40 protein-coding genes are annotated in these 42,219 nt (G+C 40.6%); 16 read left to right on the plus strand and 24 right to left on the minus strand.

Translation table 11 applies throughout. The features are described from left to right. Nucleotides 1–247: 247 nt before the first annotated feature. Nucleotides 248–3,049: an isoleucine--tRNA ligase gene (gene ileS / locus IJS99_00220; GenBank protein ID MBQ7560244.1), complete on the plus strand. Its 2,802-nt coding sequence runs from the start codon at nt 248–250 to the stop codon at nt 3,047–3,049. Next, nucleotides 3,030–3,356 (plus strand): cupin domain-containing protein, encoded by a 327-nt coding sequence (locus tag IJS99_00225; GenBank protein MBQ7560245.1) that lies wholly within the window; start codon nt 3,030–3,032, stop codon nt 3,354–3,356. Before ileS ends, IJS99_00225 begins: the two co-directional genes overlap by 20 nt. A gap of 89 nt (nt 3,357–3,445) precedes the next feature. Here the strand turns inward: IJS99_00225 and IJS99_00230 are convergent, their stop codons facing one another. From IJS99_00230 to IJS99_00240, 3 genes are all read right to left on the minus strand, one after another. Further along, the gene (locus tag IJS99_00230; GenBank protein ID MBQ7560246.1) at nt 3,446–3,883 is read right to left on the minus strand and encodes a hypothetical protein; all 438 of its coding nucleotides are present in this window, start codon (nt 3,881–3,883) and stop codon (nt 3,446–3,448) included. Between the two features lie 91 nt (nt 3,884–3,974). Beyond that, nucleotides 3,975–4,217 (minus strand): hypothetical protein, encoded by a 243-nt coding sequence (locus IJS99_00235; GenBank protein MBQ7560247.1) that lies wholly within the window; start codon nt 4,215–4,217, stop codon nt 3,975–3,977. Then, a complete protein-coding gene (locus IJS99_00240; GenBank protein ID MBQ7560248.1) occupies nt 4,172–4,933 on the minus strand; it encodes a site-specific DNA-methyltransferase in 762 nt (253 codons plus the stop codon). Before IJS99_00240 ends, IJS99_00235 begins: the two co-directional genes overlap by 46 nt. Nucleotides 4,934–5,023: 90 nt before the next feature. Here IJS99_00240 and ilvC point away from each other — a divergent pair, with 90 nt between their 5' ends. Further along, the gene (gene ilvC, locus IJS99_00245; protein MBQ7560249.1) at nt 5,024–6,043 is read left to right on the plus strand and encodes a ketol-acid reductoisomerase; all 1,020 of its coding nucleotides are present in this window, start codon (nt 5,024–5,026) and stop codon (nt 6,041–6,043) included. Further along, nucleotides 6,024–7,697: a dihydroxy-acid dehydratase gene (gene ilvD, locus IJS99_00250; protein MBQ7560250.1), complete on the plus strand. Its 1,674-nt coding sequence runs from the start codon at nt 6,024–6,026 to the stop codon at nt 7,695–7,697. The genes ilvC and ilvD overlap by 20 nt, the downstream gene beginning before the upstream one ends. Nucleotides 7,698–7,746: 49 nt before the next feature. Here the strand turns inward: ilvD and IJS99_00255 are convergent, their stop codons facing one another. Next, nucleotides 7,747–8,526 (minus strand): FkbM family methyltransferase, encoded by a 780-nt coding sequence (locus IJS99_00255; protein ID MBQ7560251.1) that lies wholly within the window; start codon nt 8,524–8,526, stop codon nt 7,747–7,749. A 326-nt stretch (nt 8,527–8,852) separates the two neighbouring features. Here IJS99_00255 and IJS99_00260 point away from each other — a divergent pair, with 326 nt between their 5' ends. From IJS99_00260 to IJS99_00280, 5 genes are all read left to right on the plus strand, one after another. Beyond that, a complete protein-coding gene (locus IJS99_00260; protein MBQ7560252.1) occupies nt 8,853–9,056 on the plus strand; it encodes a 50S ribosomal protein L28 in 204 nt (67 codons plus the stop codon). Further along, complete coding sequence (locus tag IJS99_00265; GenBank protein MBQ7560253.1) at nt 9,028–10,482, plus strand: leucyl aminopeptidase; 1,455 nt, start codon at nt 9,028–9,030, stop codon at nt 10,480–10,482. Before IJS99_00260 ends, IJS99_00265 begins: the two co-directional genes overlap by 29 nt. Nucleotides 10,483–10,638: 156 nt before the next feature. Beyond that, the gene (locus IJS99_00270; GenBank protein MBQ7560254.1) at nt 10,639–11,601 is read left to right on the plus strand and encodes a LicD family protein; all 963 of its coding nucleotides are present in this window, start codon (nt 10,639–10,641) and stop codon (nt 11,599–11,601) included. Further along, nucleotides 11,585–12,508 (plus strand): hypothetical protein, encoded by a 924-nt coding sequence (locus IJS99_00275; protein MBQ7560255.1) that lies wholly within the window; start codon nt 11,585–11,587, stop codon nt 12,506–12,508. The genes IJS99_00270 and IJS99_00275 overlap by 17 nt, the downstream gene beginning before the upstream one ends. Next, complete coding sequence (locus IJS99_00280; GenBank protein MBQ7560256.1) at nt 12,505–12,927, plus strand: adenylyltransferase/cytidyltransferase family protein; 423 nt, start codon at nt 12,505–12,507, stop codon at nt 12,925–12,927. The genes IJS99_00275 and IJS99_00280 overlap by 4 nt, the downstream gene beginning before the upstream one ends. Nucleotides 12,928–12,948: 21 nt before the next feature. Here IJS99_00280 and IJS99_00285 read toward each other — a convergent pair whose 3' ends face one another. From IJS99_00285 to IJS99_00365, 17 genes are all read right to left on the minus strand, one after another. After that, complete coding sequence (locus tag IJS99_00285; protein ID MBQ7560257.1) at nt 12,949–14,460, minus strand: Rne/Rng family ribonuclease; 1,512 nt, start codon at nt 14,458–14,460, stop codon at nt 12,949–12,951. A gap of 153 nt (nt 14,461–14,613) precedes the next feature. Next, a complete protein-coding gene (locus IJS99_00290; protein ID MBQ7560258.1) occupies nt 14,614–15,204 on the minus strand; it encodes a DUF2344 domain-containing protein in 591 nt (196 codons plus the stop codon). Nucleotides 15,205–15,231: 27 nt separating this feature from the next. Continuing rightward, nucleotides 15,232–17,001: a radical SAM protein gene (locus tag IJS99_00295; protein MBQ7560259.1), complete on the minus strand. Its 1,770-nt coding sequence runs from the start codon at nt 16,999–17,001 to the stop codon at nt 15,232–15,234. A 236-nt stretch (nt 17,002–17,237) separates the two neighbouring features. Next, the gene (rodA, locus tag IJS99_00300) at nt 17,238–18,302 is read right to left on the minus strand and encodes a rod shape-determining protein RodA (GenBank protein MBQ7560260.1); all 1,065 of its coding nucleotides are present in this window, start codon (nt 18,300–18,302) and stop codon (nt 17,238–17,240) included. 51 nt (nt 18,303–18,353) lie between these two features. After that, nucleotides 18,354–18,635: a cell division topological specificity factor MinE gene (minE, locus tag IJS99_00305; protein MBQ7560261.1), complete on the minus strand. Its 282-nt coding sequence runs from the start codon at nt 18,633–18,635 to the stop codon at nt 18,354–18,356. Nucleotides 18,636–18,650: 15 nt separating this feature from the next. After that, entirely contained in the window at nt 18,651–19,466 is an 816-nt protein-coding gene (gene minD / locus IJS99_00310; GenBank protein MBQ7560262.1) for a septum site-determining protein MinD, read from the minus strand. 17 nt (nt 19,467–19,483) lie between these two features. After that, nucleotides 19,484–20,212 (minus strand): hypothetical protein, encoded by a 729-nt coding sequence (locus tag IJS99_00315; GenBank protein MBQ7560263.1) that lies wholly within the window; start codon nt 20,210–20,212, stop codon nt 19,484–19,486. A gap of 62 nt (nt 20,213–20,274) precedes the next feature. After that, nucleotides 20,275–21,987 (minus strand): penicillin-binding protein 2, encoded by a 1,713-nt coding sequence (gene mrdA, locus IJS99_00320; GenBank protein MBQ7560264.1) that lies wholly within the window; start codon nt 21,985–21,987, stop codon nt 20,275–20,277. A gap of 56 nt (nt 21,988–22,043) precedes the next feature. Continuing rightward, complete coding sequence (locus IJS99_00325) at nt 22,044–22,514, minus strand: hypothetical protein (protein ID MBQ7560265.1); 471 nt, start codon at nt 22,512–22,514, stop codon at nt 22,044–22,046. Nucleotide 22,515: 1 nt separating this feature from the next. Continuing rightward, a complete protein-coding gene (locus IJS99_00330; protein ID MBQ7560266.1) occupies nt 22,516–23,286 on the minus strand; it encodes a rod shape-determining protein MreC in 771 nt (256 codons plus the stop codon). 9 nt (nt 23,287–23,295) lie between these two features. Next, nucleotides 23,296–24,351: a rod shape-determining protein gene (locus IJS99_00335; GenBank protein ID MBQ7560267.1), complete on the minus strand. Its 1,056-nt coding sequence runs from the start codon at nt 24,349–24,351 to the stop codon at nt 23,296–23,298. 15 nt (nt 24,352–24,366) lie between these two features. After that, on the minus strand, nt 24,367–24,993 hold the full coding sequence (locus tag IJS99_00340) for an MBL fold metallo-hydrolase (GenBank protein MBQ7560268.1): 627 nt from the start codon (nt 24,991–24,993) through the stop codon (nt 24,367–24,369). Between the two features lie 66 nt (nt 24,994–25,059). Next, nucleotides 25,060–25,506, minus strand: a complete 447-nt coding sequence (dtd, locus tag IJS99_00345) for a D-tyrosyl-tRNA(Tyr) deacylase (protein ID MBQ7560269.1) — start codon at nt 25,504–25,506, stop codon at nt 25,060–25,062. A 4-nt stretch (nt 25,507–25,510) separates the two neighbouring features. Then, nucleotides 25,511–27,733: a bifunctional (p)ppGpp synthetase/guanosine-3',5'-bis(diphosphate) 3'-pyrophosphohydrolase gene (locus tag IJS99_00350; protein MBQ7560270.1), complete on the minus strand. Its 2,223-nt coding sequence runs from the start codon at nt 27,731–27,733 to the stop codon at nt 25,511–25,513. Between the two features lie 135 nt (nt 27,734–27,868). Next, nucleotides 27,869–29,563 carry a DHH family phosphoesterase gene (locus IJS99_00355; protein MBQ7560271.1) on the minus strand — a complete coding sequence of 565 codons (1,695 nt, stop codon included), beginning with the start codon at nt 29,561–29,563 and terminating at the stop codon, nt 27,869–27,871. After that, nucleotides 29,545–30,015 (minus strand): tRNA adenosine(34) deaminase TadA, encoded by a 471-nt coding sequence (gene tadA / locus IJS99_00360; protein ID MBQ7560272.1) that lies wholly within the window; start codon nt 30,013–30,015, stop codon nt 29,545–29,547. The genes IJS99_00355 and tadA overlap by 19 nt, the downstream gene beginning before the upstream one ends. Continuing rightward, entirely contained in the window at nt 30,016–30,471 is a 456-nt protein-coding gene (locus IJS99_00365) for a YhcH/YjgK/YiaL family protein (GenBank protein MBQ7560273.1), read from the minus strand. It abuts the gene before it with no gap. Nucleotides 30,472–30,734: 263 nt separating this feature from the next. On the opposite strand from IJS99_00365, the gene IJS99_00370 reads away from it, so the two are divergent. The 3 genes from IJS99_00370 to IJS99_00380 all read left to right on the plus strand — a co-directional run bounded on the left by IJS99_00370 (nt 30,735) and on the right by IJS99_00380 (nt 34,307). Further along, nucleotides 30,735–32,246, plus strand: a complete 1,512-nt coding sequence (locus IJS99_00370) for an IMP dehydrogenase (GenBank protein ID MBQ7560274.1) — start codon at nt 30,735–30,737, stop codon at nt 32,244–32,246. A 136-nt stretch (nt 32,247–32,382) separates the two neighbouring features. Continuing rightward, nucleotides 32,383–33,471 carry an alpha/beta hydrolase gene (locus IJS99_00375; GenBank protein MBQ7560275.1) on the plus strand — a complete coding sequence of 363 codons (1,089 nt, stop codon included), beginning with the start codon at nt 32,383–32,385 and terminating at the stop codon, nt 33,469–33,471. 2 nt (nt 33,472–33,473) lie between these two features. Beyond that, nucleotides 33,474–34,307 (plus strand): carboxymuconolactone decarboxylase family protein, encoded by an 834-nt coding sequence (locus tag IJS99_00380; GenBank protein MBQ7560276.1) that lies wholly within the window; start codon nt 33,474–33,476, stop codon nt 34,305–34,307. A gap of 300 nt (nt 34,308–34,607) precedes the next feature. Here the strand turns inward: IJS99_00380 and IJS99_00385 are convergent, their stop codons facing one another. Further along, nucleotides 34,608–34,868, minus strand: coding sequence for a MerR family transcriptional regulator (locus IJS99_00385; GenBank protein MBQ7560277.1), 261 nt, complete (start codon nt 34,866–34,868; stop codon nt 34,608–34,610). Nucleotides 34,869–34,972: 104 nt separating this feature from the next. On the opposite strand from IJS99_00385, the gene IJS99_00390 reads away from it, so the two are divergent. From IJS99_00390 to IJS99_00405, 4 genes are read left to right on the plus strand one after another with little or no spacing between them, the layout of a single operon-like run. Beyond that, nucleotides 34,973–36,262 (plus strand): alpha/beta hydrolase, encoded by a 1,290-nt coding sequence (locus tag IJS99_00390; GenBank protein MBQ7560278.1) that lies wholly within the window; start codon nt 34,973–34,975, stop codon nt 36,260–36,262. 13 nt (nt 36,263–36,275) lie between these two features. Continuing rightward, nucleotides 36,276–37,325, plus strand: coding sequence for an alpha/beta fold hydrolase (locus IJS99_00395; protein MBQ7560279.1), 1,050 nt, complete (start codon nt 36,276–36,278; stop codon nt 37,323–37,325). Between the two features lie 10 nt (nt 37,326–37,335). Further along, nucleotides 37,336–38,952 (plus strand): carboxylesterase/lipase family protein, encoded by a 1,617-nt coding sequence (locus IJS99_00400; GenBank protein MBQ7560280.1) that lies wholly within the window; start codon nt 37,336–37,338, stop codon nt 38,950–38,952. Continuing rightward, entirely contained in the window at nt 38,942–39,865 is a 924-nt protein-coding gene (locus IJS99_00405; GenBank protein MBQ7560281.1) for an alpha/beta hydrolase, read from the plus strand. Before IJS99_00400 ends, IJS99_00405 begins: the two co-directional genes overlap by 11 nt. Nucleotides 39,866–39,883: 18 nt before the next feature. On the opposite strand, the gene IJS99_00410 is transcribed toward IJS99_00405, so the two are convergent. Next, complete coding sequence (locus IJS99_00410) at nt 39,884–41,278, minus strand: ComEC/Rec2 family competence protein (protein ID MBQ7560282.1); 1,395 nt, start codon at nt 41,276–41,278, stop codon at nt 39,884–39,886. Between the two features lie 7 nt (nt 41,279–41,285). Then, nucleotides 41,286–42,035: a helix-hairpin-helix domain-containing protein gene (locus tag IJS99_00415; GenBank protein MBQ7560283.1), complete on the minus strand. Its 750-nt coding sequence runs from the start codon at nt 42,033–42,035 to the stop codon at nt 41,286–41,288. Nucleotides 42,036–42,219 lie beyond the last annotated feature (184 nt).

A 42,219-nucleotide genomic window follows, 5' to 3' on the forward strand; every position in this document is an offset into this window, starting at 1 on the left:
AATAAATAATTATAAATATTCGGCTCTCTTGTTGAGTTATTCAGCGGGGGAGCTTATTTTTTTATGAACGAGCGAGAAATGTCGGGGGGCGGGCGGGTGGGCACTACTCGATATAACAAGCGACTCATTAACAGCTGGAGTGAACAAGACAGCGAAATATTTTCAAAAAAGTTTATTACCCTGCAAAAATTGTGATAATATCTATAAAATTTGTTGAGAATAATTTATCAGGAGGCAAAAATTTTTAATGGACAGTAAAGACTATAAAGATACTCTAAATTTACCCGTTACTAATTTTCCAATGCGGGCGAATTTATCAAAACGTGAGCCGGGATTTCTTGAATTCTGGCACTCACACGACATCTATCACAAGGCACTCAACGCACGAAAAAATTCACATGAAAGTTTTCAGCTTCACGACGGCCCCCCCTATGCAAATGGAGATATTCATATCGGGACAGCGTTTAATAAAGTTCTGAAGGATTTTATCATCAAAGCAAAGACTATGACAGGGCGTTATACTCCATATGTGCCGGGCTGGGACACTCACGGACTGCCGATTGAATTACGCGCATTGAAGGACGGCGGACTCTCGAAATTAGGAACTGGAATCGATCCCGTTGAGTTACGCAAAAAATGTAAAGAGACAGCATTACACTATTTAGACGTTCAGCGCGAAGAGTTCAAGAGACTCGGAGTCTTAGGTGAATGGGAACATCCTTATATAACGCTTGATCCGGCATTTGAGCATTTAGAGTTACACGCATTTGCTGACATGGTAAGCAAGGATTTAATTTATCGCGGATTAAAGCCTGTCTACTGGTGCACGGATTGCCAGACAGCACTGGCCGCCGGAGAAATTGAATACTGGGACGAGGAGTCGCCCTCCGTTTATGTCGCTTATCCCATGCCTAAAATCTCGCAGAAATTCCCGGAACTCGCAAATAAAGATGTCTATATTGTAATTTGGACAACTACCCCCTGGACTCTGCCTTCAAGTGCTGCCGTCGCTGTTCACCCGCGTTATGATTATGGATTTTATGAAGTTGACGGCAAAATTTATATACTTGCTGACGGCCTAAAAGATTCAGTCAGTAAAGCAACAGGCTTGAATCTCGGTGATGCAATAAAACTTGTTAAAGGCTCTGAACTTGAAAATTTAAAGCCTCTTCACCCGTTTTATGAGCATGAATTATTAGTAGTCTTAGCTGATTATGTAGAACTTGAGACGGGAACAGGCTGCGTTCATACTTCTCCCGGTCATGGTGTTGAAGACTATGAGACTGGCGTGCGTTATGGCTTGAGAATATTCAGCTCCGTGAATCATTCCGGACATTTTGAGCAGGAATTACCCATTGTAGGAGGCATGAATTTATCAGACGGCGGCAATAAAGCTATTGAGTTAATCAAAGCTAAGGGCCGTTTACTGGGACTCGGCAAAATCATGCATAGTTACCCTCATTGCTGGCGATGCAAGAAACCCGTTATATTTCGAGCTACAGATCAATGGTTTATTAACGTCTCTAAATTCAAAGATGAGGCCTTAAACATAATTGATCATAAAGTAAAATGGATTCCTGAATGGGGACATGACAGAATTTATAACATGGTAAGTTCCCGCTCAGACTGGTGCATATCCCGCCAAAGAGTCTGGGGTGTTCCCGTTCCTGCTATGCATTGTAAGGACTGCGGAGCTTTTACTCTTACAGCTGACAGAATTAGAATCCTCGCTGAAAAAGTTAAAGACTCACCCGATGGGACTTCTATATGGTGGCGCGAGAGTTTACAAAATTTATTCGGTGATCTTGCAAAGTGCGACAAATGCGGCTCTCATAACGTCGAGAAGGACAGCAACATTTTAGATGTCTGGTTTGACTCCGGAGTCTCTCACATGTCAGTCTTAAATGAAAGATTCGGGCTCAAATGGCCGTGTGATATGTACTTAGAAGGCAGTGATCAGCATAGAGGCTGGTTCCAGTCTTCACTATTAACAGCTACGGCAATAAAGGGTCAAGCTCCATATAAAGAAGTCTTGACTCACGGGTTTACTCTTGACGGAGAAGGCCGGAAAATGTCAAAATCTCTCGGAAATACTGTAGCACCTAAGGAAGTTTGCGACGAGTTCGGCGCGGATATTTTGAGACTCTGGGTTGCGTCTACTGATTATAGAAACGATGTTAGAATCTCAAAGCCGATATTAAAATCTTTGTCTGAGACTTACAGGCGAATCAGAAACACAGCAAGATTCTTACTTGGAAATTTGCACGATTTCACGCCCGGAAAAAATTCGCTTAAATACGAGAATTTATTATCAATGGATAAATGGATTCTTGACAGACTTCACAGAATTATTAAGCGGGTCCGTGAAGCATTCGAAGATTACGAGTTCCATGTGCCTGTCTCGTTAATTCATTCCTTCTGCGTTAATGAGTTGAGCGCGTTTTATTTGGACATCAGCAAAGATAGATTATACGTTGAAGAAGTTGACTCGCTTACTAGACGGAGCGCACAGACTGCAATGTGGGAGATTTTATCATGTTTAACACGAATGCTCGCACCGTTGATTAGTTTCACAGCTGAAGAAATTTGGCAGGAAATGAGAGGAATCGACTCGACTCTTCCTGAAAGCATATTTTTATCGGACTTCCCTGAGCAGGATAAATCACGACTCAATGACGAGCTTAATAATTTATGGGATGACGCGGTGAAATTCAAGAGTGCAATTAGTAGAATGCTTGAGACCATGAGAGCCGACAAGACAATCGGGACATCGTTAGAAGCTGCCGTACAAGTCAAGGAAAATGACTCGCTCAAAAAATTAGCTGACTCGTTTACTCCTGAAGAATTAGCGGATATTGCTATAGTCTCAAAATTTGAATGGGTCAAAGATTTAACGCTGCCTAGAGTATTTAATGACTCTGAAACGGGATTAGAGATTGCCGGAGGATTCACAACCGGGAGCAAATGCCCGCGCTGCTGGAAATATTCCGACAATGTGAACGAGAACGGACTTTGTGAGAGGTGCGCCCATGTTATGCACGAAGCATAGTGATACAAAATTACAGGATCTAGGCGGGGGAGTCTCTCGCAGGATTCTGGCATATACTGAAAAATTAATGATCGTCGAAGTAAATTTTTTAGCTGGAAGTGTCGGAACAGTTCACACTCACCCGCATTCACAAAATGTGTATATAATTTCAGGAAAATTTAAATTTGACGTCAACGGCCAAGAAATAGAAGTCAGCGCAGGGGACTCGCTTGCATTTGAGCCGAATTTACCGCACGGGACTCTTTGTCTTGAAGCTGGGACTCTGTTAGATATATTTACGCCCATGAGAGAAGATTTCTTGAAATAAATCATTAAAGCGTTTGAATCCTTCTGTGAAATATCAGACGGTAAATAAATATATTGCCCCAGTTTGTAAGAGCTGGGGTTATTTTTTTCTCATATATGGATGACATTTTCATATAAAGAAGGAATCGCACTCTGAATAATTCTAAACTTTGTGCCGTGATTGTGTCCTGTGCGAGCATCAAAATCTATAAAAATATTTCGTTCTCTTATGTTCAGCAAAAATTTATCGAGTGAAAAGCCTGATAATTGCATTATATCCAAATATCTGTAAAAATATTCTCCGTTTTCCTGTTTAACGTCAGCTATTATGTAAAAACAATTTCCTAATTTTGTCCCCGCCTTATGATATAAATCATAAAATCCCCAGTAAGGCATATAATCTTTATCATATTTCAGCCTGCAATTTCTTATAAGCTCATTTTTCCAGTCCGCTGCGTCTTGTCCTATTTTGTCAGAGTCAAAATTTATTATTACTCTTTCATTTTCTGAGTCTATATCAACAAAGAATCCCCGTAATGTAGGCCGCATATAGCATAAAGTCTGTCTAAAACTTTTCTCGCTGTCAGGATATTTTATGCCGGCTTATTTATGTCTCCAGCCGTAATTACATAAAAGATAGTCAACTATATGCAATGCTCAATAATGTCAACAAAGCTGTAGTATTTCTCCTTTGAGTCTTTAATTCCCACTCTGCAGCATTCGGGAGCGGTAAGTTATTTTCTGTAATGCCTAACAAATCTTCAAGCGTATTTCCTATTGCACCGTCATTATTTGTATTACGACAATTTTTTATCCAGCCGAGATTCCTTATTTCCTTTAAAGCGGCAATAAGAGTTCTCTTTGTGTACTTTGTAACTGACATGATAATCTCTCCTTTGACATCTCGCAATATTCGGGCGCAATCTCTATACCGATAAAATTTCTGTTAAGATTCTTAGCTGCAACTGCTGTAGTACCGCTTCCCATGAATGGATCTAAAATTATATTCGCATTTGTGCTTGATATTATGCGTTCAATCAAAGCAACGGGGAAGGGGGCCGGGTGTTTATTCTTCATTTCCTGCGGGAACTCCCATACATCACCGAATGAATTTGCGTGCGGAACGAGTTTAAATGCTGGTTTTGCTATGAGATATATTACTTCATAAGTCGGCAGAAAGTAGCCGGGATTAAAATTTATTCCGCCCTTGCGTCTCCAGATTATTATTTGCCTGACTGGGAATCCCTCAACTATTTCGCGCCTGTCTTGAAGCAGCCCGTTTTGTACCCGCCATTTATGATTATAAAATATTGCTCCGTCGTCATTGATTAGTCTCATCATTTCACTTAGACATTCACGCTGCCACTTCACATATTTATCATATGGCATATTGTCGTCATAAGTCGAGTAGCCTTTTATCAATGCAGCATTTGCCCACTTCCCGCAGCTTCCGTTTTTCATGCCGTTGCCCGTTGAGTTCTTCAAGTTATAGGGCGGTGATGTAATGATTAAATCAATGCTCTTATCCGGAATCTTCTGCATTTCAGTTACAGCATCTCCGCAAATAAATAAATTCATTATCTCGTCAATTTTATACATGCCTGAAATTATAGCGTGAAAGTATATTTTTTTCTGCTACAATATTCTAAACTTTTTTACGTGATATTTATATAAAGGAGTAATTTTTTTATGGCACGAGTTTATTATGAGAAGGACTGCGATTTAGGCAAATTAACAGGTAAGAAAATTGCGATTATAGGCTACGGCTCACAGGGTCATGCACACGCTATGAATTTGAGAGACTCAGGCTGTGATGTAATTGTAGGGCTTTACAAGGGCGGGAAGTCTTGGCCGGTTGCTGAGAAAGACGGTTTTACTGTTATGACTGTCAGCGAGTGCACTAAGGCAGCAGATATTATTATGATTCTCATCAATGACGAGAAGCAGGCCGACATGTATCGCACGGAAATAGCACCGTACTTAACTGAAGGAAAAACTATAGCATTTGCTCACGGGTTTAATATTCGTTATAAGCAGATTGTCGCGCCTAAGGGAGTAGACGTATTTATGGCAGCACCAAAAGGCCCCGGCCACACTGTCAGGAGTCAATACGTAGCAGGTAAGGGAGTTCCCTGTCTTGTTGCAGTTGAACAGGACGCTTCAGGGAAGTGCTTAGATATTGCGCTTGCTTACATTGCAGGAATCGGCGGAGCTCGTGCGGGCGTTCTTGAGACGACTATGCAGCAGGAAACAGAGACGGATTTATTCGGCGAACAGACTGTATTATGCGGCGGAGTCGTTGATTTAATGCAGTGCGGCTTTGAAGTCCTTTGTGAGGCCGGTTATGATCCCGTTAATGCTTATTTTGAATGTATTCACGAGATGAAATTAATTATTGACTTAGTGAATCGCGGCGGAGTTGCTGCTATGAATTATTCAATCTCTGACACTGCGGAATTCGGCGAATATGTTTCAGGCCCCCGCGTTCTCCCTCATGATAAAGTTAAAGCTAACATGCGAAAAGTTTTAGCTGACATTCAAGACGGAACTTTTGCGGGACGTTGGATTGCTGAGAATAAGAACGGCCGGACTTTCTTTAACTCAAAGCGCGACCAGTTAGCAAAACACCCTATGGAAGTAATCGGCAAAGAATTACGCGAGCAAATGTTATGGAAGGACGGATCAACTCTTGACGACGTATCGAAGTGATAATATTAAATCAGGCATTGAGAGGACTCCAAATTTAAGTCTGCTTTATGCGCTGGGACTCACTAAAGAAGAAATCTCGCGCCCTATAATCGGAGTAGTAAATTCATTCAGCGAGATTGTGCCCGGTCATATGCATTTAGATAAAATCGCCGAGGCCGTCAAAGCAGGAATCAGAGCAGCAGGAGGCACTCCCATAATGTTCCCGGCTATTGCTGTGTGTGATGGAATCGCTATGGGACATGTAGGCATGAAATATTCTCTTGTGTCTCGTGATTTAGTAGCTGACTCGACTGAAGCAATGACTATAGCACATCAATTTGACGGGCTTGTCATGATTCCTAACTGCGATAAAAACGTTCCGGGCTTGTTAATGGCTGCTGCACGTGTAAATATTCCTACGATTTTTTGCGCGGGTGGTCCCATGATAGCAGGGCACTTGAAAGACGGTCGGCGTACTTGTTTGAGTCATATGTTCGAGGCTGTAGGAGCTTATCACGCCGGCAAACTCGACGAGGACGGAGTCAATGACTACACAGAGAATGCCTGCCCTTCCTGCGGTTCATGTTCGGGAATGTACACGGCTAATTCTATGAATTGTCTAACTGAAGCAATCGGCATGTCTTTACGAGGCAACGGCACAATACCCGCCCCCTATTCAGCAAGAATAAGACTCGCTAAATTAACCGGCATGAAAATAATGGAGCTTGTCGAGAAAAATATTTGTCCGCGCGATATTATGACTCAAGAGGCATTCAATAACGCTGAAGCAGTAGATATGGCTTTAGGCTGTTCGACAAATACAATGCTGCATTTACCCGCAATTGCACACGAAGCCGGAATAACTCTAAACTTGAGTCATACTAACGAAATCAGCGAGCGCACCCCGAATTTATGCCACTTAGCACCGGCCGGAGATACTTTCATGGAAGATTTAGACAGAGCAGGCGGAGTCTATGCTGTCATGAAGGAACTTGCTAAGGAAAATTTAATCAACACGAGCCTATTAACTGCAACAGGGAAGACTATAAGCGAAAATATTGCGGACGTTGAAAATTTAGACACGAATATAATTCGCCCGATTGATAATCCATATTCACAAAACGGGGGAATCGCTATATTAAAGGGGAATCTTGCCCCGGACGGCTGTGTTGTAAAGAGGGCTGCTGTTGCTCCTGAAATGATGAAGCATGAAGGCCCGGCACGAGTCTTTGACTCAGAAGATGACGCAATAAAAGCAATCTATTCAGGCCAAGTAATTAAGCCCGGTGATGTCGTAGTTATTCGCTATGAAGGTCCAAAGGGAGGCCCGGGAATGCGCGAAATGTTGAACCCGACGAGCGCAATTTGCGGAATGGGACTCGATAAGAGCGTCGCATTAATCACAGACGGCAGATTTTCAGGAGCTACACGGGGCGCAAGTATAGGCCATATTTCACCGGAGGCAGCTGCGGGCGGAAATATCGGGCTCGTTCATGACGGTGATATTATCGAGATTGACATAAATAATTATAGTATTAACTTGAAAGTCTCTGATCAGGAACTCGCAAAACGCCGCGAAAACTGGACTCCTAATGAGCCTAAAATCAAAACGGGGTATCTTGCACGTTATGCCAAACTCGTAACAAGTGCAGACAAGGGCGCAATACTAGAATAATAAAATTTTCTCCCGGTCAAGAATCAAAATGGCCGGGATTTATTTTGCGTTATAATTTGCGGGTCTTCCTGTTTGTAATTGCTTTCTCCCATAGATCGCGCATTACAAAAAATGAGTTCAATTTATTATCAAGCAGCAGCATATAACCTAAAGGCTCAAGAATTGCACAAATTTCAGGGATATGATTTTCTCTAAGGCCATATTCCCATGTTTCAGTGCAAATAACTTTAGGAAGCGAGGGGCAATCTTTCAAGCTGCGTAAAATTATCTCGTCGAGGCCTTCCGTATCAAGCGACATAAAATCAGGAAAAACTCCGCCGCAATATTCGTTTATTATGGATTTTAGAGTCTTAACACTAACATTGATGATTTCTTTGATTTTGCAGTCTTTATTTACTCGAGCTTCGGCCTCTTGTTTGGAAAATGTGCTTAACGTGTAATTACTCATAACATAGAATGGCATAATAGAATCATTTTCGCCAATTCCTGCCGTGATGTTAATATCTTCTTTGCGAACGTATTCAATTTCGCGGGATAAAATAGGGTTAGGCTCGATATTAATTCCCCGTGAACCTCTTTCATAAAGTAATGCTGTATTGCTGAGTGAATAAGGGTGATTTGCTCCGATGTCAATATATGAAGGCTTCTCAATGTCAAGGCAATCAAATATACTGAGTATTATGCAATCTTCTCCTTTTTGAGAGTAACTGCCTTGATAGTAAGCAATACGCCCCCCCCCCCCCCTTGCGCAAATTACGTAAATATCATAAAGTTTAGTTGCTTTGATTCTGCGTTTAATTGAAGCTGGGATAAAGCTAGAAAATTTCATAAAATAATAATCCTTTCTTTAACATGTTCATGATAGAAAAATTTTTTGATGATTTATTATACTATATTTTTTGCATTATAATAAAAATTTTTTGTTTTGTGAGTTATTGCGATTACTGGAAAAATTTAATATTTCTGTAGCTGTAAATGTATCTGTAAAACTTGTATTTTTTTGTGTAAATTGAGCTGTAAAATTTATATGAATTATAACATTATAATTTGCTTGATAAAAATTTGCGCGCTCGTAAACTTTTAGAATGAGTCAATGTTATAATACTTATTTGTAAAAATTTCAATATTTATATATAACGGAGGAATTTATTAATTATGGCTAAATTTTGTGAATGCTGCGGAAGAGGTCCAGTATCAGGGAATGCTGTGAGTCACTCAAATAGACACACTAGAAGACGCTGGCTTATTAATCTTCAAAATGTAAAAGTTGACGCGGGCGACGGCACATACTTTAAAGCAAGAGTCTGCACAAAGTGTTTAAAATCCGGTTATGTCAAGAGGGCAGTTAATGCAAATTAAGCGCGTTGACAATATTGATTCGCTTGACTCTTTGTTAGTACTCTTATTTGAGGGCGAAAAATTTTCAGGCATAAATAACGAAATTTGCGAAATAATTGAGACTCTCACCTCGCGAAAAGATTTCACGGGCAAAAAAGGGAGTCTCCTGCGCGTTCCGTTAATTCAGGGGAATTTATATTTAGTCGGACTCGGGAAGCGTGAAGACTGCAAATTGAATTTAATTCGGGATTCACTCGCAAAAGGACTCAGAAATATCGGCAGGAATCATAATAAAAGCGTGTTCGTACATCTTGAGAACCTGAAAAATTTTGATTCGCTTTGTGTTGCACTGGGTGAGGCTGCTATATTGTGTGCTTACTCGTTCGATAAATACAAGACTAAAGGTGAAGACTACGAGGCTTTCTCGCTTAATGAGATCTACACGGATATTTATGACGAGAAGGAAATTTCACGGGGAGTCAAATTCGCCGAGTCTCAAATTTATTCGCGTGAACTTGCAAACGAGCCGGGCTGTGTTATAACTCCTGAAATCTTAGCAGAACACGCAAAGAAACTCGCAGGAAAATTAAATCTTGAGTGCGAAATCTGGGACGAGAAAAAAATATTATCCGAGAAAATGGGCGCATTATACGCAGTCGGAGCAGGCTCAAAGAATCCGCCGAGATTTATTCATTTAGCATACAAACCGGCGAATCCAGTCAAAAAAATTGCAATTGTCGGCAAAGGCATAACATTTGACAGCGGCGGACTAAATATCAAACCTGATCAATTTATGCTCACAATGAAGGGCGATAAAACAGGAGCCTGCAACGTTCTGGGAATATTAAAAGGTGCTGCAGAATTAAATTTAAATGTTGAAGTTCACGGAATTATATCAGCTGCTGAAAATATGCCCTCAGGAAGTGCTTACAAGCCCGATGATATTATTCGAGCAAGAAACGGGAAGACTATAGAGATAAATAATACTGACGCTGAAGGGAGACTCGTTCTTGCTGATGCTTTGTGCGCGGCCAGCGAGTTAAAACCTGATGCAATTATCGATATGGCAACTTTAACGGGGGCTTGTGCGGTGGCTCTGGGCAAAAACCGTGCGGGTTTGTTCTCAAATAATGATGAACTTGCTGATAAATTGCTTAGTGCCTCAAATATGAGCGGCGAACCTTACTGGAGAATGCCCTTAGAAGATGAAATTATTGCTGAATCGTTAAAATCTCCGTTTGCTGATTTAGTTAATTGCGGTGAGAGATACGGCGGAGCGATTTTTGCGGCGTTATTCCTGAAAGAGTTCATAAATAATAATATTGCATGGGCTCATATGGATATAGCGGGCGTTGACTTTAACGACAAAGAACGGGGCATTTATTCAAAGGGTGCAAGCTCATTCGGAGTCAGAACTTGTTTAAATTATTTATGCGGGATTTGTTAATTATGTCTTGTCAGTATAAAAACTTAGTACCCCCCCCCCCCCCTAGGTAATTTACGCAAATTTTTAATTAATAATAATAGTGATAGTTTTGCAGTCATAAAAGGCTGTGAGGCTATCACTTTTTTTGTGTGTATTCATAAAGGAGTGTGTTAATTCATGAATATAAAATTAGATATTCCCGAAAATTTTTTCCGCGGTGAAGAGAGATGCGGCTATTATGTCAGTCCCGAAATGAAAAAAGTATGGGCTGTTGAGCTTGATTTACTTGCTGAATTTGCCCGGGTCTGCGAGAAACATAATATAAAATTTTACATGGACGGCGGGACTTTGTTAGGTGCAGTACGTCATAAAGGTTTTATTCCCTGGGATGATGACGTTGATATTTTGCTGATGCGTGAAGATTATAATAAATTGCTTGAGATCGCCCCGAATGAATTTAAGCAGCCTTATTTTTTCTATACACCTACACAATCAAGAGAAGGCCGCATTATGACGTTCTCAAAATTATTTAATGACTCTACGACTATATTTGAGAATGCAAATAGTAAACTTTTTTATGATGTTAATAAACCTGACTCGCACTTTGGGATTTATATAGATGTCTTCCCGCTTGATGATATACCTGATAATGATAAATTGCTGCAAAAAATTGTTAAGCGTCTTAATAAATTATTGCGTAATATGTCATTGATAGATAAATATAAAAATTCTTATAAGCCCAGTTCAATAGCGTGGAAACGTCCTATAAAAGCATTTATGCATTATGTTTATAAGATAATGAATATGTCATTCAAGCCCTATCACGATAAAATTATGAATATTATCGATTCTAGTTCGTACCCTGAAAGTAAAAGACTTGCTAAACTTTGTATGTTTCCTGACCCTAAATTTTTTACCCGCAGAGTCTGGAATCGCTCAGATTTTGACGAGACCGTTTATTTATCGTTTGAGATGTTCAATCTTCCTGCTCCGGCCGGGTGGGAGAATATTTTAGATAAATTTTACGGGAATTGGCGCAAATATTATATACGAGCTAAACACGGTGCTTTTTACGACACCGAACACCCATATACTTATTACACGAAAGAAGGACACTCTATAGATGACAACTCGATATAAAATTTTATTCTGTCTTGTTATATTGCTATTGCTTGGCTCAATCTGGAAATCTAACGGCATTGCAAGACATGTTAAATATTTCAGGGATTATCTATCACACGAGCGCACTATTAAACGCCTTCACAAAATGGAGTCAGATATTTCGAGCTTAGAAAATTTCATATCTGAAGGCAGCGAATATTTTACGAAATATCATTTTATTTCACATAACGGCGGAATAATTCAAGGCCGCTTGCATTCGGGATCTCTTGAGGCGTGGGAGCATTCTTATAATCGCGGTAATCGTATAATAGACGCTGATTTGGAATTCACGAGCGATAATAAAATTGTCGTTCGTCACGGCTGGGCTGAAAATCTCGAACAGGGTCAAGAGCCTAATATTATGACTCATAAAAATTTTATGGACTCGTTGATTTTCCGGAAATATCACCCTTTAGATTTAGACGGCATGATTAATTTTATGATGACTCACAAAGATTTATATATCGCCGTTGACTCAAAACAGGATCCCGCGAAAATTTTTGATTTACTTGTTAAGACAGCAAAGAATCTTAACGCCGAGTCAATTCTTGAACGTATTATCGTGAGCTTATATAATTTTGAAGACGTGAATCGAGTCAAAAAAATTTACACGTTTAAAAATTTTGCGTTACGTCAATACGGCTGGCAGCATAACTGGTATAAACTCGCTGAATTTTGCCTGAATAATAATATCAGAGTCGTAAATATATTTGATTTCGTGATTGACTCTGACCCTGAAGGCGTGAAAATTTTGACCTCGAAAAATATTCACGTTTTCGCAGCAGTCGTTAATGATTTGAGCCAGCTCGAAAAATATAAATCTCTGGGAATAACCGGCGCAGTTAGTGATTTCTTGAGCGAGTCGGACTGGAGTCTCATAAAATGAAATTCTATAAGCTCGGCTACACAACAGGAGTATTTGACATGTTTCACGTCGGACACTTGAATATTTTGCGGCGCGCTAAGGAACATTGCGAAAAATTAATCGTCGGAGTCAGCACTGACGAACTAGTTAAATCATATAAGCACAAAGTCCCGATTATGCCGCTTGAAGACAGACTCGAAATTGTTTCAGCGATTAAATATGTCGATAAAGTTATAATACAAAGCGATTTAGATAAATTCAAGGCATGGGAGAAATTACATTTTAACGCAATTTTTCACGGCGACGACTGGAAGGACTCCGAGCTTTATAACGAGATGGAGCGAAAATTAAAACTTGTTCATGTTGATACAATATTTTTGCCTCACACTGAAGGAATTTCAACGACAATTTTAACGGAAATCATACGCCGCAAGAAATAATTTAATTCAGGGACTCGCGTGTTACTTGGCCATTTTCGCGCGGGTCTCTGTAGTCTCTAAATCGCCCTGATAATCGAGTCTATATTTGTCCCATGCGAAATTTTGAATCCCGGCAATAAAAATTTTCCTGTTAAATTCATCTTCCCAGTCAGGAATATAATTTTTTAGGTAATTCGCCATGTGTGTGCTTGTCTGTATTAAGAATGCCTGCGAGTTATTTGCGCTCGTTATTTTCCTGATGAATCGCTTAATCTTGATTGCTAGACTCTCTTCACGTTCGACAAAACCGTTATCGCCGCAAAGTGGGCAGCTGCGAGTCATAACACTTTTTAAATCAGGCCGTTCACGTTTTCGCGTTAATTCAACGAGTCCCAGTTTAGTTAAGCTGAATATTCTAGCCTTGAGTCTATCATGCATAATACACGAGTCAAAATGTTTTAATAATTTCTCGCGGTCCTCGTCAAAATCCATGTCAATAAAATCTACTACGACAATCCCCCCCAGTGAACGCAAACGCATTTGCCGGGCAATTTCTGAAGCGGCCTCAAGATTCACGCTCAAAACTGTGTGTCTCATGTCGGGCGAGTCCGTGAACTTCCCCGAATTAACATCTATTACTGTGAGTGCTTCAGTCTGATCAATTATTAAATATGCGCCGCTTTTAAGCCAGACTTTACGCTCTAAAGCCTTATCTATTTCGCTCTCAATCTCGAAATATTCAAATATGGGCGTTATTCCCGTGTATAATTGCAGATTTGGACTCTCAGGATAAAACCGTTCTATAAAATTTTTGACGCTCTCGAACTCTTCAGGATTGTTAATAATAATCTCGTCAATATTTCCTGAAATCTCATCGCGCAAGACCCGGCCTAATGCTCCAGTGTCGCGATATAATAAACAAGGTGCGGGATTAGTTTTTGCTTTGTGCTTGATTTCCTGCCAAAGTTTTATAAGCGAGTTCAAATCTTCCTGTAAAAATTTCTCGTCAATTCCTTCTGCTGCTGTCCTGATTATAACGCCGTAACCGGGAATTTGCGATTTTAACGAGTCCGCTATTTTCTTGAGTCGCTTTCTTTCTGAGTTATCAAATATTCTGCGGCTGACTCCGGTCTCTTCTGAATCAGGTACTAAAACGAGCCACCGACCGGGAATTGAGACTCTGGCACTTATTCGGGGAGCTTTATTTTTGCGGGCATTCTTTATAACCTGAACTATTAAATAATCACCTGATTTTATTTCCGGAGCTTCATTCAAGTATAAAAACGCATTTCTCGGCTCATTGTGAGATTTTGAGGGCTTTACGAGACTTGCAAATGCTGCATTAATGGCCGGCAAAATTGTATCGATCCTAGCAATAAAAATATCTCCCTGACGCGCTAATCTCGAACTATTTGCACGCGATGACATGAATTTATTATCTTCCTCGTCAAAATTGTATTCTATAAAAATTTCCGTCAATTTGCCGTCTTCAATAAGGGCGACTCTTGTCTGCTCGTTCTCTAGTGTATCAGCGATTAATTTTATATCAGACATAAAGCCTCATAACTCCTACTTTTATATAAATATTTTCGTGATTAATAATTGCGGCTCGTATTCGCCCGTTCTCTAGTGTCTCAAGCATAAAGCCTCACGCCTCCTACTTTTATAAAAATATTTTCATGTTCAATAATTGCGGTTCTTATAATATCAAGCATAAAGCCTCACTCTCCCATTTTCGTATAAGCCTATTGCCTCACGGACTATATTAATATCCTGCCAGCCCGTTATTATATTCTCGTGAACTAAATTTTTAACGAGTCCTCCGATGGGATTTTGCGCGGGTTCACTAATAATTAAATTCAGCCAGTCAGCTTTATATGCAATCTCTATAATATTTTCCTGATAAAATTTGCGTGTAAAACTTTCTATATTATTATTATTTCTTAACCTGACTAAATAGTGAGCTGCTTTGCACATTTTACCGAGTGAAGGCGACTCATCGGGCACGTTATAGGCTCGCGAAATATTGAAACCTTCAGGCAGTGAATTATTTAACAAGTCAACTAAATTTGCGTAATTTTCCGTGAAAAACATATCAACGGGTTCATTAAGGGCAATTACTCCGGCGGGAAGTTCGGGAGCGAATGAAATTTTTGCGCGGGGTGAAAATCCTTGAGTCATAACGAGTTCAAGCCCTGCACGCAAGGCACTTCTTGAAAAAATTTGAGCCAGTGCTATATGAGGCACAAAACAAGCTCCGCCCCTCTTTGAATAAATTAATCGCGTTCTATTTGTCATTATATCTGCCTTTCTTGTAATATTTTATCATTGCTTATTCTTACAGCCCAGCCCGCACCCTGCACAGCCGGTTATGCAGTCTTGAGTCAATTCTCCTGAATACGCCCTGTGTCTTTCACGCAATAAAAAATTTTTTGTGAGTCCGACATTAACGAAATCCCATGATAAAATCTCGTCTTCTCGTCTCTCACGCGTATAGTTTTCAGGATTTATTCCGCAGTAATTAAATGCCTCAAGCCAGCGACTCAAATCAAAATATTCCGTCCAGTTGTCAAATCTTGCGCCGGTCTCCCATGCCCGCAAAATTACTCGTCCTGTTAATTTGTCGCCTCGTGATAATACGCCCTCTAAAAATGTCTGTTCGGGCTCATGATATGCGATTGATAATGCCCTGTCATGTATGAGTGATTTAATAAATCGTCCTTTATCGCGTAATTCCTGTATTGAGTCCTGTTCTTCCCATTGAAAAGGTGTGTGAGCCTTAGGAACGAATCCGGAAACGCTAGCACTCACAGTAACGCGCCTCTTACCCATTGAACGAGCTAGCTTCAGTGCCTCCTGCGATAATTCAGCAATTGCCCGCAAATCTTCTTCCCGTTCTGTAGGAAGTCCCATCATGAAATATAATTTTACGCGCTCCCAGCCTCTTGAAAAAATTTCACGAAGACAATTTATAATCATTTCTTCGTTAATGCCCTTGTTAATTACATCGCGCAATCTCTGAGTCCCTGCTTCCGGTGCAAAAGTTATACTGCCATGACGCGAGCGAATCCCTTCGAGTTTTTCAGCAAGCCCGATCGAAAATCCGTCCATTCTCAAACTGGGAAGACTCAATTTTGAGTGCCTAGAATTTAACTCAGGAGTCAATAAATCTATTAAATTTTCTATACCTGAATAATCACACGACGCAAGAGATAACAAGCCTATTTCTTCCCAGCCTGTAGACTTTATAATATCCCTGATAGATTGAGCGGCTTCGTCTAAATTTCTTTCACGGACCGGACGGTTTACCATGCCGGCTTGACAGAATCTACAGCCCCTCCCGCACCCTCTGAATAATTCTATAGCTGCTCGATCATGAACTATATTTACACTCGGAACTATCATAGATTTTAACGTGTATAAATTCTCCGTGATTTGGCGCGTAACTTTTACGGGGTATAAAGGCGCATAGATTCCGGGCAATTTAGCAAGCTCTCTTATTTTCTCAAAACGGGGTAATTTTTTGCATGACTCTATATTATTCAATAAGTCCGGCAAAATGGCTTCAGCTTCTCCCACGCAGAATAAATCTATAAAATCACTCATTACTTCAGGATTATATGCCCCGTAACCTCCGGCAATTATTAAAGGCGAGTCATTATCTCTGTCAATACTCTTTAATTTTATGCCTGACAAATTCAAAATAGTTAATATATTCGTATAGCTCGCTTCATGAGGCATAGTAAACGCAAGAACGTCAAAATCTTTTATTTTCCTGCGCTGCTCAATCGAGATTAAAGGCGTGTTGCTCTCAAGCATTAATTTTTCCATGTCAGGCCAAGCACAATAAACTCTATCGGGCAAAAATTTTTTATTATCTTTATTCAGTGAGTAAATCAAGCTCTCTATAATCTGGAATCCGTAATAACTCATGCCTATCTCGTAAACGTCAGGAAATGCAAGACAAATTTTTAAGTTCGAGTCATCCCAGTTCAATTTTTTATGCGGTCTCCATTCAGATCCGGAATAACGGGAAGGCCGAGAAACTTGCGTTAATAATTTCCATTCAGGCGAGTCAAATTCTGCAAAGTTCATTTATTATATTTTCTCCCTAATTATATATTAGCTATATTATATTATGCTCGCGAGTGAGTGATTATTTTATTGCCTGTATATATTAATTCTATTTACACCCGCTATTGTATATAAATTTTATTGCCGTATACACGTTTTATTCTGCTTAGATAATAATATATCGCGTCAAATTCACGTTTTATTCTACTCCCACCCGCCCACCCGACTGTATTCACAGTCGAGTAGAATAGTGAAAATCAAAATCTCCGCTTAGTATTGACTTCTTCAATATATATACTAGCAATTAGGCCAAGTGCTATAAACGTAGCTAATAAAGAACTCCCGCCGTAACTCAAAAATGGCAGCGGCAAACCTGTAACGGGTGTTATTCCTATGCTCATGCCTATACTCTCAAACATTTGGAACCATAGCCAAGACGCAACGCCTGAAGTCAAAATTTTACAGCGTCTATCACGACACTTAAGCCCCGTTAAAATTATTCTGAATAATAACAAAGCAAATAACGCAATTAATATAATATTCCCGACAAAGCCGAATTCTTCAGAGAACACGCTAAATATAAAATCTGTATGAGGCTCAGGCAAAAATTTCAGCTTGCTTTGAGTTCCCAGCATAAAACCCTTACCCGCAAAACCTCCCGAACCGACGGCGATTCTTGATTGAATAACATTATAACCCGAACCTAAGGGATCTCTCATAGGGTCAAGAAATACAAGCAATCTATTAATCTGATAATCTTTCAGGACAAACATAATTAATACTGGCAGTGAAGCAAGTCCGAGCCCGATAATACTTCCTAAATATTTTAACGGAGTCCCAGCTGTGAGCAGCATTCCAAATGATATTACGAGATAAACGAGCGCGCTCCCTGCATCAGGCTGTAATAATACAAGCAAGACAGGCAGCGAAATAACTCCCAGTCCGGCAAAAAAAGTTTTTATATCTAACGGCGGATAACGTGAAAAGAATTTAGACATCGCTAAAATTATAGCAATCTTTGCAAACTCTGAAGGCTGAAATCTAATCCCCCCGAATCCCAGCCAGCTTTGTGCGCCTTTAACTTTAGGAGCGAGTAATGCCGTCAATAATAATAATATCAACGTCAAATAAAATAAATAATAGGCACCTTCAAGAAAATTTCTATGGCCTATCATCATAGTTATTAACATAGCAGCAAGACTCACGAAAAGCCAAGCAGCCTGCCTCAATGCATAATCAAAGCCGCGCCCGTTTGCCCCGCCTGCCGCACTGTAAATACAGAACACCCCCCACAAACCGAGCATAAATGCACACAACATCATGATTCTATCTGTGAGGGATAAATCTTCTTTCAGCGAAGACAACAATTTTATTTAATCTAACGCGATACTTCCGCCGCGCTTGATTCTCAAAACGGGGATATTTGCTACTAGGGCTGTAGCTCCCTGTTCCTTCTCGAAATCGATTTCTATTTTACTGCGCTCTATGTCCATGTATTTAATAATTACATTTACAATTTCTTCGCGCAAATTTTCGAGTAAATCCGGCGTTATGTCGCTTCTGTCATTTATCAAGATAATTTGTAAACGATCCTTTGCCCGTTTTGCTGAATCTTTACCGTCTCCGCTGCCAAATAGTCTGCTTAAGAATCCCATTATTAAATCACTCCTTTACTTCTTTTTACCGCCGCCGGAAAAAAATTTCTTAATCCAGCTAAAGAATCCCCGCCCCGCGTAACTCTCTAAATCCATTAATGGCACGTCCCGGCCTAGTAATCTTTCTGCTATGTTCAAATATGCGTGTGCAGCAGGTGAATCAAGACTCATAGTCATTGGCTCGCCGTTATTTGTTGAGCGTATTACATTCTCATCTTCAGGAACTACGCCTATTAACTCAATTGATAATACGTCTAATATATCATCTTTTGCGAGCATATCCCCGTCTTGTACCATGTTAGGACGCAGGCGATTTATTATTAATCTGATCGGAGATTTGCCCATGGACTCAAGCATTCCGATAATTCTATCAGCATCACGAACTGCGGGAATTTCCGGGGTTGTTACGACAAGTGCTTCATCAGCTCCGGCGGCTGCATTCTTGAATCCTCCTTCAATACCGGCGGGACAATCAAGCAAAATAAAATCAAAATCAGGCTTTAACTCTTCACATAAAGCGATCATTTGTTCGGGATTAACTGCGTCCTTTGTCCGAGTCTGTGCTGCTGGTAGCAAATAAAGTCCCGGCACCCGTTTATCTTTTACTAGAGCCTGAGAAATTTTGCAAGTTTTCTCGATTACGTCAATGAAATTATATACTACCCTGTTTTCAAGTCCCATTATTACGTCAAGATTTCGCAGTCCTACATCAGCATCTATTGCTACAACTTTTTTGCCGAATTTTGCTAAAGCTGCTGCTATATTTGCTGTTGAAGTTGTTTTACCGACTCCGCCTTTTCCTGAAGTCGTTACTATTACACGTGCTGCCATTTACGACAAATACCCTCCTAAAATTTATTTTCTCGTATAACCGGCGTATTTTCTTCCAAAGTTATCAAGACACTTTTGCGCCAGTAAGCTGCTGAATTTGGATCTACATAACATAATTTATTAGCGATTCTAACTTGAGGAGTCTCAAAATGTCCCGCCCATATGAAAACATCATCGCGATTAGCTGCGAGTCCTCCCGCGTGAACTACTCCGAGCAGCTTCCCAGCAACGATTATACTTCCGCCCGCAATGATTTCCGCACCGGGATTCAAATGCCCCCATAAAAGCACGTCGCCTTCTGTCTCAACTTTTTGGCCGCCCCTCATTGAGCCGTATACTATTTTGACTCTGGGAATCTTTATTTTATGTTCGCTTTCTTTCTCGTGCTTAACTTGAGAGTCTTGCGCTTTGTCCTGTAAATTTAAAGCCGGTTCACTTGTTGAGAGTCCAGCCTCATTTAATAATTTCAAAGTGTCAGGATTCCTAGAGAGCCAAGCAATAACTTTTAAGCCCTTCTCCCATATTAAGCTATTCAACATGTGCAGAATCAAATTTCTAGTACACAAACGCCCCGCAAAATCGAAAGCGATTCCCTGATTCTCCGGCAATTTATAGGAGTCGGCCTTAATCTTCATTAACGCTCTTATAACGGCATTCTCGCTGACATTCTCAGGCAAAAATATTTTTATCCCATAATGAGTCCGCTCAAGTTTTAAATATGCTTCAGGCTTTCTTAATTTATTCAATAAATTTAACATAATTCATAATTATAGCGTGAAAATTAAATTTTTATATTTATTTATCATAATTAATGCGATAACAAATGCGCTAAAATCTGACCGACCATAGGAGCTGCGACGCTCGAACCGTGCCGGCCTGCTTCAACAACTGCTACTGCGACATATTTAGGACTCTCAACAGGCGAATATCCCGCAAATAATGCATGATCGGGTCCGTGTGAATTCTGAGCAGTTCCCGTTTTTCCTGCGATACTCACACCGAACCGCCCAGCCCTTGAGCCTGTCCCTCTGCTTACAACATATTCGAGTCCTCTTTGCACGATCGCTAATTTTTCAGGATCTAAGCTCATATTTTCAGGACGCTTAAAATTTTTTATATTCAAGTGTGGAGTTACTAATTTGCCGCCGTTCGCTATAGCAGCATAGACTCTAGCAATCTGAATCGGAGTCATTAATACATAGCCCTGACCGATTGAATAATTTACTGTGTCGCCGTTGAGCCATTGAGTCTTGAATCGTCTTTCTTTCCAGTCAGGCCCGGCAAGGAGTCCCGCTCTTTCTCCGGGTAAATCAATGCCAGTTAATTCGCCTAAATGAAATCTTCTAGCCCATTTTACGAGTCTATCAATTCCGGCCTTGAGTCCAACCTGATAAAAAAATACGTCGCAGGAATGCTGCAAACCTCCTATTACATTTAAGCTCCCATGCCCTGAATGTTTCCAACACCTGAATAAATGCGAGCCGAGTCTCAGACCTCCACGACAAGCAAATGAACTCGAAATATTTATAATATCTTCTTCAAGTGCAGCAATTGACATAAACGCTTTAAACGTACTCGCAGGGGGATAAACTCCGGCAATGGCTCTATCTAACATGGGTCTGTCAGGATTATTTATTATTGAGTTCCATTCACGCGCAGAGACTCCCCATGTTAAAGTGTTATTATCATAGACGGGACTTGAAGCTAATACTAAAATTTCACCGGTCTGAACGTCCATAGCAATTAACGCGCCTTTATAATCCTTCAATAAGTCAACCGCTAATTTTTGAGCCGACATATCAAGAGTCAAATGCAAATCTTCTCCCTTTACTGCGTTGCTTGAGTCAAGTGTCCGAATCTTGCGCCCCCTCGCGTCAACTTCCAAAGCCTCTTGGCCGGGGTGTCCTCTCAAAATTTCCTCGTAGGATCTCTCAATTCCCGACTTGCCTATTAAATCGCCGCCAGTATAACCGTCTTCAGCACGTGCCTTTAACTCGTCTTCTGAGATTTCACCGACATAGCCTAAAACATTCGCCGCCAAACTCCCAGCCGGATATGTCCTGCGCCAGACACTCAACGGGAATAATTCTCGCGGGAATTCATAATCTGCAACTAATTCGGCCATTTGAGTCATTGTCAAATTAGGGACGATTCGCATTACTCTATATGGAGCGAGTCTCTGCTGCTTTATGGTCTTCTCTAAATCTTCTACAGTTATCGGAATCCCATGACGTATTAAAATTTTGCTGAGTCTCTCAAGTTTTTCCGGCGTGTTCAAATCCAACGGATAACCCATTATACAAAATGTAGTGTCATTTACTGCGAGGGGGACTCCGTTCCTGTCAAAAATTTCTCCGCGTGGTGCTGCAAACCTCATAACGCGCAATCTATTATTATGTGCGAGCCTGATATATTTATCGCCTTGATAGATCTGACAAAAATATAACCCGCTGATTAATATCAAGAAAGAAAGACTCATACAATAAAGAAATAATTTCAGCCTGTTATCTAATATTTCCATATTTTATTAAAAGATTCCCCCCCTTTTACGCGAATAAGCCCGCGCAATATTTTATATCATACTTTCTGCAAATCCTTCACTCTCTGCGAGTAAATATACTGCGTCAATAATATAGCCGGTAATGAGTAAACTTGCTGCCAAATGAAAAAATTACCTCCCGTGCTGCCTCCCAGTATCAAAACGGGTAACATAGGCGGTAATAGCTGCGAGACTTCCAACAACGCAAAAATTAATAATCCGCTCCCTGAGACTCGGCCTTGAGGTGGAATAAACGCCCAGACTTGTATAACAATCATGACGGCGGCGACATATCCCAGCGTGAAAAATCCGGGAATCCCTACCCAGCGCAAATCCCATAAAATTCCCCCGGCAAATGCGCTCCAAATTGCCCAGAGTCCGTCCTCGTCATTCTTATCAAGCAATAATTTATACACGATTCCCAGCATAAATAACCCCGGAATCTGCATACCTCCGCCGCTGAATACCGTCAATAAATCCTGTAAGAGCCATAAAGTAATTAATAACATGTCAATAATTCACCGTGTAAAATCTCGACAAATCCGCGCCCGGTTCTATTCTATATGTCGCGTAACCGTCCGGCCCGACTGTAAATTCATTACTGACCCGCCCGATCGGCAAACCTGAAGGGAACTGCTCGCCTATCATTGCCGTACTTATTCGCATTCCCGCACGAGCCGCACCCTTTGAAGCTGGTATATAACGCAGTAAGACCCGCCCATTTCCGTCGCCTGTAACGACTCCGAGTTCGCGAGTCTCTTCTATTACTGCAGGAACTAAGAAACTTGACGACGTTATTAATTCGGCCCATGATGACATTAACGACACTGAACTAACCCGCCCGATTAAATAGCCGTTATAGAAAATTGGCAGTCCTTGAGTGATTTTATCCTGCTCGCCTCGGTCTATTCTGATTTCATTCCACCATGACATGGGAGCACGTAAATTTACACGCGCAACTCGTATATCATTGCTTGAGACTTGAAAATTTTGCCGGCTCAATATTTTAGCGAGTTCAAGACGCAATATAGAATTCTCTTCACGCAATCGAGTAATCTCGTCATTCAAAAAATTTTTATCGTGAGAGTATGAACGCCAATTTATATAAAACTCTCGCATTATGACAGCCGGATATTCAGGAACTGACAATAAAGCGGCCCAGAAATCAACGATATTTTTTATTATGCCGAGTCCCGAACTTATGCCAAGCAAAAATAATCCCAGAATCAAAGCCGTTAAACCGTGAGCCCATTCTCTAACAGTGCTGCGAAAATTGTCCATATAAAAATTTTATCTTGCGCCGCGTTCGACTGATTTTAATATCCTGCGCATTGACGTTAAATTTTTCAGAATCTCACCGACTCCCAGTGCAACAGAATATAACGGACTCTCAGAAACTATTACAGGAGTATTTATAGCGCGTGAAAGTCTTTCAGCAAATCCCCTCATTAAAGCGACTCCGCCAGTTAAAATAACTCCTCTGTCAACAACATCCTTTGCGAGTTCGGGCGGCATTTTCTCAAGAGCGACTTTTACCATGTCTTCAATGCTTATAAAAATAGGCTCCATTGCTTCACGGACTTCAATAGACGAAATAATATCACTCTTAGGCAGTCCGTCCGACAAATCGCGCCCCTTCACGTTCATTTCAAGCTCCGGACTCATGGGTAAAGCCGACCCGATTGTATTCTTGACTTCTTCAGCCGTGTTATCTCCGATTAAGAGCGAATATCTTTGACGAATCATTGCTGTTATTGCATTATCCATCATTTTGCCAGCTGTCCTGAGCGAACTTGTAACAACAATCCCGCCTAGAGATATTACACTGACTTCACTTGTGCCGCCGCCTATATCAATTACCATGCACCCATTAGGCTTATCAAACGGGAGTCCGACCCCTAATGCTGCACTGATAGGCTCTTCAACGATATATGCTTCTCCTGCACCTGCTCCGAGTGTTGCATCAATAACGGCCTTGCGCTCGACTCCGGTAATTTCCGCAGGAATCGAGACAACTACACGCGGATGAGTCATGAAAGCACTTCCCGAACAAACTTTTTTGAGACAGTGTTTAATTAATTCTTGAGTTACGTCAAAATTTGAGATTACCCCGCCTTCAATCGGACAAATCGCACTAATTCCCGCAGGAACCTTCCCGGCCATTGCTTTAGCTTCACGACCGACCGCTATAATCTCAAAACCTGCACCGCGCGGCAATTTTTTTACTGCAACAACTGAAGGCTCATTTAAGACTATGCCTTTATCCTTTACATAAACGACTATATTTGACGAGCCTAAATCTATTCCGACATCAAGGCCAAGCATACTAGAGAAAAATTTTAACATTTCTGTAATTCTCCATTAACGCGGCCAATACGGGTTTAATTCACGTTCTGCGCCTATGCTAGTTTCAGGGCCATGACCGGGCAAAACTCTTAAACCGTCGGGGAATTCGTCAAGTTTTCGCAGTGATGACTCAAGTTTGACCTCGTCGCCGCCCTCTAAATCAGTCCGTCCTACACTCTGAGCGAATAAAGTATCACCGGCAATTAATATATTATGGCCCTGCAATAAATAACAGACTCCGCCTTCAGTATGTCCGGGAGTCTCAATAACTTTTATATCACAGCCGGGAAATTGTATAATCTGACCGTCTTTAACTTCTTTGAAATCACTCAAGCCCTCACAGTGAACGCCTAACAAAGATTGCAGCTGCTTTGAAGGTTTTCGGAGTGAATGAGCGTCCTTGCTGCCTATATAAATATTATTCCCGACAAAAGGCACTAATTCATGAATCCCCGCAATGTGATCTATATGACCGTGAGTCAATAAAATCATTGTGAGATTTAAATTATTATCAGCGAGAAATTTTTTAACGTCGTCAGTCTTTCCGCCCGGATCAACAAGAAAAGCCTGCTTTGTGTTCTCGTCCCAGAATAAATAACTATTTGTCCATAATGCTCCCAGTGGGAAGCGTTTATAATTCATGATTAATAAATTCCTTCTTTCTATATCTATAAATTCAAGCATTCAAGAAATATATATAATTTTATTTTATTTATCCGGAGAGTCTACTATAAAAGTTAATGGGCCGTCATTAATTATTTCAACTTCCATATCTGCGCCGAACTCCCCGCAATTAGTCTTAAATCCATATGATTTTACTTTATCGACGAAATAATTATAAATTTTCTCTGCTAAATCGGGACTCGCTGCTCCTGTAAAACTTGGCCGGCGGCCTTTAACGCATGAAGCATATAACGAGAATTGAGAGACTAATAATATTTCTCCGTTGACTTCACTTAATGATAAATTTGTCTTGCCCTCTGAGTCCTCGAATATACGCAAGCCCGTCATTTTTTCAGCCAGCCAGTCAGCTTTTGACTCATTGTCGCCGTCTGTTACTCCTATAAATACGCAAATTCCCTTGTTAATTGAGCGTCTTTCTTGTGAATTAATTAATACTGAAGCCCGCTTTACTCGTTGAATTAATAAACGCAAAATTTTACCCCCTTGTAACTTCCATAATGCCGCGAACCTCGTTCAATCTTGCCATAGCAGAGTATAAATTTTCGAGATTCCTGACTCTTATATCTATTCTCATGCGCATTAAACTATTTCCTACCATTGAGGCTTTAATCCCTAAAATTCCCGTGCCGTTGAGTCCGAGTGCCTTTGTTGCGTCAGAAATTAAATCTTCACGGTCAATTCCTTCAGCTTTGAGTCTTGCTGTGTAATATTTCGTGTCTCGTCCGGGTATAATGCTTTTATCCTGATCGGCCCATGTTACGTTGATTTTATGCTCGTGATTTTGTTTCTGAATGCTGGGACAGTCGACTCTATGTACAGTGATTCCGCGTTTATGAGTCGAATATCCTATAATTTCATCGCCGGGGACTGGATCACAGCAGCTTGCAAGGGTAACACTGACTCCTGACTCGCCTTCTACTAAAATATCCGATTTTATTTCGCGTTTACGAACTTCTGGCGTGTTCTTAATTTCAAGCGGTGTATTTTGAGGCTCAGGCGAATGATGCTGTAAATATGCCAGTGAAATTTTTTGTGCCGCTGCTCCCGGCCCTATTGACCCCGAACCTACTGATATTAATTGATCGTCGATATTCCCGAAATCTTCGCGTTTAACGTCATTGAGTCCCCGTTTTCGTAATTCCCGCTCTATTAATTTCCAGCCGCGTTCTATTTTCTCGTCCCGTTCTGTCTTCTCGGCCTGCCTGAAATATGCCCGGATTTTCGCGCGGGTTTTGCCTGAGCTGACAATTTTTAGCCAGTCCTTAGAAGGCGCCCCCTGCGGAGAAGTCAAAATTTTTACTATATCGCCGCTGTGTAATTGAGTATTAAGCGGGACTATTCGGCCGTTAATCATAGCTCCGACACAGTGATTTCCGACTTCAGTATGCACTGAATAAGCAAAATCTAAAGTTGTTGACCCATTCGGCAAAATTATGGGCTTCCCGTCCGGTGTGAAAACGTATACTTCACTTGTGAGTAAAATATCACTCTTCAAGACTTCCATAAACTCTTTAGAGTCTCCCTCTTGGCCTGCCTCAAGTGCTTGACGTACCCACATTAATTTTGCGTCGAGTCCCTTAATTAACTTTTTGCCGCCTCCTGATTTATAGACCCAGTGAGCCGCGATTCCGTACTCTGCGAAGTGATTCATTTCATAAGTCCTGATTTGTACTTCCAAAGGCACCCCGAACGCCATTACAGTCGTATGCAAAGATTGATACATGTTACTCTTAGGAGTAGCAATATAATCATCAAATTGTCCGGGAACTGGTACCCATAAAGCGTGGACTATTCCGAGAACTGCATAACAAGTTGACACATCAGACACTAAGACTCTAACAGCTAGAATATCATAGAGTTCATCAAACGATAATTTTTTGCGCTGCATTTTCTCGTATATGCTGTAATAATGCTTTGAACGGCCTTTGATTCTGCACGGTATATTTTCTTTCTGGAGTCTCTCTTCAAGAACTTTGCGGGCTTTGTTAATAACTTCTTCCATTTGAGGGAGTTTCTTTTTTACGCGATATTCTACCTCGTGATAAATATCAGGGTGTAAATACATAAATGATAAATCTTCAAGTTCCCGCTTAATCTGATAGATTCCGAGTCTGTGTGCTAGGGGCGCGTAAATTTCCATAGTTTCACGGGCGATTCGGGCTTGCTTGTCAGGTCTCATAACGTTAAGAGTCCTCATGTTGTGCAGTCTGTCAGCAAGTTTTATCAGGACGACTCTAATATCTTGAGCCATAACGACAAACATACGCCGCAAATTTTCACCGGTTAAATCTTCACGCGACATGAATTCTTTAACTTCATTGCCGGCCAGTTTCGTAACTCCCTGAACGAGCGTTAATACATCTTCCCCGAATTTTTCGCGCATTTCGTCAGCTGTAACGCTTGTATCTTCTAGCACGTCATGAAGTAAAGCAGCTTCAAGAGTTGCCATGTCGAGTCTCATACCAGCAAGAATTAATGCAGCACTCAAAGTGTGAATTATATATGGCTCTCCGGATTTCCTGAACTGGTCTTTATGGGCTTGAGCAGCAAAGACAAAAGCCTCGCCGAGCCTGTTTAACTGTTCAGGAGTCAATGAAAGCATTGATTTTGTCCATAAATCCTGCCAAAGCGAACGCACGCACTCCTGCTGTGAGTCCTTAGGAATCCGCGAAAAGAATTCATCACGTAATTTCGACATCTCATGCAAATAATTTGTCGAATTATCTTCTATTGACGGGACACTGTTAATAATAGACGAGAAAAAATTATCGCCGCCCATTTCTAAAGTCTCTAGTGCCTTATTCTCTTCTTTCTTATTATCTTTGGGCATTCTTTAAACGCCTCCTTTTGTTTCAGTTACTGCATAATCGATAATAAATTGCAGAGTCTCCTCATTCCTCCAATAATCTAATCTAGGATGATAAATCCAACCTTTAACGCCATTTTTTAACATGTCTGCTACATCTTTAGGCGAGGTGTTAAATGCTAATAATTTCGCGTTATTAACTCGTATATAACTGTGTTTGCCGTCTTTACCCATCGGGTTTATTTCAGTATTGTTTATATCAGGGTCAATATAAAATTTCGGCGAAGGGTTATTATTACCAAACGGGCCCAGTGCAGAGACAGCGCGCCAATCTGAAATTGTTATATCTGAAGGTTCAATATTTATTACTGGTGTCTGAGTGCCGGGGATTATCTCTATATTTGTGAGAAGTGAATCAAGAATCTTGCGGACTTCCCGCCAATTTTCAGGCCTCACTGAGAATCCGGCCGCGTATTTATGGCCTCCCCATGCGTCTAACTTTTCGGAGATCTCGCGCAAAATTCCTACTGCATCGCCGCCCTCAGGAACTCGCAAAGTCCCCCGAATTATTCCGCCTTCTACAGGAGCAGCTAAGGCTATCGGGATATTATATTGCGCACAAATCCTACTTGCAACACCGCTTAAGATTCCCACCGGCCAAGCGTCATTATATAAAACTTTATTATGAATCTTCCCGGCTGATAAAGAGTCATCGATTGCCTTTGCTATATTTTCCGTTAAAGTCTGGCGTTTACGGTTGATTCTCGTTAACTCGTTCACACATGAATAAATTGCGTCATTGCTGCCCGAACCTAACAAAGCACGGACTCCGACATCTGCCGTAGAAATTCGCCCGGGAGCGTTCAGACATGGAATTATGCGCATTGATAAATGTTCTTCTGTTAATTGCGATTTATTTATGCCTAGACAGTCAAATAAAGCACTCAAGCCGCGCCGGGGATTTGTACGCATTAAATGCATTCCGAATCTTACTAGAGAACGATTCAAATTATGAAGCGGCATACAATCGGCAATAGTTGCAAGTGCTACCAGATCAATTTGATATTTCAGGAAATCACGAGAAATTATATTTTCCTTCCATGCCCAGCACCATAATACGGCAGTCGCGCAAATTTTTTGTGACTCGTCCTGCGAACTCTGAACGGGATTCACGATTGTATTAATCGTAACAGGCGCAGAAACTGAATGATGATCGAACACGAAAATATTTATACCGGCCCTGCGTAAATTCTCTAACATTTCAGAGTCATTTGTCCCGCAGTCAACTACAACAAGAGTATTGCAGCCAGTACCAGCAATTTTTTCAAGGACTCCGGCGTTCAATCCATAACCGTGAATATCTCTCTTGGGAATAAAATAACGTACCTGCGCGCCCTTGTGTCTAAAAATTTCCATTGCTAACACAGTTGAACAAATTCCGTCAGTGTCATAATCTCCGTAAACTAAGACATTTCCGAATGAGCTTTTAGACTCCCATAAAGTTTTAGCGGCCTTGCTTGACTCGCCGAGATTCAAATTTGTTATTTGTTTCGTGAAATCAGGGTGAATCCATTCGCGCAAAGAGTCCAAATCTTCCCCGCCCTTAAGCATATCTAAGACACCTGCGGCCAGTTCGGGACATTCTAAGGAGTTAGCAAGCTGCTTAGTGTTCTCGCCGGGCTGATAAATTTTTAAGTCAGAAATTAAACATGTAGGCAGCATTTATTTATTCCCCTTCTGATAATAAAATATTCCTGCAAAATTTCCGCGCATTCAGTGGCCATTACTCCGGACTCTACTTTGCAAATATGATTTAATCTTGAGTCGCTCAAAATGTTATAAAGAGTTCCGCCGGCTCCTGACCTGAAATTTTTTGCACCGTAAACGACCCGCGATAATCGGGCATTAACACAAGCTCCGGCACACATGGGACAAGGCTCAAGAGTTACATACATTGTGCAGCCTGAAAGATTCCATCTTTGCAAATTCTCACAGCATGAACGGATCGCAATGATTTCGGCGTGTTCGGTGGGATCTAAAAATTTTTTGTCGCTCCCTGAAGATAAAATCTCGTTATTCTTTACGATTACAGCTCCGACGGGAACATCACCGCGTGAGAGTGCATTTTTTGCGAGATTTAGAGCTTGATTCATGAAAAAAATATCCGGCTGCATTTAGATTTTCACTTTCAGGACAAGACTCTTAACAGTGCCGCGATTCTGGAAATATACTCCGCATTTATGGGCATCTTCAGGCATAAATAATATAAAATGTCCGGGCGGTACTTGATTATAAATTCCTTCACCGGTGTAATATGCTGTATCAGTTAATTCGTCATAGGGCTTTGACTCTTTCAGCTGGTCAATCATGGCATAACCGAACCACTCTTCACCGCTTAGTGTTATATGAATGTCGATATATTTTTTGTGAGTCTCGAAAAATTTTCCGTCGGGTTTAGTCGTAATTGACTCGTTAATCTCAAAGAAAATATTATTCCCGTCAATTATATATCTGCCCGGTTTGAAATTTTCTAGTTCGTTTATGTGTTCAGAAATGTATTCAAGACCTTTTTTCACACGCTCGCCGAGTCCGCTGTAACGTGAAGGATATTGCACTGTTCCGAGTATCATAATAAATTCATCTCCTGAGTTAATTTGCAATTTATTATACACGCATTAATTATTTGAAATATTCTTATATATTTTATGTGCTATCATACAAGGCAAATTTTTTGTTGCTAGTTAATATGTGTAGGGTAAAAACATATTTTATTCTACTCCCACCCGCCCACCCGACTGCTGCGCAGCCGAGTAGAATAGGGTAAAGACAAAAGCTGTATAAATTTTTGCAGCAATAATTATAATAATATAATCTGAAAGGAGAAAATTTTTTCATGGCCTATTTTTTTAGCGAACCTTCTCACACGTTTTCTGAATATCTTTTACTGCCGAATTATTCATCTGAAAATTGTGTGCCGTCAAATGTCTCACTGCGGACTCCTCTTTGTAAATTCAGGGCGGGTGAAGAATCTCCCCTTTCGATTAATATCCCCCTTACAAGTGCGATAATGCAGTCAGTATCTGATGACAATATGGCAATTGCTTTAGCTCGTGAGGGCGGGATCTCGTTTATTTTCTGTTCTCAGCCAATCGAGAAACAAGCCGAAATGGTAGCACGAGTCAAGAAATACAAGGCCGGATTTGTCGCAAATGATTCAGCAATAGGGCCGGATCAGACTTTGAAGGATATTCTTGCGCTGAAAGAATTAACAGGACACACAACAGTTGCAGTAACTCATGATGGGAGCTTGACGGGCAAATTACTGGGAATCGTAACGAGCCGCGATTACAGAGTCAGCCGCACTGATTTAGACTTGAAAGTCAGAGACTTCATGACTCCGATCGATAAAGTAATTTCTGCTCATGACGGATTAAGCCTAAGTGAAGCAAATGATATTTTATGGGAGCATAAATTAAATTCGCTGCCAGTAATCGATGATAAAGGCAACATGGTCGCTTTTGTATTTCGCAAAGATTATGACATGCACAAAGAGAACCCGTTAGAATTGCTTGACTCTCAAAAACGTTACATGACGGGAGCAGGCATTAACACTCGCGATTATGAACAAAGAGTCCCGGCATTACTCGAAGCGGGGGCGGATGTTCTGTGCATTGACTCGTCTGAAGGATTCACGGAGTGGCAGAGAAGGACTCTTAAATGGATTCGCGATAAATACGGCGATGATGTTAAAGTCGGTGCGGGCAATGTAGTAAGCGCTGAAGGATTCAAATTTTTAGCGGAGGCAGGAGCAGATTTCATAAAAATAGGAATAGGCGGCGGCTCAATCTGCATAACTCGTGAAGCAAAAGGAATCGGGCGCGGACAAGCTACAGCAGTTATAGAAATTGCAAATGCCCGTGATAAATATTTTGCTGAGACTGGAATTTATATTCCGATTTGTTCAGACGGGGGAATTGTAATGGACTATCATATAACGCTGGCTCTAGCAATGGGAGCGGATTTTTGTATGCTGGGACGATATTTTGCGCGCTTTGATGAGAGTCCTACAAATAAAGTTATGGTAAATGGGAATTACGTTAAAGAGTACTGGGGCGAGGGGTCTTCACGTGCTAGGAACTGGCAGAGATATGACTCGGGCGATACTTCACAAGTAAAATTATCGTTTGAAGAAGGAGTCGACAGTTACGTCCCATATGCGGGGAGTCTCCGCGATAATTTAACGGAGACAATAAGCAAGATAAGATCTACTTTCTGCAATTGCGGGGCGTTGAATTTGTGCGAAATGAGGGAGAAAGCAAGAATCACCCTTGTATCGCCTGTAACTCTGATAGAAGGCGGAGCGCATGACGTAATTACAAAGGAAGCAGCCAGACGAACAAAATAAATTTTTGCTATAAAATATCGTGCAGTTCTCGGAATTTAACGGGAGCTGCATATTTAATTTTTCAAAAATTTGACCGATTGTTACAACCTGTTGATATATTTATTGCAAGAAAATTTTTTTATGGAGGTACTTAATCATGAGACTTGCAATATTTACAATGATAGTATTATTTGCGTTCGTAGGGGCAGCATTTGCTGACATGAGTCCCGTCAAAAGTTTTCAAGAGAGAAAGCCGACTCCGTATAATAATAATCAATTCGGTTTTGTATATAACGGGGCAATCACTGAAAATGTAAGCGGAAAAGTCAACGTCCACCCGATAACTTACGAGCTTAACGGCATAAAAATTGCTGCAAATGTTTATACGCCTGCGAATTATGACTCGTCAAAAAAATATCCTGCTGTAACAGTTGCGCACCCGAATGGAGGAGTCAAGGAACAAGTAGCCGGACTCTTTGCGCAGAAACTCGCCGAACTTGGTTATATCACAGTAGCTGCTGATGCTGCTTATCAGGGAGAAAGCGGCGGGCAGCCGAGACACACCGATATACCATTTTTCAGAACTGAAGATATACACGGCATGGTCGATTTATTGAGCATTTATCCCGGAGTTGACACGAATCGTATCGGCATGTTAGGAATTTGCGGAGGCGGCGGTTATACTTTGAATGCTGCCAAGTCAGAAAAACGCGTGAAATCTGTAGCGACTCTTAGCATGTTTAACACTGGGCGGGTTCGTCGTGAGGGCTATATGAGTTCGCAAATTAACAAGATTCAAGACACTTTAAAGCAGGCTTCAGACGCTCGCAATGCACAGATTAAGGGCGAAATTTTAGCGGCCGGGACTGTAGATTTTGACTCATTGACTGATGAGAGCATAGAAAAAATTGCTAATGATCTTTATCGCGAGGGAATTAAATACTACGGCAAGACTCACAGGCATCCTAATTCGACATTTGAGTATACCCGTTCAAGTTTAAGCGAGCTAATGTCATGGGACGCTGTAGACAATATTAAATTAATTAATGTGCCGTTATTAATGATGGCGGGAAGTATTGCCGACTCTCTTTATTTGAGCGAGGACGCTATAGAGAAAGCAGCAGGCACTAACGATAAAGAATTATTCTTGATTCCCGGTGCCTATCACATTCAGACTTATTATGTTCCCGAATATGTTGAGCAGGAAATTAATAAGCTGAAAGAATTTTTCGGGAGGACTCTATAAATATGAAGATTGCAATAATTTTATTGAGCATTATATTATTCGCAATGCCAGTTTTCGCAAGTACTCTTGACGGATATGACCGCGCAAAGATTGCCGATGAGAATTACTCGAAAATGAACGGATCTGATTCAATGCCAGAGTCAAAAAATGATCCCGAACTCGCAGCAATCATGAAAAAATATATCTACGGCGATTTATCCCAGCAAATAAAATTGTCAGATATGGAGCGTCAATTAATTAGAATCGTTGTATTAACTACAAATCAGAATCACAAATTTTTAGCTCGTGTAATTAATGAGACTCTAGCACTCGGAATTAAGCCTATTGAAATCCGCGAGGCACTTTATCATGTTGCGCCCTATATAGGATTCCCGAAAGTTTTTGAGGCATTAGACATCGCAAATGAAATTTTTACAGCAAAGGGAGTAAAATTACCGCTTGAGAATCAAGGAACTACTACAGATTCAGACAGATTTGAGAAGGGATTAAATTTTCAAGTCAGCAAGTACGGTGAAAGAATTAATCAAATGAGAGACTCGACTCCGGACTATCAGAAACATTTACAAGATAATTTATCGGCTTATTGTTTCGGAGATATTTACACGCGGGGGACTCTTGATTATAAGACTCGTGAAATGCTGACAATGGCAGTAATAGGCACACTTGGAACGGCAGAGGCTCAATATAAATCACACGTAATCGGGACTCTTGACTCCGGTGCAACAAATGAAGAAGTTATCGGAGTAATTACAACAATGAATCCCTATATAGGCTTCCCAAGGACTCTAAACGCTTTGAGAATCGCAAATGAAGTTTTCAATGAGCGCAAAAAATAATACCCTAGTGCTAAAATAAATCTTAAATGCAGTTCTCGGAAAATTAACGGGAGCTGCATATTTTTACAGCTACTTTTACAGCTACAAAAAAGTTAATTTTTCTTAGTAATAGCAATCACTCACAAGACAAAAAATTTTTATTATATGCTCATTTAGATTCGCACGAACACGGGAGCAAATTGCTAAAATATTCGCGTTCACCTGAAAGAACTTCATCATAAAATTTTTGTTTATTGTCAATATATTCAATCGAAAAATTTAGAGCTGCTATATTTTCCTGTAGCTGTAATTTTTTCCGTGCTAAAATTTTTTTCCTAGCTGGAATCGTTGCTGCTCCCTCACGGCATAATTTAGTATATATTCTTTCATTTCCTGAAGAGTCATTCCGCAATTTTTCAAGCAAGTTAGACTCTTAATCCATGCAATATCGCGCTCGTCAAAGATTCGCCGATTAATTTTATCGCGCTTCACGTTTGGAATTAGTCCCTCGTTGCAGTAAAATTTTAGTCCCTGATAAGTCATGCCCGTTTCTTTGCAAGCCTGCATCATTGTGTAAATCATGAAATTTTTTCGCTCCTTAATAAATAATATATAAATATACGCTTGACCGATAGTATAAATCGATTGTTATTATTGAGTCAAAAATTTTCAGGAGGGTTATATTCGTGCTTAAAAAATTTGTATTAATATTATTGAGCTTGGCAATTCTAACAAGTTTTACCGGGTTTGCATATTCAGAACAGAAATTTTTTTCTCATCAAGTTATACCCATGAACGTAATTAATCATGAGAGCGGCAAAATTTTAAGAGGTCTGCTTTATATGCCTGAGACTGAAAAATTTTCGCGTGTTCCTTTAGTGATTGCAGCGCACGAACTTGGGAGCAATTATTCACGGGGCTGGCCTCAATACGGCGAGGCACTTGCGAGTCTGGGAATTGCTGTATACACGTTTGATTTTGCAGGTGGAGGGCCTAAAACAAGAATGGACGGCACACCGGGGAGTCATAGCGACGGCGACACAACAGAAATGTCAGTAATGACTGAAGTTAAAGATTTAGAATGCGTGTTAAAAGCTGCCAAGTCATGGGAATTCGTTGACTCTTCAAAAATTGCTATAATAGGCGGCTCGCAGGGCGGGGCGGTTTCTGTTATAACTGCTGCTCGTCATGCTGAAGAGATTGCGGGACTCGTTTTGCTATATCCTGCGTTAATAATTCGTGATGATTTACACAAGAAATTTGCGGAAAAAAAAGATTGCCCCCCTGTTTATAGCTATAACGGCTGGCTTGACGTGGGTCCGATTTATGTTAATGACATGTGGGACTATGATATTTACTCGGACATGCCAAAATATTCAAAGCCTGTATTAATTTTACATGGCGATAAAGATTTTATTGTCCCGATTGAGTACTCGCAAAAAGCCGCAAAAATTTATCCTGATTCAGAATTTCACGTAATTAATAACGGAGATCACGGTTTTAAGGGCGACACATTTAATCAGGCAATGGGCTATATTAAAGCGTATTTCAGGAAAATTAATTTTTTACCGGACGGAATGAGCAAAATTATCCCGGTCGGGATTCTTAATAATATAGCTGGAGAACATTTCACGGGGAAGAGTTTTTTATTTCCTGTATCTACGCAGCAGGCCGGAGTCTTTAACGTAACTTTTGAGCCGGGAAGCTATAACGAATGGCACATACATCACGCGGAAAAAGGCGGCGGACAAATTTTAATTGCGATTTCAGGCCGGGGCTGGTATCAGGAAGAAGGCAAACCCGCACAAGAATTAATGCCCGGTGATGTCGTAAATATTCCCGCAAATATTAAGCACTGGCACGGAGCAGCAAAAGACTCATGGTTTCAGCATGTTGCTATAGAAGTCCCCGGAGAAGATACAAAAACTACGTGGCATGGATTCTTATCACCTGAAGAATACTCAAAATTAAAATAGGAGCGTGTTATTTATGAAAAAATTTTTAGCAGCATTATTATTATTATTATTTATTATGAGTGTATCAGCGTTTGCAAGTGAGCCTTTAATAATTCGCGAGCAGGGTATTTTTTCAGCTGGCGGAACAGTAACAGACCCGCTGCCGGGCGAGTTTAATATTTCTGAAAACTGGCTGGATTATTCACGAGCAGGAAACACGGCGCATGTCGATCACGCAAATGTATTTTACCAGATTCCAGACGGCAAAAATAAATCTCCGATAGTATATCTTCACGGTTATGGACAGACTCGAACGGGCTGGCAGTCAACACCTGACAGACGCGAGGGCTGGAGCGATATTTTTTTAAGAAAGGGGCGCGCGGCATTTCTCGTTGATCAACCTAGACGCGGGGCAGCAGGTTCAACCGTCAAAATCATAACCGGAGACATGGATACTCGTGCAAACGGTACAGAATATAATCCGGGAGATCAAGCGTGGTATACTCATTTCAGAATCGGACGGGGGACTCCGAATCGTTATAAAGGGAGTCAATTTCCTGAAGGTGAGGCGGCATTAAATCAATTTTTGCGTCAAATGACTCCTAATACAGGAAATTATGACGTAGTAATTTTAGGCTCGGCATTAAGTGCTGTATTATCCGAAGTGCGTTCTATGACTGGCAAGAAAGCTATTTATTTGACTCATTCACAGGGCGGGCGCGTGGGCTGGCAGACTGACACTGAAAATATTGCGGCGATTGTTGCAATTGAACCGGGATTTGCTCCTGAAGTAGGCAGTGAAAACTATAAAAAATTTGTAGCTGCAAAAATTCCCATGATATTTTATTTCGGTGATTATATAAATAACGGCCCTAATGATATAAAGAGTACAGCATTTTGGAAAAGTGTATTAGATCAATGCCGGGATTTCGCAAAACACTACAACGAAGACGGCGGAGATGCGACAGTTATATATCTTCCTGACGAGAAAATAACCGGAAATAGTCATTTTATGTTTCAGGAGCTGAATAATAAAGAAATAGCCGATCACATAGAAAAATGGCTGGAGTCAAAAGGGTTGTAAATAATAAATCATGAATAAAAAAATTTTTATGTCTGCTTTAATCATTGCGCTTAGTTTTATCGGTGTGTCGTCTGCTGAAATTATTTCAGGGCCGGACGCTGCTGTTGTCGAAATCGAGGGCGGAAAATTACAGGGCTATATCAGGAATAATATTTTTACTTATTTAGGAGTCCCTTACGCTGAAGCAGATTTATTTATGCCTCCGACTAAAATAAAAGCATGGGACGGAATCAAAATGGCTGTAACTTACGGCAATATCTCACCGCAATTAACTTCACAGCAAAATGATATGTTCCCTGCTCACTGGTACTGGCCTTTATGGACTCCGAAAAATTACACGCAGGATAATAACTGTCAAAATTTAAATATTTGGACTCCCGGCCTCGATAACAAAAAACGTCCTGTAATGATCTGGCTTCACGGCGGAGGCTTTGAGGCTGGCTCTTCAAGCGTCGAAGATATTTATAACGGTGAAAATTTATCACGCACGGGCGATGTCGTTGTAGTGTCAGTAAATCACAGGCTTAACGTGTTAGGCTTTCTTGATTTATCGGCTTATGGACAAGAATATAAATACTCTGGAAATCTCGGAATTCTTGATTTAGTTGCAGCTCTTGAATGGGTGAAAAATAATATTGCTGAATTCGGCGGCGATCCAAATAATGTTACTTTATTCGGGCAGTCAGGAGGCTGCGCAAAAATTTTGACTCTTATGGCAGTTCCTGCGACTAAAAATTTATTTCACAAGGCAATCGAACAAAGCGGAGCAGCTGAACTCATGGGAATAACTTTACCGGATCAGAAGGCTTCACGGCGAGTCGCTGAATTGACTCTTGAAAATTTAAATATTTCGCCTGAAAACATTTCGCAATTAAAAAATGTCCCATATGCTAAATTAATAGAAGCAGCAAATAAAGCAATGGCACAAGCAATTAAAGAGGGTGAGAAAATTTATTCATGGTCTCCGGTGAAGGACGGCGATTATATTCAAGTTGACCCGGTAGAAAGCGGATTCACTGAACAAGCAAAGAATATCCCCCTATTAATAGGCTCATGCTTAAACGAATGGCAGACAGTCCCATTATTTGCGAACATGGCACGAACTCAAAGCGATAATAAAAATTTCTGGTCAGAATCGCAAATTAACGAGAAATTACTGGAGAAATACGGCGATAAATCAGACGCAATCACAAAGGCATTTATTAAAGCATATCCAAACAAGAAAAAAGCCGATGCCTTATATATTGATACATGGCTGAGGACTCGCGCATTAAAAACTATGAACATTAAAGCGTCTCAAAATGGTGCTCCTGTTTATGCTTATGTTTTCACATGGGAGACTCCGGTAATGGGAGGTTATGCAATGGCTTATCACTGTTCGGAATTACCATTTGTGTTTAATAATATTACATTGAGCGATACAGCAACAGGGGGCGGAGAAAAGGCTCAGGCACTCGCTGAGAAAATGAGTCAATCATGGGTAAATTTTGCTAAAACAGGTAATCCCGGCTGGGAAGCATATACACGTGAAGAGGGCGCAACAATGATATTTGATAATGAGCCTTCTTTGAGTTATAAGCACGATGACGAATTAATGAAATTATTAACGCCTGATTATGAATACTAGAATAAAATTTATAGCTGCCTTGATTTTATGCTTGATTAATTTCAGGGCAGTTTATGCCTTTGCTTTTGATGAGAACACAAAAATTTCCGACGTGATTAATAATTCTTTATTCGGCGATTACGGGAATTTTATATTTCCGTTGAATTCAAGCTATTACGGCGGCGATACTTTAGAAAATTTGCGGCTCACATGGTATAACAATATAAAACCGGCTCGAACTGTCGAAATAATTAATTACATGTCATCACAGGTAAAACAGGGCAATAAAATTTTTTATAGAATATATCCGGAAAATGACCCGCGCTCAAGAAATACGGGATTATTTTTCTTTAGGGGCAACAGAGGCGCAAAATTTGCAATTTGTAATGCCGGCGGAGGTTTTGTATATGTCGGGGCGATTCATGACAGCTTCCCTCATGCTCTCGAACTCTCAAAAAAAGGTTATAACGCCTTTGCTTTAATTTACAGGCCGGGAACTGATTCAGCTTGTGAAGATTTAGCCCGCGCAATAGCATTTATTCACGAAAACGCAGAAATTTTACAGGTCAACACAAAAAATTATTCACTCTGGGGAGGCAGTGCAGGCGCAAGAATGGCAGCATGGCTCGGAACTTACGGGACAAAATTTTTCGGTGAAAAGGAATTCCCCCGCCCTTCAGCTGTAATAATGCAGTATACAGGCCTGTCTGAAATAACAGGACACGAACCGGCGACTTATAACTGTGTAGGGACTCTTGACGGGATCGCAGATTATCGCATAATGCAGAATCGAATCAATAAAATCAAAGCTCACGGAATTAACGCAGAAATAGAAATTTTTGAGGGATTATCGCACGGATTTGGACTCGGTGAAGGGACTATTGCGGAAGGCTGGCTTGATAGAGCCGTGAATTTCTGGGAGAAGCAAAATTAAAAATTTTCCTGTGAACTCTTACAAGAAAATCATAAACGCCGCAAAACTTCCCACTAACATGATCGCAAATATTCTCGCAACTGCAAAATCAAAATATTTACACATGAAATATATAAATGTCCCTGAGCCTACCCAAGCAATAAAAATATTATATTCAATTACTGCAGGAATCAGACTCGTTATATAATCCGCGCTTAATTCCCAGAGTTTAAATATTCCCTCGACTGCAAATAAAGGCCATAAAATATTAATCATGTTCAATAATGCACTGACTGAAGCAATTGTGAAAGCAAATGAGAAATACAAAGGCGCGAATAAATTTAATATTATACCCACTAAAGGCACGCCCCCGAATGTATAAGCAACTTGCGGGAATGTTACGAGTGCAGCTACAGGACTTATTAAGAGCCATATAATTTTTTTGTGAGTCGCGGCCATTGCAGAAATTACCAGAGCAGACAAGACGGACAAACGCCAGCCTATATCCCAGAAATAAAGCGGCGAATATAATAGCAATAATACACCTGCAAGACTCACGCTGTTTACTGCACTGACTGGACGGCCAAGAACTGACGCAAGCAAACCAGTTTGAATCATTAAGCCCGCACGTACTGCACTGGGAGCAGCCCCCGTTAAAAATATATACAGCCACATTAAGAATGATAATAATAAAATTTTTTGCCCGAATAATAAGCTCAAGCATAATATAAACATTCCTACGTGAAAGCCTGAGACAGCTAATAAATGACTCGTGCCCCATTTCCTGTGAGATTTATTCAGTGAGTCGCTCCTTTCTCCGAGCCATGCAGCTTTTAAATATTTTCCGGTCAAATCAGGCGCATAAATTCCTAAGAAACGCGAGATTTTACGCCTAATAAGTGCTAGACTCAATTTTTTAGGCAATTCTTGAACGTCATATAATTTTACCCAGCCTATAACTCCACGAGCTCCCCAGTATCTTGACTCGTCAAAATCTTTATTATTTCGTGAATGCTTAAGAGGTCTTATAGATCCGTCAAATTTTATTCTGTCGCCCGGTAAGAATTCAGCAAATTGCAGTCTCGTTATAAATCGTCCCTCGTTCACGATTTCTATTACTGCTATATAAGCTCGTCCCCATGTCCTGACTGAAATAATTTCGCCTTGAGCATTATTTATAGATTTATTATTGATTTCAGGCGTGAAAATTCCCGCGTAAATTCTTAACGAACACAGCAGCGCAATAATCAGTCCGCAAAAAAATATCTGCCATTCTCCGGGCAAATCATTCTCATACGATAAAAACATTATAGCCGAATAAATTAACGGTACTACGAGAACAAATGCAAGACCGCCTATTTTGTCATACAGAGCAAGGCCTGACACCAAACTTGCAAGAATTCCCAGCATGGGAGCGCGTCTTAAGACTTCCATATTTATATTAGCGTATCAAAATTTGATCCTTCATTTTCTTGAGCTTGGCCGGGCCTATTCCTTTAACTTGTATTAAGTCATCAGGCTTTGTGAATTTTCCGTGTGACTGCCTGTATTCTATTATCCTTTTAGCGAGTGCAGGGCCGATACCGATTAATTTCTGCAATTCTTCAACTGAAGCATTATTTATGTCGATTAAATTATTATTATTATTATTTGCATTATTAGCTCGTTTGCTTACTTGTGAGACTTGAACGGGCTGTAAAGAAATTATATTATTTTCCTGAACGCCGGGAATTCTTATTAATTGCTGAGGTTGTGCCGGAGTTTTTTGTGCCGCTCCCTTCTGTGCTATATGAATGTGCATTCCGTCCATTAAACGTTCAGCAAGATTTATAGATGCCCGATCAGCTTTTGAAGTAAATCCCCCTGCCGCGTCAATTGCTTGAAAGATTCGCGAGTCCTCAGAGAGTTTATAAACGCCCGGAGTCTTCACTGCTCCTGTAACGTAAATGAACCAGTCAGATTTTATATTATTATTATTTGCGGGAGGCTCTAAATTTTCAGGTTTATTATTTGCTTGAATAACTTGATTATTAATTTGCTGAGATTGAACGGGAATTTTTTCGGGCTTACTATTATTATTATTATCATTATAAGGAATCATAAACATAGTAAGCACGCCAGCAAGCAAAAAAATTATTATGCCTGCTCCAGTTATTATTACTTTGCGAGAGTCGAATTTATTATTATTCATGTTTAAATATTTCTCCGGGAATAAAAATTTTTATCGATTATAGCATTTTATGAGAGAACTAGAAATATATAAAATATAAAATTATTCCCCGCCGCAAAGTGAGTCCCTCCCACCCGCCCGCCCTAGATAATTTTTCCACCGCACAACGTAAAAAATTCGCGGCAAAAAATTGCATTTATACAAA

The sequence above is a fragment of the Synergistaceae bacterium genome, from assembly GCA_017444345.1.
Lineage (GTDB): Bacteria > Synergistota > Synergistia > Synergistales > Aminobacteriaceae > JAFUXM01.

Coding starts and splice junctions, on each gene's coding strand:
- IJS99_00400 (MBQ7560280.1), top strand. CDS start 37,336: ATGAATAAAAAAATTTTTATGTCTGCTTTAATCATTGCGCTTAGTTTT.
- IJS99_00285 (MBQ7560257.1), bottom strand. CDS start 14,460: ATGTCTGATATAAAATTAATCGCTGATACACTAGAGAACGAGCAGACA.
- IJS99_00330 (MBQ7560266.1), bottom strand. CDS start 23,286: ATGGACAATTTTCGCAGCACTGTTAGAGAATGGGCTCACGGTTTAACG.
- IJS99_00350 (MBQ7560270.1), bottom strand. CDS start 27,733: ATGTCGAAATTACGTGATGAATTCTTTTCGCGGATTCCTAAGGACTCA.
- minE (MBQ7560261.1), bottom strand. CDS start 18,635: ATGGGATTCTTAAGCAGACTATTTGGCAGCGGAGACGGTAAAGATTCA.
- ilvC (MBQ7560249.1), top strand. CDS start 5,024: ATGGCACGAGTTTATTATGAGAAGGACTGCGATTTAGGCAAATTAACA.
- IJS99_00395 (MBQ7560279.1), top strand. CDS start 36,276: ATGAAAAAATTTTTAGCAGCATTATTATTATTATTATTTATTATGAGT.
- IJS99_00370 (MBQ7560274.1), top strand. CDS start 30,735: ATGGCCTATTTTTTTAGCGAACCTTCTCACACGTTTTCTGAATATCTT.
- IJS99_00355 (MBQ7560271.1), bottom strand. CDS start 29,563: ATGCTGCCTACATGTTTAATTTCTGACTTAAAAATTTATCAGCCCGGC.
- IJS99_00230 (MBQ7560246.1), bottom strand. CDS start 3,883: ATGCGGCCTACATTACGGGGATTCTTTGTTGATATAGACTCAGAAAAT.
- IJS99_00240 (MBQ7560248.1), bottom strand. CDS start 4,933: ATGTATAAAATTGACGAGATAATGAATTTATTTATTTGCGGAGATGCT.
- IJS99_00270 (MBQ7560254.1), top strand. CDS start 10,639: ATGAATATAAAATTAGATATTCCCGAAAATTTTTTCCGCGGTGAAGAG.
- rodA (MBQ7560260.1), bottom strand. CDS start 18,302: ATGATGTTGTGTGCATTTATGCTCGGTTTGTGGGGGGTGTTCTGTATT.
- IJS99_00385 (MBQ7560277.1), bottom strand. CDS start 34,868: ATGATTTACACAATGATGCAGGCTTGCAAAGAAACGGGCATGACTTAT.
- IJS99_00405 (MBQ7560281.1), top strand. CDS start 38,942: ATGAATACTAGAATAAAATTTATAGCTGCCTTGATTTTATGCTTGATT.
- IJS99_00225 (MBQ7560245.1), top strand. CDS start 3,030: ATGTTATGCACGAAGCATAGTGATACAAAATTACAGGATCTAGGCGGG.
- IJS99_00265 (MBQ7560253.1), top strand. CDS start 9,028: ATGTCAAGAGGGCAGTTAATGCAAATTAAGCGCGTTGACAATATTGAT.
- IJS99_00415 (MBQ7560283.1), bottom strand. CDS start 42,035: ATGAATAATAATAAATTCGACTCTCGCAAAGTAATAATAACTGGAGCA.
- IJS99_00335 (MBQ7560267.1), bottom strand. CDS start 24,351: ATGTTAAAATTTTTCTCTAGTATGCTTGGCCTTGATGTCGGAATAGAT.
- IJS99_00235 (MBQ7560247.1), bottom strand. CDS start 4,217: ATGTCAGTTACAAAGTACACAAAGAGAACTCTTATTGCCGCTTTAAAG.
- IJS99_00340 (MBQ7560268.1), bottom strand. CDS start 24,993: ATGAATTATAAACGCTTCCCACTGGGAGCATTATGGACAAATAGTTAT.
- tadA (MBQ7560272.1), bottom strand. CDS start 30,015: ATGCAGCCGGATATTTTTTTCATGAATCAAGCTCTAAATCTCGCAAAA.
- IJS99_00375 (MBQ7560275.1), top strand. CDS start 32,383: ATGAGACTTGCAATATTTACAATGATAGTATTATTTGCGTTCGTAGGG.
- IJS99_00260 (MBQ7560252.1), top strand. CDS start 8,853: ATGGCTAAATTTTGTGAATGCTGCGGAAGAGGTCCAGTATCAGGGAAT.
- IJS99_00410 (MBQ7560282.1), bottom strand. CDS start 41,278: ATGGAAGTCTTAAGACGCGCTCCCATGCTGGGAATTCTTGCAAGTTTG.
- IJS99_00275 (MBQ7560255.1), top strand. CDS start 11,585: ATGACAACTCGATATAAAATTTTATTCTGTCTTGTTATATTGCTATTG.
- IJS99_00295 (MBQ7560259.1), bottom strand. CDS start 17,001: ATGAACTTTGCAGAATTTGACTCGCCTGAATGGAAATTATTAACGCAA.
- IJS99_00255 (MBQ7560251.1), bottom strand. CDS start 8,526: ATGAAATTTTCTAGCTTTATCCCAGCTTCAATTAAACGCAGAATCAAA.
- IJS99_00280 (MBQ7560256.1), top strand. CDS start 12,505: ATGAAATTCTATAAGCTCGGCTACACAACAGGAGTATTTGACATGTTT.
- ileS (MBQ7560244.1), top strand. CDS start 248: ATGGACAGTAAAGACTATAAAGATACTCTAAATTTACCCGTTACTAAT.
- IJS99_00290 (MBQ7560258.1), bottom strand. CDS start 15,204: ATGACAAATAGAACGCGATTAATTTATTCAAAGAGGGGCGGAGCTTGT.
- minD (MBQ7560262.1), bottom strand. CDS start 19,466: ATGGCAGCACGTGTAATAGTAACGACTTCAGGAAAAGGCGGAGTCGGT.
- IJS99_00365 (MBQ7560273.1), bottom strand. CDS start 30,471: ATGATACTCGGAACAGTGCAATATCCTTCACGTTACAGCGGACTCGGC.
- IJS99_00380 (MBQ7560276.1), top strand. CDS start 33,474: ATGAAGATTGCAATAATTTTATTGAGCATTATATTATTCGCAATGCCA.
- mrdA (MBQ7560264.1), bottom strand. CDS start 21,987: ATGGAAATATTAGATAACAGGCTGAAATTATTTCTTTATTGTATGAGT.
- IJS99_00325 (MBQ7560265.1), bottom strand. CDS start 22,514: ATGTTATTAATTACTTTATGGCTCTTACAGGATTTATTGACGGTATTC.